A 48,954-nucleotide genomic window follows, 5' to 3' on the forward strand; every position below is an offset into this window, starting at 1 on the left:
AGTTATTTGAAACGGTGAGTAATTGCATTTTACCTAGATTAATCTATCTACATATAAAACTTTTTGGAATCTATTTAATTTATTGTATATCTGAAAAAACGAAAAAATAATCGACAATTATCAATTTTAATCTAAAGCTTGATCTATTTCTCTTTAATTTTTTTTACTCATTAATAAAGTATATTTACAGAAAATTAATAGTATGGTTACATTAGGCATATTTTTATAATGAAAAGAATCTTATTCCATAATGGGGTTTGATTGGGGACATAAAGGAATGATTATGAATAGAAAACAACTTACCTCAAAGTTGTCTGTAATAACTGTGGCAATTTTACTTGCAAGCTGTGGTGGGGGGGATGGGTATTATGGTTCTAATAACAATTCGAATAATGGTTCGAATGATGGAGGAACTACTGGCGGCGGAACTACAACCACTACCGCTTCTGGACTAAAAATCGAATTAGATAAGCTGTCGATGGCTGCTACAAATGGTCAGTTAACAGTAACTGTGCGTGCTTTAGATGCTAACAAAGGTGGGGTTGCTTCAATTCCAGTTACTCTATCAGTTATTGACCCTACAAATAATGTCAATAATGCCGGACTATCTAGGCAAACAACGAATGAGTCTGGTAATGCCGTATTTATTTTAACAACACCACCCACTTCATCTACATTAACAGAGTTAATTAAAAATGGTTTTAAACTTTTGGTTACCGCAAATGGTGAAAAGTTAAGCCAAGAACAATTAGTTACTGTTACTGGTGCTGATACAAGCTCTGGTGCTGATACGACAAGTATAGTTTTATTTGACGCTACAAAAACATCATTAAACGTTAGAGGTGATCAAACAACGGTTACACTGACTGCGGTTGATGCAAATGGCGCAACTTTATCAAATCAAGCTATTTCTCTAAAAGTAAAAAACTCTGCATTAAATGGTGTTAAATTTACACCGAATGCTTCTCAAACAGATGCGAATGGTAGAATTACATATACTTTATCATTTAGCGAAGCTCAGAGAGCATCTAGTTACAGTGCTACCTCTTTTATCACCGATGATCTTATTCTAGAGGCAAATTTTGGGCAATCTACTAAAATTTATACCTATAAACTAGATGTAGTAGGTTCAACTGTTCCTCAGCCAGTTGGGGCAATTTCAGTTGCTTATAATCCAACAAAAATTGAAGGATCAGAAAATGGTGTCTATTATTATCAAAATGTTTCTGTTCAAGTGACTGATGTTGATGGTAAACCGATACCAAATCAAGACGTCGTAATGGGAGTAAATGCTTTAACTTATAACAAAGGTTTTTATGCATTTTTTGATACGAATACTCCACCTGATGGAACGGCCGATAAATATTTACCTGCTGTTATTACTCGATGTGTTACTCCTGTGATTAAAGTAAATACCAATGGAAAAGAAATTGATCAATTAAAACCTGTTAAAGAGGGTCAAACCGTTCAAGTTGTTTCTTTTATTAATTCGGAAGGAACGCCTGCGACTGATAATAAATATACAACAGATGCAAATGGTAGATTTGACTTGAAGGTCCAGTACCCTAAAATTTATGCAGGATATCTAAATATTCAATTGATTGCTGACTCGATTGTTAGTGGTAAAAATATTAGTGGTTCTACAAGTTTTGGTCTAAGTTATTTGGTTAATGATGTCGTTGTTGCTGATGGTATAGCTCCTAATATAGAAAGCCCTTATGGTTTATCCACTAATTGTTTAGATGGTTTGTAATTTTCTAGGAAAATAAAAAAAACGGCAACTAAGCCGTTTTTTTTTATTTTTTAAGGATAAATAGTTATGAGGGTTTAATCATCCAGCAAATCCATTTGTTTCGCTAATTGGTATAAATTGTTTGAGCGATTACCTGTACGACAAAACATTAAGATTGGTTTTGGAAGTTCATTGTAGTGATTTGCAAAAGTACGAACATCTAATTCGCTAATTTGACCTGCAACGACAGGTTGATAGACATAATCTAGCCCCGCATTACGTGCAGCCTCTTCAATTTGGGCACTTGTCGGTTGTTCAGGACCGCCTTCCATATCTGGGCGATTATTAATAATAGATTTGAAACCTTTCTCAACCACTTGCTCGACATGCTCTGGCCCGATTTGACCTGCAAAACCAATATTCTCTGACATCTTGTCACTCCAAAAACAAACAAAACATTTTATGCTCTATCATAGCATTAAGCTTAATGTTGAGTTTAAATGTCTATAGTAAATAAACGATGTACCTAAAAAAGATAACGTAATGGAGCGCGCATGCACACCTACACTGTTGAGCCGTTGTATGTTCCAAGTGGTGATGAAACGATCGCTGCAGATTTTTATCTTCCTAAGGCAAATATTAAACCCGCTGTTATTTTGATGGCGCATGGCTTTGCTGGATTGCGTCAATTCAAATTGGTTCAATATGCCCAACGTTTTGCTCAAGCGGGTTATGCCGTTATTCTGTTCGACTATCGTTATTGGGGGGGCAGTACGGGGAAACCACGTGAATTGGTTTCATTAAGCGCTCAGTTAGATGATTGGAAAACCATGATTCAACATGCATCTAATTGTAAGTTGATAGACAGTAGAAGGATTATTCTTTGGGGAACGTCACTTAGTGGGGGGTATGCACTGAGCTTGGCTACTGATCTGAAAAATATTCAAGCGGTGATGGTACAGGTGCCTTATATCGATGGGGCAGAGACAGCCAAGCATTATCCTCTGCAACGTTATCCTGAGGCTCTAAAACGCTCTAGTCAGGACTATATGGGCTCTAAAATGGGGTTGGTGCCTAAAACATTGCCTGTTGTTGATCAATATAGACTGTGTTTTTTACCAACTTCGGATAGTTACTATGGTTATCATTCGATCGTAAATCCTGATTATTACTGGAGTGGTGAAGTGCCTGCGCGGGTATTTTTCAATTTGATGCGTTATCGTCCGATCCAGTTTGTACGTAAGATCAATATCCCTGTGTTATTTATTGCAGCAAAAAATGATACATTAATTCCGATTGAATCAAGTCGTGAAGCCGCAACCAATATTGCTCCTTTTGTGAGCTATCATGAGTGGGATATGAAGCATTTTGATGTTTATCACGGTGCTTGGTTTGAAAAAGCAGTTACAACCCAATTAGAATTTTTACATCAACATATTGGAGTGATGTAAATGATGATCGTCTGTGCATCTTGTGGTGCAAAAAATCGTGTTCCTGAAGAAAAATTAGCTGTTCACCCCAATTGTGGCCAATGTCATCAGGCATTATTACCTCTATCCCCAATTGAATTAAATGAACAAAATTTTAGTCACTTTATTAGTAATACCGATTTACCGGTTTTGATTGATTTATGGGCTGAGTGGTGTGGTCCATGTAAGATGATGGCGCCACATTTTGCTCAAGTTGCTAAGCAGAATCCATATGTGATCTTTGCAAAGATTGATACTGAGGCAAATCCACGCTTAAGTGCTGCATTCAATGTCCGAAGTATTCCGACCTTGGTCTTGATGAATAAAACCACCGAGTTAGCAAGAATCAGCGGTGCATTGCGTACACCTGAATTACAGCAATGGTTAGATCAGCAATTACAGCAACATTAAGAGAATAAATATGACGGAACGCTTGAATCATCCAGAAGGTATTTTATCGCTGCAAAATATTGCGATGCCAGCCGATACTAATTGGAGTGGTGATGTTTTTGGTGGATGGATTGTCTCCCAAATGGATTTAGCTGGGGCGATTCATGTTGAACGTCTGAGTAAAGGTCGTTGTGCCACGATCGCGATTAATCAGATGACTTTTTTGGTTCCAGTCAAAGTCGGAAATGTAATTAGCTGCTATACCAAAATTCTAAAAATCGGAAATAGTTCGGTGCAAGTACAAATTGAAGTTTGGAATAGTCACGATGACTCTCGTGACCCTGTGCGAATTACGGAGGGGGTCTTTACATTTGTTGCTGTTGATGTGAATGGCAATAAACGTGTGATCTCTGATGAGGTTAAACAAGCTTATGTGGCGAACTTGTAAAATATAACGCAAACGGATATGAGCTTGATTATGTATGCTCCATTCTTTTTGTTTTATATCATATTGGCATTTGGAGTGTAGATCATGGCTGAAGAACTCATTTTGCAACAAGGTCCTAAAGCTGAACAATATCAAAATCTAATGCCGCAGATTCAAGCGATTGTTGAGGGTGAATCTGATGTGATCGCCAATCTCGCGAATATTTGTGCAGCATTAAAACAGCAATTTGATTGGCTATGGATTGGCTTTTATCTTGTGAAAGACGATGAACTAGTGTTAGGACCCTTTCAAGGGCCGATTGCTTGTACACGTATTGCAAAAGGTCGTGGCGTCTGTGGAACCGCATGGCAACAACAGCAAGTGATGATTGTGCCCGATGTGGATCAATTTCCAGGACATATCGCATGTAGTTCAGCTTCTAAATCTGAGATTGTATTACCGATTATGAAAAATGGTGTGTGTCTCGGGGTTTTAGATATTGATAGTGATGAACTGGATCAATTTGATGAAATCGATGCGGCGTATCTTCAGCAGCTAATTTTAACCATTGAAAAGTTCATTTAGGGCATGACACTGCAAAAAAAATAAAGCCCAAATCATTTGGGCTTTATTTTATCATTCAAAAAATTATTTTTTGCGTTTTGGCAGCCAAGCCCAAAGCATCTGGCATTGGATTGGTTGATTCCCAGCATCATCAATGACAGTGACAGGAATTAATAACTCGCCTTTTTCATTTTCAGCGATAAACTTTTGTTGATCAGCTGATAATGTTGCTGTCGCTGTTAAGCCACCTTGAGCAACTTTTAAATAATCGACATGCAAAGATTTAATCAACAAAATGCGACTATCTGGAACATGTAGACCAGTTAAAAAACCCGTTGCTGTTTCAGCCAATAGTGCCATTGCTGCGGCATGAACACCTTTAATATGGTTTTGCATATTACGTTGGTTTTCAATGCGTACAGTTACATGGTCTTTATCCACTTCTAAATAGCGGATATTTGCTGTTCCCACCATTGGAACAACACGGCCAAAAGCTTTGCTCCATAATGTGCTACGGATGCCTTTAGGAAACTTAGACGTGGTTTTAACCAGCGTATAAAGACGGTTATCTTTTGCCATAGTGAACCTATTGCTTAGTCTTTGAAATTATTAAATTGGAGTGGCAGACCAAATTGTTGTTCACGTAAAAAGTTCATGACTTGTTGCAAAGTATCGCGTTTTTTATCCGTGACACGAATTTTGTCGCCTTGGATAGAAGATTGCGCTTTGATGCCGCTTTCTTTAATGGCTTTATTAATTTTTTTTGCGGTATCTGAGTCAAGTCCATCTTTAAGCTTGATGACTTGAACCACGTTTTTACCCGATGCCGTGGCTTTTTGAGGATCCAATGCTTGTACGTCAACCTTGCGTTTATAGAAATGGTTTTCGAGCATGCTATACACTTGTTCGCACTGGAAATCACTTTCTGTTGAGATTTTGATTTCCTTATTTTTTTCATTTAGCTCAATAGAAACATCCTGTCCGCGGAAGTCAAAACGTGTCGCAATCTCTTTTTGAGTGTTTTGTACGGCATGATTGACTTCAAATAACTCTAATTCAGAAACAATATCAAAAGAAGGCATAGTTAGACCTTTACAAAGGGAAAGAATATTTGCGATGCTAAGGGGGTTTTCTTCATTTGCCAAGTGTTGTTTACATCAAAGGAGTGCGCAATGATCCGTAAACAAGAAATTACAACATTTGAGTTCCCAAAAGACGCTGTCATTTGGGATGTCCGAGATACCAAAGCGTATACAGAGGCTCATGTCAAAGGGGCAGTAAATCGCCCAATTGCTGAATTAACTGCGGATAGTTTGACTCAGGTTGCAGCGGATCAGCCGATTTATATTCTATGTGGAGGTGGCAGTAAAGCACCTCGAGCAGCAGAACTTTTAGAAGGTTTTGATAGTTCTCGTGAATATGTAGTCTTGATGGGTGGCACACGTGCAGCGCGTGATGCAGGCTTAGCTTTAGAGCAAGGTGCTTAATTGCTCAGAAAATGTGCCAAAATACTTCGGTATTTTGGCACATTTAAAAATAACGATCTAAAAAAATAATTTTTCTTAAAATGATGATTTAGCCAGAATAATAAGGTTTTTTTGCTTTGACTTTCTTTTGGAAACGTTGCGGATTGAGTTTATTTAATAAACTTTGTGGAATTGGACAAAGCTCACCTAAAACCAATGCAGCTAATACTTCACTGCACAGCGGCGCAAACAAGAAACCTTTAGAACCTAAACCTGCGAAGGTATAGCACTCATTTGTATTTTGCATTTTGCCGACTAAAGGAAAGTAATCTAAGCTTTGTGCGCGCACAGATGCTCGACCTTGCCATGAGTCTGTCGATGGGAGCTGTTGCGCATATTCGGGAAAGACACTGTGGATAAGTTCATGGTTATGCACATGGTCTTCTGGTAATACTTCGGTATCGTCTCGATTTGGGTAAAATGACGCGCCTAAGATCAGTTGAGTTGCATCAAGCTGCATACAATAACCACCATAGCTATAAGCTTGATCAAGTGGAAGCGGATGATTGTTGTTATTTACCCAACTGACTTGTCCACGAATCGGTTTAAGTATCGGATAGTTTTCAAACAGTTCTGTACTTTGCTTGGCACAACAGACAATCACATGATCAGCAGTTGTAAGTCGTTCTTGATCTTGCCATAGCTCAGTTTGCTTTTCTACTTGCTTTAAATCTGAGATCTTGGCTTTTTTTACGGTGATATTGGGATGTTGTAAAATCTCATCACGGAGTTGATGCGGGGAAACTGCGCCTGCTTGTCGTAACTTTAAACTGGAAAACTCAGTTTCAGGGAGAGTCTCTATCGAAGAGTGAGCGGATAAAATGTGATCAGGATATTGTTCAACCAATCCTAAAAGCTCATCTGGATTTTTTAAAGCAATTTGCTGAACCTCAATCTCTCTAAACGCTTTAAATTGAGGATAAAAATTTAAAGCGTGTTGCCAACTTAAAGTCATCAAGTGATCATGCGCTTGCTCAATTGGGCATAGCTTTGGGTTAAGTAATGCCAGAGGGTTTCCCGACGCCCCCGAGAGGGGCTCATTTTGCTCGTAGATCGTGACTTGATGTCCGCGTTGAGCAAATACCCATGCACTACTTAAACCTGCGATTCCTGCGCCAATGATGGCGATTTTTTGCTGTGTTGTTATTGCTTTTGATCTAGGTTGTCGCGTTAGCACATTTTCTTCAGTATTTGGTACTGCTATGTCAGATGGTGCAGCAACATCAAGCCAAATGGCTTTAAGCATTTCTCGTTTATGACCAAAACCACGTGGACGGCTGATGTGTATGCCATGCTGTTTGAGCCCACGTTTCAATACACCAGCGACACTAAATGAGGCGAAGGTTGTTCCCTCATCAGATAAGCGAACAATATGATTGAGTACATTTTCTTGCCACATATCTGGATTACAAGAAGGGGCGAAGCCATCCAGAAACCATGCATTCACGGCTTGGGTTTTGGGGATGCTTGGGAAAATATTCTGTGCATCGCCCAACCATAAATCAAGACTAAAACGTTCATCGGGAAAACTGAGACGATGACAGCCAGCAATTGGTAAAGGATATTGTTCTATTAGTTTTTCGGCCAGCGGTTGTAGCTCAGTCCAAACATTTAAGGCACGGATGAGATCGGCTTTGCTAAGCGGAAACTTTTCTACGCTGATGGCATGTAAATGGCTGTGGTTATCAGGACGAACTTGTCGCCAAAGTTGCCATAGCGCTAAAATATTTAAGCCTGTACCAAAGCCTGTTTCGCCCACACAAAAATATTGATAATCGTTGAGTTGGGAAAGACGCTCAGTGAGATCATTGCCATTTAAAAAGACATGGCGTGTTTCTAGTAAGCCATTATCTTTAGAAAAGTAGACATCGCCAAATTGTTTAGAAATGGGAACTTCAATACCGTCAATAAGTTCCCAGTCTAAAGCAGCTGTTTGCAGTTTTGATGACTCAGACATAAATAAATGTGTTGCGGTTTACCACTGGCGACGACGTTTAGTATAAACATAACTCGCAATAAAAAAGCCAAGAATGACACCGACGGCAATGGTCATCGCACCATACAGAAACATTTGCGCACTACGTTCGCTTTGCAAAACTTGGACTTGTACAGTTAAATTGTCATTTTTTAACTGTAATTCTTGGTTTTGAGTCAGTGCTTCAAGATTGGCATTTTCAAGTTGTTTTAAACGATTGGCTTGATCTTGAATGAGTGCCTTATTTTTTGCTTCTTGCTGCTGTTTGGCTTTGGCAATTTGTTCTGCTGTTAATGGCTTGGTTACTGCGCTTGTGGTGGTTTGAACCGTTGATGATTCAACAGCCCAAACACTAGAAGTGAGTAAACATAGAGCAAATAAGCTTTGGAATGCAATACGCATGGTTTACCCTTTTGGAAACGCTTTATTAAAAGGTTTTACATCAATCGTGGCGTAAATCCCTTCTTTTAAAAAAGGTTCTTCTTCAATCCACGCATCAAGTGCTTCACGACTATCAAATTCCACAATGATGGTGCTGCCAATGAAGCCAGCTTGTAAGTCATCAGGATCTTTGGGATGTGCGCCAGCGGTAATTAAACGTCCTTCATCATCCAGTTTTTGTAGTCGAGCTACATGTTGCGGACGAGTCGCTAGACGTTTCTCCAAAGTACCTTCACGATCAGTACAAGTCAGTACAAAATAGGGCATAGCAGTTGCTCAATGATTCAAAATCTAGTCAGTGGTTTTAAAACGTTTTCTTAAGCAAAATAGTATCACAGCAAGGTAACTGAGCGACACGATAATATCGCCAAAAGCAGTGAATTCTCCCCAATATTTTCCTTGTAAGAACATAAAACCAAAGAAGAAATGCAAAGCCGCCAATAAAAAGAACTGACCACACCACGCCCAGTTTAAGCGCATCCATCCCTGTTTGCTTAACTCTAGTACTGAACCAAGAAGCTTTTGAATAATTGGCATCCGTTCTTTGTTGAACAATGGTGTAACCAAAAAGCCAATACCAATACCCACATTAATAATCACTGCTTTCATTTTGATATAGGTGACATCACTGAAAACCAAGGTGATTCCACCAAAAATGACAGACATGACCACGATAAACCATTGCATCTTTTCCAGTTTAAATTTTTGGAAAATGAATAAACAGCCGTAAACCACTAGTGTGGAAATGAGTAAGGCACAGGTTGCAACAAGGATGTGATTTTGATCCGTATTTCCAGCACTACCCACTAACTCTAATAATGGGTGTTGATTATCTTTCGGGTCGGTAGTTTTATAAAAATAAAAGAAGATAATAATCGGAAGATAGTCGAGCAACGCTTTCATGTTACAGTACGGCAATGAAATAGGTCAGATAGCATAATACAATCCATGTTCGGTGTCGATTTACATACCCATAGCCTTATCTCAGATGGTACTTTGTCTCCAGAACAATTGGTGCAAGCTGCCGTAGATGTAAAAATTCATACCTTGGCTTTAACTGATCATGACACCATGGATGGCTTGGCTCGCGCTCAAATGTATGCTCAAGATCATGATATTCAGATTATTTCGGGTGTGGAAATCTCTAGCCAATGGTCGAGAGAAAACACCAAAAAGAGTTATGGTGTACATATTATTGCGTTGAATATGCAAGACGATGCACCTATACGAATAATGCTCGAAAAACAAAAAAAAGTACGTGCTGAGCGAGCGCAAACGATCTGTAACCTCTTAGAGAAATGTATCGATTTTGATATTTACCCAGATGTGATTGCTAAAGTGGATGGTCATGCGGATCGCGTGACTCGAACTCATATTGCAAAAACATTGGTCGAAAAAAATATTGTGAGTCGTCCACAGCAAGCATTTGATCGCTTCCTAAAGGAAGGTAAAAAGGCTTTTGTGAAATTTGATGGTGTTGGTTTGAAAGAAACCATTGAGGTGATTCATGCCAGCCAAGGCTTTGCCGTTTTGGCCCATCCGACACGCTATGATTTATCAGCGACCAATATTCGTTATTTGATCGAATTGTTTGCTGGATTTGGTGGCGATGCAGTTGAATTACCCTCACATAGCGAGCCACTTTCTACTCGGCAAATGGTGGATAGAATGATTCAACAGTTTGGTTTAGGCGTTTCTATTGGCAGTGATTTTCATGGTGACAATATGCCTTGGATCAAGCTTGGACACACGCCGAAAGTAAATGAAGGGCAGAGGGGCATTTGGGAAAGCTTTAGATAAATTTTTATAGCAAGTTGTGCTTATATGATGGGTAATGGTTCTGAAAATAGTCCAATAAATATTCTAAAAATAATTGAACTTTGGGTGGGATTAAATTTCTATTCGGAAAAACAGCATATATTGAAGTGGGTTCAACTGGGTACTGAGCGAGAACTTGAACAAGTTTTTCTGTCTTTAAGTCATCACTGACATGCCAAATCGAATGATTGGATATGCCTAAACCTGATAAACAGGCTTGTCGAACGCCTTCACCTGAATTCGTTGTGAAATAACCAGCTACTTGGATTTGTTGCAGCTCTCCCTGTTTTGTTATGAAATTCCATTGATCTGTTAAGCCATGTTCATGTTGTTGCAAAATACAACGATGTAATTTGAGATCTGATAACGTCTGTGGCCGACCATATTTTTCTAAATATGTAGGCGAAGCACAGAGTAAACGGGGATTTGATGCCAGTGGTTTGGCAATCAATGTTGAACTTTTTAACTTTCCAATACGTATTGCTAAATCCATCCCATATTGAATCAGATCAATATTTTGGTCATTCAAATCTAAGTGGATTTTCAGTTCAGGATGTAATAATGAAAATTCAGTGATCACTGCCATTAGAATTTTTGTGCCAAATGTGGCAGAGGTCGTGATTCTAAGCGTACCTGAGAGGCATTTGTCTTGAACTTTTAGTGAAGCCTGTAGGCTTGAAAACTCATGAAGCCAAAGTCGGCCATGTTCAAGCATGGTTTTTCCTTCTTCGGTCAGACTCAGTTTACGAGTGGTACGATGCAATAAACGGAGTTGTAGATTTTGTTCTAATCGTTGAATTCGCTGACTGGCCACAGAAACAGAAATATTGGCTTCTTGAGCAGCTCTACTGATTGAACCTAAATCAGCAACTCGAATAAAAAATTGGAAATCTTCTGTATTCATTATCAATAAAACCAGAAAAGTATTTCTTGATTATCGTGGTTTTTTAAAAAATCTCATAGCGCTATTGTGATCTCAAGCGAATAAAATTTGATGAGAGAGGCTTAGGATGAAATATCATTTCTTAGGAAATTCGGGTTTAAAGGTATCCGAACTTGGATTTGGTGCAGGAACATTAGGTGGGAAAGGTCAGATTTTTTCAGCGTGGGGACAAGCCGATCAGGCAGAAGCCAATAGCATGATCCGACTTTGTCTAGATGCTGGTATTAACTACTTTGATACTGCGGATGTTTACTCTGATGGTGAGTCTGAGCGAATGTTGGGTCGGGCACTCACCTCAGAGCGACAACATAATATTATTTCAACTAAGGTGGGAATTCGAAGTACCGATCAACTCAATGATGCAGGTTTTAGCCGAAATTATTTGCAACATGCAGTGGAACAATCATTGATGCGATTAGGAACAGATTATATTGATGTATTGCAACTGCATCAGTTTGATAGCTTTACCTCCTTACACCAATTGATGAAAACCCTCGATGAACTGGTGCGGAGTGGTAAGGTGCGTTATATTGGAGTGTCAAATTTCTCTGGTTGGCAACTCATGAAAGCTCAAGCGATTGCTGAACAATATGGTTATGAAAAATTTGTGGTGAATCAAGTCTATTATTCATTGATTGGGCGTGATTATGAGTGGGAACTGATGCCTTTAAATGATGACCAACACATTGGAGCTGTGGTTTGGAGTCCTTTAGGTTGGGGCCGTCTAACAGGTAAATTTGATCGGGAACATCCGATTCCTGCGGATAGTCGTTTACATGAGACGGCACAGTTTGCTCCCCCAGTGAATGAAGCGCTGCTCTATAGTGTGATTGATATATTGAGGGAAATCGCAGATGAAACAGGCCATTCGATTCCACAGATTGCATTAAATTGGCTATTGCAACGCCCAACTGTGTCCAGCGTGCTGATTGGTGCTCGAAATGAAACACAGCTACGAGATAATTTACAAGCTAAAGATATTCAATTGACGCGAGAACAGGTCGATAGACTAGATCAGGTGAGTGCGACTTATCCACCTTATCCGTATTATCCTTATTGGAATGGACAATTTACTGAGCGCTTTAAATCCTTGGTTTCATCTCATTTTATTTAGTAGAGCATGACTGAGTTCAGGATTAGAATGTAGCCCCCATTGCATCTTCGCGAAGGGGGCGATTTATTTTTTATAATAAATTATGATCATGTGCCTGAATCGGCGGAGGTGTTGGTCGACCCAGTGTACCGAGTAACTCAATTTCTATGTTTCGAACCATGGCATCGAGTGGCAGATCATTACTTTGCGTGCCAAAAGGCTCTTCGATTTCGCTACTCAACGCATCTAAACCTAAAAAAGTATAAGCTAAAATTCCAACCAAAAGTGGCGTTACCAGCCCCAATAAAGAACCTAAGCTAAAGGGTAACATCACACAGAAGAAATACACGGTACGGTTGAGCAGTACCGAATAAGCAAAAGGAATCGGAGTATTGGCAATACGATCACAGCCTGTTTGCATTTCACTTAACGCGACAACATGCTGATTCATTTGCGTATAAATAATATCTGAGATTTCACCTTCTTTGAGTGCTTGCAAAAGCTCCCATTGAATCAGGCTTAGTGTATATTGCGGTGCATTTTGTTGTTGATAAAGCTGTGTTAGCGCTTGTTGGCTTAACCCGCTAGTCTCAGTCAGTTCCGTTGGATTTGCAGTTTGGTGGCGTAAACGGTCACGTAGGACATTTGCAAATACAATTACATTTTGAATGACTCGCTCACGTCGGGCTTGGGTTAAAACGCGACAATCACGATCAAAATGTCGCGCTGTGGCAATCAGAACACCCCATAGTTTACGGGCTTCCCACCAACGCTCATAACAGGCGCTGTTCTTAAAGCCTAAGAAAATGGAAAGCACGACACCGATGAGAGTGAAGCCAACCAACGGAATCTCTGGGAAACGAAATAACTGTATATACTCAATACCGCCAATGATGGCTGATACCAGCATAACAAATCCGAGTGAAGGTAAAATTTTGGGTAAAATCGTCCCACGCCATGAGAATAAAACTTTAAAAATACTCGGCTGGTCACGAACAATCATGTTATTTGGATCATTAATTTTATCTGTTGATGTTCAGGCTTGCTTTAACCTTTGTCAAGACGAGATTGTTTGATTTTAATAGGGTTGAGTAGTTGTTGCTCAGAAAATGAAAAATAGCCATCTGATGCAATAATAAAGTGATCAATGAGGTTAATTTCAAGTAATTTACACGCTTGCTTGAGTTGCTGTGTCAGGTAAATATCTTCTTGAGAAGGTTGAGCAATGCCATAGGGATGATTGTGAGCCACCACGATTTGGCATGCTTGCTGTTGTAAGGCATAACGCAAGGTTTGATTCAGTGAAACACTACATGAATGTTGCGAGCCAAAAAACAATTTTTTGAAATGTAATTTTCTTAATTCAGCATCTAAACACAGCACCGCAAATACTTCCTGTTTTTCACCTTGTAGTTCATAACGTAAATAATCAAGCACCAGGTTTGAGTGGTCTAGGCAAAGTCTTTGTTGATGAAAATGATTATTCAGATAACGCCGTCCAAGCTCTTTGACTGCCATGAGTTGTGCATATTTGGTTGAGGCGATGCCATTAAACTGGGATAAGTCTTCAAGTGAAGCATCAAAAATTGGGTTTAAGCCGCCATAATGTTGTATCAAAATACGAGATAATTCGACTGCAGAATGTTGCTTCGAGCCTGAGCGCAGAAAAATGGCCAGCAGTTCTGCATCGGATAAACTCTGTGCCCCTTGAAGTAATAAGCGTTCTCTTGGTCGTTCTTGTTCAGGCCATGCTTTGATGGACTGTTTAATCGATTGATTCATTGTTCAGTTCACTTTGATTTTATTGTGTTTATGACTTTTTTAAAAACCCATCACTTGGGTCTGATCGTATTTAATGCTATTGTGAGCGCCACTGCAACAGTAAGGTATCCTGTTTGTGAGCTTCGATCTAAGTGTTATTCCCCACAAAAACATTATATTAGCGGTCACGGGTGGCATTGCAGCCTATAAAAGTGCCATTTTAGTACGTCGTTTAAAAGACTTTGGTTTTGATGTCCGCGTGGTCATGACACATGGCGCACAAGCTTTTATTACGCCTTTGACCTTCCAAGCACTTTCTGGAAATCCAGTTCATACTGAATTGTTAAATCCAGAGGCCGAAGCAGGTATGGGACATATCGAGTTGGCGCGTTGGGCTGATTTGATTTTAGTTGCACCTGCAAGCTGTGACAGTATTGCTAAGTTTGCCAATGGTTTGGCCGATGATCTGCTCAGTACCTTGTATTTAGCCACCAAAGCGCCTGTTTGGGTTGCACCAGCCATGAATCAACAAATGTGGGCTGCAAAAGCGACTCAGCGTAATTTGCAAACCTTGGTTGAAGATGGGGTGCATGTGATTATGCCTGACGCAGGTGAGCAAGCGTGTGGTGATGTTGGTTTGGGGCGTATGCCTGAGCCGGAAGATTTAGCCCGTCAAGTTGCAGCTTACTTTCATAAAGCACAGCGTGCGATTGCAGAGAAATTTGGTTTATTGGCTGGCAAACGCGTCACGATTACGGCAGGTCCAACCCGTGAAGCAATTGATCCTGTCCGTTATATTTCAAACCACAGCACGGGTAAAATGGGCTTTGCGCTCGCAGCCGCTTGCTATGCAGCAGGTGCGAAAGTCACCTTGGTCGCAGGTCCTGTGAGTTTAGATACCCCCAATGGCGTGCAACGAATTAATGTCAGTTCTGCTATGCAAATGTTAGATGTCAGTATGAATCAACTGAAAGACGGGTGTGACATCTTTATCGCGACTGCAGCGGTTGCTGACTACCGTGTGGCGCAAGTGGCAGAACATAAAATTAAGAAAGCAGGTGATGAACTTGCGGTTGCCTTAGTGAAAAATCCAGATATTGTGGCGACCATCGCGCAGCAGCAAGAACGTCCATTTATGGTCGGCTTTGCGGCTGAAACGCAAAATGTTGAAGAATATGCTGCGGGTAAATTGGTTGCGAAGAAGCTGGATATGATTGCGTGTAATGACGTCTCTCGTCCTGATATTGGTTTTGCTTCTGATGAAAATGCCATGACGGTATTCTTTGCTCAGTCTTACCACATGAAAAAGCGTGAATTAGAGAAAGCCTCTAAACAGGAAATTTCGCAGCAATTGGTTGAATCGATTGCCGATGCATTACGTCGCCGTTTGTAATTTATCATTGTTAGCATCTTTCGGATTTTCTTCTTACTACAAGCTTGTTAATGTGGAGAAATAGCAACAAGAGGGCAGACAGATGCAACAGCAACGGAATTATGATCGTATTGCTCAAGCGATTGCCTATATACAGCAAAACTTCCAGCAACAGCCGCAACTTGATGAAGTCGCGGCTCATATTCATCTAAGCCCAGCCCATTTTCAGCGTTTATTCAGTGAATGGGTGGGAACCAGTCCGAAAAAGTTTCTGCAATATATCAGTGTGGAATATGCCAAAAATATTTTAAAGCAACAGGGCAGTATCTTTGATGCAACTTTTGCAACAGGGCTTTCCAGCACCAGTCGGTTGCATGATCTCTTTATTCAAATCGAAGGTATGACACCAGCTGAATATAAACATGGTGGGCAGAACCTAAGCATTCATTATCAGTTTGCAGAGACACTTTTTGGCGAGGTGTTGATCGCCTCAACGCATAAAGGGATTTGTGCGCTCACCTTTGTGCAACATCAAGCCGATGCGCTAGAACAATTAAAATCTCAATTTCCCCAAGCCATTTTTAAACAGCAAGCTGACCAGTTTCAACAAAGTGCTTTAGTTCTTTTTCAAAAAGATCAGCGTCGATTGGCTGATATTAAATTGCATTTGAAAGGCACAGACTTCCAATTGAAAGTTTGGCAAAGTTTGCTCAAAATCCCAATGGGGCAACTTTCCACTTATGGCGAATTGGCCCAAGCCATTGAACATCCCAAAGCAGTGCGTGCAGTGGGTACCGCAATTGGCAATAATCCTGTGGCTTTTTTGATTCCTTGTCATCGGGTGATTCAGTCCACTGGAGCGTTTGGTGGCTATGAATGGGGAGCAACCCGAAAAATGGCAATGATTGGTTGGGAGGGAGTGAGAACGCATGCAACTGTTTGATATCGAAGCTGATCCCAATCATAACCATTTACCTTATGATGGCACGGTACAGTATTATGGCAAAGTCGTTGAAGGTTTGAGTGCGGATGATTATTTTGAAAAGCTGATGCACACCATCGCATGGCAAAATGATCAGGCTATCATTTTTGGTCGGCAGATCACCACCAAAAGAAAAGTAGCGTGGTATGGCGATCAAGCGTTTGAATATACTTATTCCAATATCAACAAATATGCTTTGCCTTGGACATCTGAGCTGATTGAACTAAAAGCATTAGTCGAACAATTAACAGGTGAAACATTCAATTCTTGTCTACTCAATCTTTACCATACAGGTGAAGAGGGAATGGCATGGCACAGCGATGCGGAAACAGATCTTAAAAAAGAAGGTGCGATTGCATCGTTAAGCTTTGGTGCAGAAAGAAAGTTCGCTTTTAAACATAAGCAGACTAAGGAAAAAGTAGAATTGTATTTAGAGCATGGTAGTCTGTTGGTTATGAAAGATACCACTCAACATTATTGGTGGCATCGTTTGCCGCCGACCAAAAAAGTCAGTACGGCACGCGTCAATCTGACCTTTAGAACGATTATTAACTAACATTAAAAAAGGACTGAAAAATCAGTCCTTCTTTATATCGAAGCAATCGCTATAACGATTATGCTTGACCTTGTGCAGCACCTTCAGTTTGTAGGCGTTGCATATTTGCTTCAAACTCAGCATCAAAATTGATTGGTGTGAGTAATAATTGTGGGAAGCTACCCTTAGTTACTAAATCGTTAACCGCTTCACGTAAGAACGGGAACAAAATATTAGGGCAGTAAGCACCTAAGATGTATGGAAGACGATCTTCTTCTACACCATCAATCAAGAAGATACCTGATTGAGTAATATCAACGATGAACGCAGTTTCATTTTCGTTATTTGCTTGAACCACAACTTTTAAAGACACTTCATAGTGTGTTGGATCAATTTTTTCTGCGGCAGAAGATAAGTTGATATTCAGTTCTGGTTGCCATTGTTTGGTGAAGACGTGTGCACCAGGAACTTCAAATGAAATATCTTTTGTGTAAATACGTTCTAACGCGAGTTGTGGTTGAACTTGTTCTTCGCTCATCGTTTTTCCTTAAATTATGGAACTGTTGTTAATTAAGCCAATAATGGATCGAGTTTTCCTTCACGCTCTAAGGCATAAAGTTGATCAAAACCGCCAATAAACTGGTCGTTGATAAAAATTTGAGGCACTGTACGGTGATTGGTACGTTGCATTAACTCAATACGAACCTCAGGTGCTTCATTAGAAAGATTAATTTCTTTATAAGCCACACCTTTACGCTCAAGCAATTGTTTGGCGCGTACGCAATATGGGCAAGAAAGCGTTGAATAAATAGTGACATTGGATGTCATTTCATCTCTCCTTAAGCTTTGGTTTTACTTTTGACTAAAGGTAAGCCTTGAGCTTTCCAGTTGCTAATGCCGCCGTCTAAGCGGTAGCTGTCAGCATGACCCACTTTTTGCAATGCAGTGCCAGCTACTTGTCCTAAGTTACATATAAAGACCAATGGACGGTCACTTGCTTTGAGTTCATCAAGGTGGCTTGTGATCTGGCTATATGAAATGTTACGGCTGCCACTAATGTGGCCTTCACGGAAATCTTTCGCATCACGTAAGTCGATCAAGATCGCATTTTTCGCCTTGACCAAAATACCGAGAGATTGTGGTGAAATTTTACGACCATTGCGTTGTCCTTCTAAAACAAAGAACAATACGATGAGTACCGCAAGCGTACCAAATAAGAAGGGGTGATTCCCCATAAACTCAAACCAACGTTCCACAAGTCACCTAAAGTTAAAATCAAAACTGCCACTGAGTATAACTTATCTGTATGGTGATCAAAAACTTTAGTTCAAGGGCTCATTTGAATTTATGCTAATTTTTTTGCTGTGCTTCTTGAATCTCATCCAACAGTCGTAAATAACTGTCTAAACGACGCGGTAAAATTTCCCCTGCAACAACTGCTTGTTTCAAAGCACAATTTTTCTCATGGGTATGGGTGCAATTACGGAACTGGCAAAGTCCTAAATGTGCCTCAATCTCAGGAAAACCCGTACGTACTTTTTCTAAGCTTAAATGCCACAGCCCAAACTCACGAATTCCCGGTGAGTCGATCAATGCGCCGTTTGTTCCAAATTTAATCAAACGGGTGGATGTGGTGGTATGTTGTCCCAGCGCAGAGTTTTCAGAAATGATATTGGTTTTTTGCGCAGCGTCAGGAACGATGGTATTAATCAGTGAGCTTTTGCCAACACCTGACTGCCCAACGAAAGCAACCGTTTCATTGTCTATGCGAGCTGAAAGCGCAGATAAATCACCATATGAGTGGCAGATAAGCGTTTCATAGCCCAAAGTCTCATATTCACTTAACAGGGTCAGAATCGGATCATTTTCTTTGAGTAAGTCGGATTTGTTTAACACCAATAAGGCGGGAATATTGGCATCGGCACAAGCCACGAGATAGCGATCAATCAGTGTTGGCGCAGGTTCTGGTAATGGTGAAAATACAATCACAATCAGGCTGATATTGGCAGCAACGGGTTTTACTTTGTGATAACGATCTGGACGTGTCAATAATGACTGTCTTGGATAGATCGCCGTAATAATACCAAGCCCCGTATTGGGATCCGCTTGCCACTTTACACGATCACCTGTGACCAATAATTCGAGGTTGGTGCGAGTATGGCAGCGCCATACACTATCCAGTTCAATCGATTTCCAAAATGGTGCAGGCTCACCTGCGTTCACTTGTGGGGATTCTGGGTGCTGTTCAGGCACAGATAAAGCTTGTACTTCGAGTTGACGACCATAATGTTGAACAACCAGCCCATCAAGGTCTTGCGACGTATCAATGTCGTCTTGACGCGATTTGTGTTGTTTTTCAATACGACGTTGCTGCTGGTCAGTTAAACGACGCTTACGAATTAAAGCCATTCATATCCCAAAAATCCACATGTATAAGACCGCAAAAATAGCATGAAGTGATGAGAGAGTTACAGTCAAGTTCGCATTAATTTGCTACTATTGATGTTTTTCACACCTATTAGAAATATTATCCATGAGCAGCACCCCTGATACACGATTAATCTGGATTGACCTCGAAATGACGGGTTTAGATACGGATAATGACCAGATTATTGAAATTGCAACAATTATTACAGATGATCATTTAAATATTTTGGCTGAAGGCCCTGTGTTAGCGATCCATCAATCAGATCGCTTGCTCAACGCAATGGATGAGTGGAATACTAAACAGCATGGTCAATCGGGGCTGATTGAACGTGTGCGTCGCAGTAAACTGACTGCTGAGGATGCGGAACAGCAAACCTTAGAATTTTTAATGAAATGGGTCAATGCAAAGACTTCACCGATGTGCGGCAATTCTATTTGCCAAGATCGCCGTTTCTTACACCGTTTAATGCCAGAGTTGGAACAATTTTTCCATTATCGTAATTTAGATGTATCTTCAGTGAAAGAACTGGCTAAACGCTGGAGACCTGAAATTATGAGCGGTCTAAAGAAAAATGCCTCGCATTTAGCGATGGATGATATTCGTGATTCGATTGCAGAATTGAAATATTATCGTGAATACTTTTTTATTATGAATAAATAAGCTTTCTCGAAGAATTTAAATAAAGGGGCGAAAGCCTCTTTTTTTATCGAACGTAAAAAATATTTGGGAGCGATGCTAAAATCGCTTAAACTCACATTTTATTTTCGTTAACTATAAAAAGAGAGCAGACATGCAAAGCGATAATCCTATTTTAACCCGAGTTGAAACCTATAGCGATTTGGTCGAGCCGATGACGATCCAAGGGGCTATTCAGAAATCAGTCCTATTAACTGTGATCGCAGCAACGCTTGGTATCGGACTATTTTTATATTGTGCCTTTACTGCTAATTTTTCAATTGCTTATGCCGCAACCATCGTAGGGATTGTTGGCAGCCTTATTCTTGGATTGCTCACAACTTTTAAACCGAATACTGCACCTGTATTGGCGATTCCCTTTGCTTTATTTGAAGGCGCATTTTTAGGTGGTGTTTCTTTCATTTTCCAAGTGAAATTTCCAGGTGTACCGTTACAAGCATTACTGGCGACATTTGTCACCACATTGGTGTTATTTGCCTTGTATAAGTTCCAAGTGATTCGTGCAACTGAGAAGTTTAAAGCAGTTGTGATTTCAGCTTCGATTGCGATTGCTTTGGTTTTTGTGGTGCAGATCTTTTTAAGTTTGGCATTGGGTTCTAGCATTCCTTATCTATTTGAAAGTAATTGGTTAGGCATTGGTTTTGCGGCTTTTGTCGCGGTGATTGCATCGTTGAACCTGATCTTGGATTTTGATTTGATTGAACGTGCTACGGCGCAGGGCGCACCTAAAACATTTGAATGGGTGTGTGGTATCGCATTGTTAGCCACTTTGGTCTGGATGTATTACTCATTTATGCGTTTATTGAGCCTGATCCAAAAGTAATGAGCCTGTATTAAGTCAGTAAAAACAACAAACGCCTTCAATTGAGGGCGTTTTTTATGCAAGATTGTAAAAAAGATGCATTATGCAATTTCGGAAAATGCTGAATATTGGCATTATGGGTGAAAATTTTTCGAGTGAGAATAAGATGTCACAAGGACTTTTAACTGGTAAGCGTTTTTTAATCGCAGGTGTTGCAAGTAAGTTGTCGATTGCTTATGGCATTGCGGCAGCTTTACACCGTGAAGGTGCAGAGCTGGCGTTTACTTATCCAAATGATAAGCTGAAAAAACGTGTTGATGATTTTGCCGCACAATTTGGTTCAGACTTGGTTTTCCCTTGTGATGTTGCTGTTGACGCAGAAATTGACAACACCTTTATTGAGTTAGCAAAACATTGGGATGGTTTGGATGGTGTTGTGCATTCAATTGGTTTCGCACCAGCACATACATTAGATGGTGATTTTACAGACGTGACAGACCGTGACGGTTTTAAAATCGCGCATGACATTAGTGCTTATAGCTTTGTTGCGATGGCTCGTGCAGCGAAGCCATTATTACAAGTGCGTCAAGGTTGCTTATTGACCTTAACTTACCAAGGTTCTGAGCGTGTGATGCCGAATTACAACGTGATGGGTATGGCGAAAGCATCTTTAGAAGCAGGTGTTCGTTATTTAGCTTCTAGCTTGGGTGCAGATGGTATCCGTGTGAATGCGATTTCAGCAGGTCCAATCCGTACTTTGGCAGCATCGGGGATTAAATCTTTCCGTAAAATGTTAGATGCCAATGAAAAGATTGCACCACTAAAACGTAATGTGACCATTGAAGAAGTGGGCAATGCAGCATTGTTCCTTTGTTCCCCGTGGGCTTCAGGTATTACGGGTGAAATCCTTTATGTTGATGGTGGTTTCAATACTGTCGGTATGAGCCAAAGCATGATGGATGATGAATAATTAGATTGATCTAAATTATTTAACAAAGCCGCTTCGATAGCGGCTTTGTTTTAGTAGGAGAGTGGTGTCTAGGAACTGTAATGACTAAGCTAATAGGTGGGTAATTTTTAATCAGCAATTGTATAGTACTTCCCATGTTGTTACGCGGTCACGCACTTTCAGCAGTGCATTTTCTACAGATGCAGTGATTTCTTTCTGATTTTTCTCTGCCTCTTTCCAGTATTCTAAAAAACTCCCTTGTTCAAACGGATCTTTATACTGGTAACCAATTGATTCTTGGTGTGCAATATTTTCTATTGATAATATTGCTTGGTAAATATCATCAGGATAAAATGGTCGCTTTTTCTCCCTTATAATATAAAGGTTTCTTCTGGAATTAAAAAATCGCTCTAAACGTTCTTGTTTTATTTCATCTTTTGTCATATTTGGATCGTGGAAATCAAATACTGGCCGCAAGCTTGTGCTCGCATCTCTTAGCTCTACTAATACTGCCGTAAGTTCACTTAAAACCTCATATTCCTTTTCATAGCGAAATCCATACGTCGTTAATTTAGCAGAAAGTTCTGCTTTGACTGATTCGAGTTGGCTTGCATATTCATGCCTCACTATTTCAATTTTGCTTGTTATCTCTGTAATATCTTCTTTAGTTGCAAGATTTTCCCCCTTTTTTGCTAAATACTTTGGAAAAAAACTTCCAAGAATTAAGCCGATTAAAAAAGTTATAACTTGCCAAGTTACGATTTCTAAGCTCACAATGCTCTCCTTGGCTTATAAATGTAGGTGTATAGAGTATTTTCTATATTACTAAACGAATAATATTCTAATTAAGTTTACTATTTTGTTTAGAACTATTTTTTATCAGCATATAAAACAGCTATATTTACGTCAAGGCACAAACGATGCCAAATACCATTTAATAAAAACTTTGATGTGATAATCAATTCAATAATTAAAGTTATATTGAAAATGTACTGAGAAATATAATAATCATTTGTCATCCCATACTTTATATGATAATTAATGCTGGTTTTTTGTTTAATCGAAAATTTTAAATAAAGTGTCGATAAACATATTATTTTTAACACTTCGGGTAAGGTCGTCATAACGTGAAGAAAATTGTAATTGTATTGGGCTTAGCGATGCTACTTTCGCTACAAGGTTGTGCAGCGGTTATGGCAAGTAACCAACCTCATAAAAAGAACTTGACCGTTTTAGAGGTCGGAAAACATCGTAATCACGTGATTTCTGAACTTGGTGCTCCTGTAGTATCAGAAACACTCAATGGTGAACGAAAAGAAATTTATACCTTCCAGCAGGGCTATTCAAAAGCAGCAAGAATCAGCCGTACAATGTGGCATACCACTGCTGATATCGCCACGATTGGTCTATGGGAAATTATTGGTTCACCAACTGAGATCTACTTTAATGGTCAAAAACTCTCATATGAGGTTGTATTTGATACACAAGATAAAGTGAAATCCTCTCAGTTGATTGATACCAATGTAAATGATCAAGCAGAATTAAAACAATAGCCCAGATAGACTATTGTTTGATCGGGCTTCCACCCAAAGCCTGCATCAAAGTGACATAAGCATTGTATTGATTTTGCTTGGTTTCAACCAAACTGAGTCGTGCGTTACGGGTGGTTGCTTGAGCATCGAGTAAGTTTTTCAAGGCAATTGCACCATTGCGATATCGTACTTCCGTTAAATGTTCAGTTTTTTCTGCAAGTTCTACATTTCGTTGTTGAAGTTGAACTTGTTGATTTAACTGCATTCGATTGGATAAAGCATTTTCGACATCGGCAAAGGCTTGATACAGACCTTGACGATATTGGGTAATGGCTTTTTCATATTCAAGATCACTAATCGCAATATCTTTCTTCATATCATTATATTGAAGGAAGGGTAGGCTTAAACTTGCACCCAAAGTTAACGCTGGATTTTGTAGCAGTTGGGTCAATGAAGTACTTGAGGCACCTAAGTTACCCGTCAAATTAATCGATGGATAATAACTCGCTTTGGTTGCATCTTTATTGGCAAGGGTTTTTCGTAAACGTAATTCCGAAGCTTGCAGATCTGGACGACGAGATAAAATCTCCGCAGGTAAACCAACCTCGATATTAGGCAAAGCACTCCTTGGTAGCTGAGCTGGCTCTTGAATATTCAGCTGTTGTACAGGCTGATGCAGCAGTACCGCAATCGCTGTACGTGCTTCTACACGTTGTTGTTCAATTTGGCTTAGACTGGCTTTTTGGCTTTGTACCGATTGTTCCGCTTGGGTTAAATCCAGACCTGATACCGCACCTGCTTTATATTGCGATTGCACCAAAGCGTAGATTTTCTGCGTGGAAGCTAAGTTTTGTTGAACCGTTCGGTAGCGTTCATTCAGATAGCCAAGTTGCCAGTATAACTTTGCTGTTGTACCAACAAGACTTTGTGCCGTAGCCTGTAAGTCTTGTTCACTGGCTTGCGCTTCCCAACGACTGGCTTCAGTTTGATTTGCCAATTTTCCAAATAAATCTAACTCATAGCTCACACCCAAACTGGTTGATAGGCCGCGATCACTGCCATCACCTGTGCGTAGGTCATAGTTATGACCTGTAGATACACTGGAACTGGTACGCAGTCCTTGTCTGTTTTCTGCCAATCCAGCTTGTAAACGGGCTTGCTTTAAGGTGATACCCGCAACGATAAGATCACTGTTTTTAGCCAAAACCTGATCAACCAGTTGGTTGAGCTGGGCATCATTGAACAGTGTCCACCATTGATCGGTTAGATTCACATTTTGATTTTTTTGTGCATCGTATTGGAATTGTTGTGGTACTTGTACAGTGGGTGCGTTATAAGGGGTTTTGACGATAGCGGTACAACCTACAAGTGTTGTACTTAAGCATAAAGCAAGGCTAAGCTTCTTCATTTTTGTATCCTTAATAAGGCTGTAACGGTGTCTTACCGAGTTCTCATCCAACTTTAGGATAAGCTTTCAGCTAGACTTACTTTGGTTTCGCCCAAAGTAAGCAAAGGCATAGTCATCCGCAAAACCTGTCATATTCTTTCAATTATCTTAATCTATCGCAGAAACAATATTCTGTTGATACCACGCAGGTTGCGGATGACGTTCACGTGTATCATATTTCTGGGATAGATTTTTTCGCTATTATTCTCTCGCTAAAGCAGCAACAGGATCGAGTTGAGCGGCATTTCGTGCTGGTAAGAAGCCGAAAACAATACCAATGAGACTTGAACAGACAAAGGCTGCGACGATTGACGTGGTTGAGTAACTCATTTCAATAATGCCTTTGGCGAAATGCCCAATGATTTGTCCAATGCCCAAAGAGAGCAGTACCCCGAGTACGCCACCCAACAAGCAGACCAGAATCGCTTCGATCAGAAATTGTTGCAAAATATCACTTTGTCGAGCACCAACAGCCATACGCACCCCGATTTCTTGAGTACGTTCAGTCACAGAAACCAGCATGATATTCATAACGCCGATACCACCCACCACCAATGAAATAACGGCAATGGCTGAAATCAACAAAGTCATGGTTGCTGTGGTTTGCTGGATGGTTTCACGGATACTGTCTGAGTTCTGAGTAAATACATCCTGTGCGCCATGACGCTGTTCAAGCAGTGTCAGGATGGCATTTTCAGCTGCACTACTTGGGTATTCATCTTTAATTCGGACGATGATGCTGCGAACGTTGGATTGACCTAACATGCGACTCATGACCGTCGAGTATGGCAGATAGACATTGAGGCTGTCTGAATTGCCCATGAAACCTTGCTGAGCATCAATCACACCAATAATTCGACTCGGCACACTGCCCAGAAGAATCACTTGACCGACAGGATTGGTCCCATCCGCAAAAAAGGTTTTCTCAGTATTGGTATCAATCACCACATCCTGCGCACGTTGGGTGACACCACCTTTGTCAAAAGGCTGACCTGATTTAAAGGTCATGCCTCGAACATAGAAAAAGTCTTCACTGACACCATTGACCGTTGCTGATGCTTCGGTGTCTTTAAAACGTAGTGTCACACTGGTGTTGGCAGATGGACTGACACCGTCGACATAAGGCTGTTCCGCCAGTGCATCTGCATCGGCAGGGACGAGGGTTTTGACTTGTGACGCTCTGGAGGTATCACCAAAACCCCGTCCTTGATAAACGGTGATGGTATTGGTGCCGAGACTGCTAATATTTTCTAGAATTTGCTTTTGTGAACCATTCCCCAACGCAACAACGGACACGACAGATGCAATCCCGATAATAATCCCAAGCATGGTCAAAAACGTACGCATACGATGTGCATTCATGGCCAAAAGTGCCATACGGAATGCTTCACCTAGACGATCAAAGAAAGACCGCCAAGCGGAAGTTTTCTTTTGCGGGGCACGTTGTAAGGGGTGATGCTCTAAATCAGGATCGGTGTTTTCAGGCGTATTGGCACGATCTGAAATAATATTGCCGTCACTAATCTCAATAATTCGTGTCGCATTTTTAGCAACATTTAGATCATGGGTGACCAGAATAATGGTATGACCTTTGGCATTCAGTTCACGCAAAATACGCATCACCTCAACGCCACTGTTCTTATCCAATGCACCTGTAGGTTCATCGGCCAGGATAACATCGCCGCCATTCATCAAGGCACGAGCAATTGAAACACGTTGTTGTTGCCCGCCTGAAAGCTGACTTGGTCGATGATCTAGACGCTCTTCAAGCCCAAGCTCGGATAATAATTCAGCAGAACGTTGTTGGCGTACATGACTCTCTACACCTGCGTAAATGGCTGGAACTTCTACATTTCCTGAAGCGCTAAGATCACCTAGCAAATGATAGCGTTGGAAAATAAAACCAAAATATTCTCGACGTAATTGTGCCAGTTCATCGGGTTCGAGCTGACGTGTTTCTCGTCCACTCACCAGATAACTTCCAGCGCTCGGCTTATCCAAACATCCTAAAATGTTCATTAGGGTTGATTTTCCTGAACCTGACTGACCGACGATCGCGACCAACTCACCTGCATAAATCTTTAAATTAATGCCTTTGAGGATCTGTACTGTTCCTTCGCCCGCAGGAAATTCCCGCGTGAGGTCAGTGACCTCGAGGAGGGGCTGAGCTGAATGTATTTGATCTTGAGTCATATTACATTCTCATCGCACGTTGGCTACTACGTTTTGCCGCTTCATTTGAACTATCTGTGGCATCCGCAATCACCACTTGATCACCTTGTTTTAGACCTTTCAGAACTTGGGCAGTTACACGGTTGTTGAGACCAATTAAGACGGGTTGCGGCTGGACGGTGCCATCTGCTTGTAGCACACGAATCATGCTGGTTGAAGCTTTGCCTTGCGTAATTAGTGCTTGTTCATCCGCCGTCAAATCAAGGCGTTTAGGCTGTTGAGATCTTGGAGCATCCTTGGTTTCAGTTTTATCTGTTCCGCGATCTTTTCGATTCGGACGTTTGCTTGTTTGTAACGCAGCAGCAGGCACAGTCAGTACATTTTTTGCCTCAGCCAAGACAATATAAACCTGCGCTGTCATATCAATACGTAATTTGCCATCTTCATTTGGCACATCAAACAGCGCGTTATAGTACACAGCAGAGCTGGTAGATGACGAACTGGTGTTGGTATTTTCGGTATTAATTGAATTGGGTGCAGGCTCGACTTGGCGTAATTTGGCGTAATGTTTTTTCTCACTATTACCTAAAGTTGTGAAATAAACCGTTTGTCCTTTTTCAACACGCATCACATCCGCTTCAGAAATCTGTGCTTTAACCGTCATGGTATCTAGTGTTGCAAGTTTCACAATGGTAGGTGCAGTTTGATTGGCATTCACTGTTTGACCTTCTTCGGTCACAATCGCCACAATCGTGCCGTCCATCGGCGCAACGATTTGAGTATATCCCAAGTCTTCTTTTGTCGTTGCAAGGGTTAAGCGTGATTGTTCAATCTGCGCATTGATGGCTGCGATTTGTGCTTGAGCCGTTTTGTAACTCGCTAATGCAGATTCTAGCTCGGCACGAGAGGTGGCATCTTGAGTAAACATGGTTTGTTGACGTTTGTATTCCGCTTCAACTTTAGCAAGATTGGCTTGTTGAACTGCCAATTGCGCTTGTTGATTTTTAATGCTGGCTTCGGCTGTTTTCAATTCATTTTCTTGGCGAACAGAATCAATTTGAGCAATCAGTTGTCCTTGTTTAACTTGATCACCAAGTTGCACATACATCTTTTTCACTTGACCTGAAACTTGCGCGCCGACACTCACCATTTTGGTGGCTTCCAATACGCCTGTCGCTAGCACTGAACTTTCGATATCACCACGACTCACTTCAGCAGTAATATACTGAGGAGTTGTTGCTTTTGGCTTCAACATCAGCCAACTGAGTAAGGCGATCACCAAAATGCTGACCACAATAATGATAGTTTTCACAGGATTAACTTTTTTAGAAATCATTTTTGGCATGGCACAAGCGCATAATTAAAAATTTTGTTAAGTATAAAAGTGAAATAAGGATAAAGCGTGAATATTTTTAATCTAAAATGAGAATTATTCTCTTTATTTCTGGTTTTTATCGCGTATTACGCATGTATTTACGAAGATTGGGTAAATAAAGTTGTGCCACAAAGTTTGCTAATCGCTTGCAACATTAAGTGGTTGGTATTTTGCGTGGACATGCCTTTGATGGCGGCATCAATCTGCAACAATAAATCAGGCCATGTGAGGAACTGTTGTGGATTCAGGCGACGTAAGGCTTGTTGATATTGTGAAACTTTGGTTTTCCAGATACCGAGTTGCAGGGCATTCTGAGGTTGCTCAAAGAGTTGCATCAATAAACGCATTTCTTTGCTCAGTGTCCATAAAATCAAACTATCAGGCTCACCTGCGGCAAGCAGATACTGATAAATTTTAACGGATTGCGCTAAATTCCCTGCTAGTAAGGCATCACTTAAATCATAAGTGCTATAACGCGACTGATCCTGTAAACAGGCGTACAATTGTTCAGTCTGAATGTGCTGGATATCAGGGAAGGTGTCAGCAACCCGCATCAAGCTATTTTTAGCAGCCAATAAGTTATGTTCATGATGCTGCATCAGCCATTGCCATGCCGCTTGATCCAACTGGATACCCAGTTTTTCTGCTTCAATATTCAAAATACGTTGTCGATCTTGAGGGTATGTCGCAGTGAGCGGCACCACCACACCATTGGCTTCGACCACTTGGAAAAATGCAGATTTGAGATTGCCACTGTCTTGTTTAGGCAAAACGATCAGTAATAAATTATGTTCATTGTGTTGAATATAATTTTTGAGTTGTTTTAAAGCGCTGGCATCGGGTTTGATATTGCCATGAACTTCGATTGCCAGTTGTTGAGAAAATAATGACAAACTATTCAGGGCATTAAAGACATTTTTCCAATCGTTGACACTGCTAATATCATAACGCTGGCGTTCAACTTCTTGTTGCTGCCAGCTCTTACGAAAGGTGTCGAGCAGATTCTGCTCGAGTAGAGGCTCTTGACCATGAATGATCCATGCACCACGAGCATCTTTAACCCTTTTTAACGCCTGAACATAATCTAGTTTCATAGATACCGATTATGATTGCGCTTTAGGTAGGCGATTTGCTGCGATCTGACGGGTCACTTGCTGAGCTACATCATCAATCACAATACGATTCAGATAAGCTTCTTGTTGATTATCCGTGTTGACTGTTGCCACATCGTATTGGTAAGTGCGTGATGCAGTTAAAGTACGCGGTTCAGTAATTTTATTGCCTTGACGGTCTTCAATTTGGAATGTCACTGTTAAACGAAGCAGTACCTCGGTCAATTTACCATTCAGTAATTGGCGGCGAGGGGTGTAGTCCAAAATGCGCAGTACATAAGCATCATTTGAATTGCTCAGTTGTACACCTGTTGCACTCAGATAAATACTCAGACGGTTTTCAAGTTCATCGGTATTGTCAGGCAAGACTAAAGTCAATTTGTTATAGACCAGTGGTGTCGCTGCTGGATTGTTGCCTTTTAAGTGAAAGCCACAGCCGACTAAGCCTGCACTTAGACCTAAGGTTAAAACAATAGCAGCTAAACGTTGTGCTAAGTGCATATCCATTCCTCATAGACAATGAGGGCGTATATAATACGCCCCTACAGTTTAAACGACTAAATTCACCAATTTATTCGGGACAACGATTTCTTTTTTGGTTGGACCGGTTAAGAATTGTTGAACTTCTGGTAACGCTTTTGCCTGAGCCAATAAATCTTCTTTAGAGATATCGACAGCGACGTCTAACTTAGCACGAAGTTTACCATTCACTTGTACAACAATCGTTTGTGTATTACGGGTTAACGCAGACTCATCCACTTGTGGGAATTCAACTGTGGTTAAATCCATTCCAAACTGAGTTAACAAGGTTTGACTCAAGTGCGGTGCAAATGGCGCAAGTAAAGTCAACAATGTCGTAATGGCTTCATGCGCAACGGCAACATCATTGTCATCTTTTACTTCAAACTTATTGCTGGCATTGAGTAATTCCATCAACGCTGCAATTGCAGTATTAAAAGCATGACGACGTTCGATGTCATCACCGACTTTTTGAATAGTTTCGTGGGTTTTACGACGTAAGTCTTGCGCATCTTTTGATAGTTTGCTGTGATCAATCGCCGTTGCTTGATTGCCTTTTTCTAAGAAACCAGACGTTAAACGCCATACACGTTTCAAGAAGCGGTTTGAACCCTCAACACCTGCATCAGACCATTCTAATGATTGATCTGGTGGTGCAGCGAACATCATAAATACACGTGCAGTATCTGCGCCGTATTGATCAATAATTGCTTGTGGGTCGATACCGTTGTTTTTCGATTTGGACATTTTCTCTTGTCCGCCGATTACAACTTCTTGACCATCACCTGAATATTTAGCTGAGAGGATACGACCTTTTTCATCGCGTTCTAATTCGATGTCGGCAGGGTTGAACCATGTTTTTTTGCCATTGTCAGCTTCGCGATAGAAGGTATCTGCCAAGACCATGCCTTGCGTTAACAAGTTGGTAAATGGTTCATTGCCTTGTACTACACCTTCATCACGCATCAATTTATGGAAGAAACGTGCATAAAGTAAATGCAGAATCGCGTGCTCTACACCACCAATGTATTGGTTAACTGGAAGCCAGTTTTGCGCAGCTTCAGGTTTAACTAGACCGCCTGTAAAGTCAGGCGATGCGTAACGTGCATAGTACCAAGATGATTCTACGAAAGTATCCAATGTATCGGTTTCACGACGTGCATCGCCACCGCAGTTTGGACATTTGGTTTCATAGAACTCTGGCATCTTGTTCAATGGATTGCCAGAACCATCTGGAACCACATCAGTCGGTAATACCACAGGCAATTGATCTTCTGGAACAGGGACTTGACCACAGGTGTTACAGTTAATCATTGGAATTGGACAACCCCAATAACGCTGACGAGATACGCCCCAGTCACGTAAACGGAATTGAACCTTCGCGTTCGCTAAACCTTGTGGTTCTAATTTTGCAAGGAATGCATCAAAAGCGGCTTGGAGGGTTAAGCCATCAAATTCGCTAGAATTGACCAGTTTGCCTTCTTTAGAGCCATACCATTCCTGCCATTCAGTTGCAGTGTATTCAGCATCATCAGCGCCTTTAGCATCGATGACTTGCTTAATTGGTAGGTTGAATTTATTGGCAAATTCAAAATCACGTTCGTCATGTGCAGGCACAGCCATTACCGCACCCGAACCGTATGACATCAACACGTAGTTTGCGATCCACACTGGTAACTCTTCACCAGTGACTGGATGCTTCACAAATAAGCCCGTTGCCATGCCTTTCTTTTCAGCAGTAGCTAAATCAGCTTCAGCCACTGACCCCATGCGACATTCTTCAATAAATGCAGCAAGTACAGGGTTACTTTCCGCTGCTTTCAATGCCATCGGGTGTTCAGCAGCAACAGCGACATAAGTTGCACCCATCAGGGTATCTGCACGCGTGGTATAGACAGTTAAGCTATCTGCATACACGTCAGGACTTGCAGAAGGGAAAGTGATTTCCATCCCTGTTGAACGACCAATCCAGTTACGCTGCATGGTCAAGACTTGTTGAGGCCAGCCATCCTTTAAGGTATCTAAATCGTCTAGTAATTCTTGTGCATAGTCCGTAATGCGGAAGTAGTACATTGGAATATCGCGTTTTTCAACCAATGCACCTGAACGCCAACCACGACCATTTTCGACTTGTTCATTGGCTAAAACGGTCTGGTCTACAGGATCCCAGTTCACGGTTGAAAGCTTACGATAGATCAAGCCTTTCTTATAAAGCTGAACGAATAACCATTGTTCCCAGTGATAGTACTCTGGGGTACAGGTTGCAAATTCACGATCCCAATCGACAGATAAACCCAATTTTTTTAATTGGTCACGCATATAAGCGATGTTTTCAAAGGTCCATTTTGCTGGTGCAACTTGATGGGCAATCGCTGCATTTTCCGCAGGTAAACCGAATGCATCCCAACCCATTGGCTGTAGAACGGTTTCACCTTTTAGACGATAAAAACGGCTAATCACATCGCCAATCGTGTAGTTGCGCACATGGCCCATATGCAGTTTGCCACTTGGATAGGGGAACATCGATAGGATATAGCGATGTTTACCCTCTACAGTGTCTGCAACTTTAAAAACTTTGCGATTGTCCCAGTCTTGTTGAACTTGAGGCTCAATGGCACTTGCTTGATATTCGGCGTCAATGTGAGAAGTCGTCATAGGGATATGCGATACAACAAAATAAGTGGAAAATAATTGCTGCACAGCATAGCGCAAAACTGGGTGAAATGTCAGTGATTCGATGAGGATTTTATCATCAAGGCGCTGCTATCACACCAATGCCTTGATGATTGATCTACAATTGTTATGAATGTTTTGATTAACGCTCAGAAGTCGTTGAAGCCTGAGATGGGGCTGGTGTTGGTGATGACTCTGTGGTTGCTGCTTGGTGATGCGATGCATCATGCTCTTCTTTCGCTGTATCCTGTGGTTTTGGAGTGGGTTGTTGTGAGTTGTTAGTGGCGTAGGTTGCGACTTTATCTAATCGTTTTGCACCTTTGGGTGGAGCTGTGGTGGTGTAATGGGTCGAGCCATTTGCATCCACCCATTTATAATATTGTTGTGCATGAACTTGATTGGTACACAGTAATAGTAGGGTTGCTGTAGCTGTGTATAAACTTGTTTTAAAATAAGATACGCTCATGTTTTTCTCCCCAAGAGAATGCTATTTATATTCGATTAACAGCGATAAATCAAAAAAGTACCATGCCTAATTTTAGATCAAAAGAAAATCGATTTTGGATAAATGGGCTTTTAAAATGATCAAATTATTTTGTAAATTTTGCATAAAAAAACAACAGCCAAGAAATATTATATAAAAACTGTTGCTTTATTCTTGACTTTGCTTAAGAAAGCTACAAAAATGCTTGCTTTAGTTTTATATGCGCTTATTTGATCACCCTTCGAATAAATGTCATGGCTTGCAATGGACATTCTTTCTAGCCGAGAGAATGATTTTTTGAAATATGTTTATCCCAACATGTTTTGATTCGAGATGTAATAACAGCTTATACGGCTGATGAGTCAGAAAATTTTTCCTATTGCAGCAAAAACGAGTAGAATACGCACACATACAAAAAGTGCATAAGTTAATGAATGAAACACAATTTATGCCTCCCATAAATTGTGTAAACATAGGGTGAATCACGTTGGAACTTTTATCTGGTGGTGAAATGCTCGTTCGTGCCCTCGCGGACGAAGGCGTAGAGCATGTTTTTGGTTATCCAGGCGGCGCAGTTTTACATATTTATGACGCGCTTTTTCAACAAGACAAAATCAATCATTACCTTGTACGTCATGAGCAAGCTGCTGGTCATATGGCAGATGCTTATTCACGTGTAACAGGGAAAACAGGTGTTGTTCTTGTTACTTCTGGTCCCGGTGCAACAAATACTGTAACTCCGATCGCAACTGCGTATATGGACTCAATCCCAATGGTGATTTTGTCTGGTCAGGTTGCGAGTCATTTAATTGGTGAAGATGCCTTTCAGGAAACAGATATGGTTGGGATTTCTCGCCCAATCGTAAAACACAGTTTCCAAGTGCGTCATGCCAGCGAAATTCCTGCCATTATTAAAAAAGCATTTTATATCGCATCTTCTGGTCGTCCGGGTCCAGTTGTGGTCGATATTCCTAAAGATGCAACCAATCCAGCAGATAAATTTGCCTACGAATATCCTGAAAAAGTGAAGATGCGTTCTTATCAACCGCCATCACGTGGTCACTCAGGTCAGATTCGTAAAGCAATTGACGAGCTGATTACCGCGAAACGCCCAATGATCTATACAGGTGGTGGTGTTGTCCAAGGTAATGCGTCTGGGTTGTTGACTGAACTTGCACATTTATTGGGTTATCCAGTTACCAATACTTTGATGGGCTTAGGTGCTTTCCCTGGAAATGATCCACAATTTGTGGGTATGTTGGGGATGCATGGAACCTATGAAGCCAATATGGCGATGCACAATGCAGATGTGATTTTAGCGATTGGTGCGCGTTTCGATGACCGTGTTACCAATAACCCAGCTAAATTCTGTCTCAATGCCAAAGTCATTCACATTGATGTCGATCCAGCAACCATTTCAAAAACCATTATGGCGCACATCCCGATCGTGGGTGCGGTAGAGCCTGTGTTGCAAGAAATGTTGGCACAACTCAAGCAAATGAATGTCTCTAAGCCAAACCCTGAAGCGATTGCAGCATGGTGGTCTCAAATTAATGAGTGGCGTAAAGTGCATGGTTTGCGTTATGAAGCGGCTAAAAATGGTGAAATGAAACCACAACAAGTGGTTGAAGCACTGGACCGTGTGACCAATGGTGAAGCGATCATTACCTCTGACGTTGGTCAGCATCAAATGTTTGGTGCAAACTACTATAAATACAAACGCCCACGCCAATGGATCAACTCTGGTGGCTTAGGCACCATGGGTGTTGGCTTGCCATATGCAATGGCAGCGAAGCTTGCATTCCCTGATCAGCAAGTGGTGTGTATTACAGGTGAAGCATCGATTCAGATGTGTATCCAAGAATTATCAACATGTAAGCAATATGGCTTAAATGTGAAAATTCTTTGCTTAAATAACCAAGCTTTAGGCATGGTGAAACAGTGGCAAGATATGAACTACGAAGGACGCCATTCAAGTTCTTATGTCGATTCATTGCCTGATTTCGCTAAGTTAATGGAAGCTTATGGTCATGTCGGTATCCAAATCGATCATGCAGATGAGCTTGAGTCTAAACTCGCTGAAGCGATGGCGATTAATGATAAATGTGTATTCATTAATGTCATGGTCGATCGGACTGAGCATGTTTATCCAATGTTGATCGCAGGTCAGTCGATGCAAGACATGTGGTTAGGAAAAGGGGAGCGTACCTAATGAGACATATTATTTCGGTACTCGTTGAAAACGAAGCTGGTGCGCTTTCTCGTTTAGTGGGTTTATTCAGCCAACGTAACTACAACATTGAAACTTTAAATGTTGCACCGACTGAAGATGAAACCTTATCTCGTCTGACCTTAACGACTTATGGTGATGATCATAAAATTGAACAAATTACCAAGCAGTTGAACAAACTGGTTGAAGTCGTGAAAGTGGTTGACCTGTCTGAAGGTGCACACATTGAACGTGAGTTGATGTTGATTAAAGTAAAAGCGTTGGGAGCGGCTCGTGCTGAAATCAAACGTACTGCTGATATCTTCCGCGCTCAAATCGTTGATGTAACGCCAACGACTTATACCATTCAGATCGCAGGTACCACAGATAAAATCGATGGTTTTATCGATGCACTCGCAGAAAATACCATTCTTGAAGTGGTGCGTTCTGGCGTATCGGGCATTGCACGTGGTGAAAAGGTTTTAACAATTTAGTATATATTTCTCCCAATTTTGGCCAAAGCAATGCCAAAATCGGGAGCGACCAAATCTGTCCTTGTACAACAAGGGAAATGACAAAAATTTTAGCGGAGAAAACAGATGCAAATTTTTTACGATAAAGACTGTGACTTATCAATCATCCAAGGCAAGAAAGTTGCAATTATTGGTTATGGTTCACAAGGTCATGCTCATGCACTTAACTTAAAAGACTCTGGCGTAGATGTCACTGTTGGTTTACGTGCAGGTTCTACTTCTTGGAAAAAAGCTGAAAATTCAGGTCTTAAAGTTTCTGAAGTTCCAGCTGCTGTTGCTCAAGCTGACTTAGTCATGATCTTGACTCCAGATGAGTTCCAAGCTCAGCTTTATCGTGATGTGATCGAACCAAATATCAAAGAAGGTGCGACTTTAGCCTTTGCTCATGGTTTCTCTATTCTTTATAACCAAGTTGTTCCGCGTAAAGACTTAGACGTGATTATGGTTGCACCAAAAGCACCAGGTCATACTGTACGTTCAGAATTCCAACGTGGTTCAGGTGTTCCTGACTTAATCGCGATTCACCAAGATGCGTCTGGAAATGCACGTAACGTTGCACTTTCTTATGCTTCTGGCGTAGGTGGTGGTCGTACTGGTATCATCGAAACTTCTTTCCGTGAAGAAACTGAAACTGACTTGTTCGGTGAGCAAGCAGTTCTTTGTGGTGGTGCAGTTGAATTGGTGAAAATGGGCTTCGAAACTTTGGTTGAAGCGGGTTATTCACCAGAAATGGCATATTTCGAATGCCTACACGAACTTAAGTTAATCGTTGACTTGATGTTTGAAGGCGGTATCGCGGACATGAACTATTCAGTATCAAATAATGCTGAATATGGTGAATATGTAACGGGTACTGAAGTTATCAACGAACAGTCTCGTGAAGCAATGCGTAATGCATTGAAGCGTATCCAGTCAGGTGAATATGCAAAAATGTTCATCCAAGAAGGTGCGTTAAACTACCCATCTATGACTGCTCGTCGTCGTCAAAACGCTGCTCATGGTATCGAAGTAACTGGTAACAAGTTACGTGCGATGATGCCTTGGATTCAAGCGAATAAAATCGTAGACAAAGAAAAGAACTAATATTTAGTTTAATCTTTAAAAAACCCTTGTTTTATACAAGGGTTTTTTTATTTGCAGTTGATAACAGAGTTATAACAATATGAATAAAAAATAGGCTTAATATTGTTCGTGTTTTAATCGATTTTATCCATATTTTTTATTATCTGATTGAGGCAATGTAGTTGCATGCATTGGGGATGTCTGCACGATTCATAGCATTAAAATAGTAATAACTGAAATTTTAAAAAAATCTAGTAAAAGATGAATAAGTCTTTAGATAAAGTGGAATGGAAAAAACTATATTTTTTATAGAAATAAACTCTATTTTACGGTTATATTCTATTGATTTATAAAGTGAAAAAGACTTGACCTTATGCTGGATGATGTTATTGTTAAGAAAAGTTTATGAAGATAAACTTCATATTTTTTTGAGTGTGAAGGATCGTTCTGATTTTGAGCAATTTGCTTAGTAAATAAAAAAAAGTACTGAATAATCATGGAAGTCCTTTATGGTTCACGTTGATTACGATAGCACATTGGTCATCGTTTCCATTCTGGTTGCAGTCGTGATTTGTTACGCTGCAGTTTCAATGGAAGAGCTCGTTTTTAAAGCTGCTTATAAAAAGTTTGAAAAAAGCATTTTAGTAGCGAGTGGTCTAATTTTAGGCCTAGCGATATGGTCGATGCATTTTGTGGGGATGCTGGCTAGCCATTTGCCAGAAGGGTATCATTTTGATGTTGGTTTGACGATTCTCTCTTATCTGATAGGAGCAGTCGCCTCAATTTTTGCGGTATGGCTGACTTCACGTCAAACTTTACCGATTGCCCGTTTGATTCTCGGCGCCGTTTTTATGGGGCTTGGGATATCTGGAATGCATTATACAGGGATGATGGCACTCACTGTCGAATATCATCAGATGTATTATGATCCATTGCTTGTGATCTGCTCAATTCTGATCGCAATTAGTGGTTCTGGCTTAAGTTTCTTTTTTATTTTTAAATATAAGGCTGCGGTGAATTATAGAATTACTTTAAAAGTAATTGTTGCGATTTTAATGGCACTGAGTATCGTGGGCATGCACTATATCGGCATGGCTGCAACCTACTTTAATGAAAATCTCGTTAAAGTGATTACTCCTGCGCAAACTGAACAAAGCGTTTTATTATTCACGATTATTGTCATCACCAGTTTGGTTTTTGTCGCTGGTTTCGCGGTAGCCATATTGGAAGCTCGTTTAGAGCAACGCAATCAACAACTCACATTGATCAATAAAGAACTTGCGACACAGTCTTTACATGATGCATTAACCAAATTGCCAAATCGGTTGTATTTAACGGATTATGCTGAGGTTGTTTTTACTCATCATCGGTTGCGTGAACAGAAAGTTGCTTTTTTATATATCGATTTAGACCGCTTTAAATCAGTCAATGATGCTTTTGGTCACCATGTTGGTGATCAATTACTGATTCAAATGGCAAATCGCTTGCATAATCAACTCAATGCCAATCAAAGATTATTTCGTATTGGTGGTGATGAGTTTGTCTTGATTTCGGAAAATACCGACAACAATGGCGCGATGCAACTTGCAGAAAGTATTTTGTACTTCATTCAGGAAACTTATTTGATTGCAGGTAAAGATATTAATATCTCTGCGAGTCTTGGAATTGCGATGTATCCTGAGCATGGAACCAATGTGCAAGATCTACTGATTAATGCAGATATTGCCATGTTGATGTCTAAAGATCAGGGACGCAATACCTACACCATGTTTCATGCGATGACGGATCAACAAGATGTCCGTAGTCAATCAAAATTGATCAATGATTTGTATAAAGCAGTGGATGAGCAGCAGTTCATTTTATTTTATCAACCTAAATTTACGGCAAATTATGAGGTATGTGGTGTTGAGGCACTGATTCGTTGGAATCACCCAAGTTTAGGATTGCTAACACCACACATGTTTATTGATGGGGCAGAGAAAACTGGTTTAATTATTCCCATGGGGTACTGGGCTCTGGAACAGGCTTGTCAGCAAATTCAGAAATGGGAACAAGAAAATAGTCCATTTTATCCCATTGCAGTCAATTTATCGGCGCTTCAATTTGAAAATAAAAAACTCTTTGGTGTCTTAGAACAACTGATCGAACAATATGCTATTCAACCTCAGCATCTGATTTTAGAAATCACTGAGTCAACTGCAATGCATCATATTGATTCGAGCATTCGTACCTTGGAGCGTTTACGTCAGTTAGGTATCCGTATTGCTATCGATGATTTTGGTACAGGTTATTCAAGCTTCTTGTATTTAAAAGACTTACCTGTAGATGAGTTGAAAATAGATCGGGGTTTTATCATCGATTTACAACCTAACTCTAAAGAAGAAGCCATTTTAGAAAGTATTATTCATCTTGCTGCGAAACTTGGGTTGACGGTAACAGCAGAAGGGGTAGAAACTCAACAGCAAGCTGATATTTTAACCAAGCTGGGCTGCCATCAGTTACAAGGGTATTTATTGGGAACACCCGTTAATATTGAAAGTTTGGTATTGCATCGTCAGCAACGCTTAGCTTAGCGTCCCAACCATTTTTCGATTAGGCAGAGTTAAAGGTAAGGTTGCGGTTTTAAAGGATCGCAACCTTACCGACGTATGTAAATGATCAAAAAGAGCGTTGGGCTAACCAATCAGTTACCACAGGCCAAACGGTTTGAGGTGCTTGATTGCCTGAGACCAGTCCCATATGTCCGCCTGCAACGATTTTAAATTGCTTATCTTCACTGCTAATGAGGTCCATTAAAGGGCGTATCGCTTCAGTGGTGACGATGATATCGGTATTACCACCGACCGCGAGTACCGAGCAGTCGATATCTTTTAAGTTTGCAGTCTGTTCACCGAATTGAACTGAACCTGTCGATAATTCATTATCAATCCAGAAGCGTAAAATAATATCTCGCATAACACCACCCGGATAGGCCAGCATATTATCGACGAAAGAACTTGAGGTCGCATGGTTAATCACAAATTGGCGATCATTCAGATTTCTGACCAATTCCCAATAATTTTTAAAGTTACCGATAGGGTCTGTTAGTTTAAAACCAAGGGTATTCTGCCAGCCATGAATATGAAAGACACGGCTTGGGATTTGTTTAATACGAAAATTGGTGTTGTTGCGAATCCATTGCGCAGGAATAGTTAGACGTTGGTATAGCTTGCCCATATAACCCGATTGATGGGTGTTAATCGGTGAAGCCAAAATGACCATATTTTTAATATTTTCATCTTTAAATAACGCTGTATAGCAAAGCGAAAGGGCGCCGCCTAAACTCCAACCATACAGTGACAGTTGTTGCTGACCACTATGTTCTCGGATTTTTTCTATAAAGTCAGGCATAAACGTTTTTACGTAAGTGCCTAAATTGTATTTGGCTTGGCGCAAACTCGGTGTACCCCAATCGATCAAGTAAAGCTCAAAACCTTGTGATTGAAAATAACGGACTAAACTGCGTGAAGGAAATAAATCGTAAATCAGCATATTTGCAGCTAAAGGCGGCACAATAACCAATGGAATTCGGTGTTTTTGCGCTGCGCCTGCATCTGCTGCGTAATAACGTAAACTAATGATTTCACGTTGATAAACAACTTCAAATGGTGTTTTACCTGATAAGGCAAGTTGATGTCCGCGTAACAAGCGATCCGCTGCATTGGAAACAATATGACGTGTTTGCTGACTCGTAGAACTATTCAGCATTTTTTTTACAGCTTTGGAGTGAAGTAAACGTTGTCTAACTTTCGGCAATTGAGTCATTGGAAGCTAAAACTCTAAGGTTGCTATTCAGTAGCCGCATCTTAGAAGAAAAATGAGATGAGCTCAGTGACTCATCTGCTTAACTTATATTCCAAAATGATCAATTTAGGATGTTTATTGAATGGATTTTCGAAAAAGGATTGTATATCCGTGATCCTATTTAGCTTGGTATCAGTGAAATAGACGGTCTGTTTAATTCAGTCAATTGGTTTCGTACATTGAAATTTGTGCATAAACCTCATTTGTGATTTAAACTTATTATGATTGAAGGATCAATTATCTAGGGTGATGAAGATGACCACTGATTTTCCAAAAAAAATGGATGATACTCTTGGAAGCAAGGTGCTGGTGGGTCTTGTAAACCATATTTTAGAGCATGCCAGTTTTTTTGGAATCAATAGAGAAGCGCTGTTATTGCAAGGCGGTCTGACAGAAGAACAATTAGGTGATTCGAATCAATGTATTCCGCTCAGCCATTTTGAGAAAATTATTGCCTACATCTATAGTTATAGTAGCCAAAAAGATCCATTAATTGCTTTAAGTTTTTTCCAAAAAATGGACTCTACAGCTTATGGTGTTTTAGGACATTTAGTCCCTTTAGCGTCAAGTTTGAATCATGCCATTGAGACATTAAAAGAATTCCAGCCTCTTATAGGATGTATTGGGGAGATTTCCCTTCAAGTTGAACCTGAGGTTGTCTATTGGAAATGGAAATGTAGATCTAATGATCCATTATTTACACGTTGTGCCAATGAATACAATTTATCGTGGTGGTTGAGCTTAATTCGTCTCGTTCGAAATGAGGATTTCGCTATACTAAAAGCGGTTCATTTCACGCATAGCTTAGCAAAGCCTGACTTACAAAATTATTATGATGAGTTTTTTGGCTGCCCTGTTCATTTTGATCAAAAAGAAACGGCTTTGTTGTTATTGCCTAAATCTTTAAATATGAGCTTGAAAACAGGAAATGCAGGTTTATATGATAGTGTGCGATTATTCGCTTCAAAACTATTAGAGCAACAAAGAGTCGAGCAAACTTTTGTCCAGCAGGTTCGAGCACAAATTTATTTACTCCTCCACCATAATCGTTTATCTCGTGAAAATGTTGCGGGGCAGTTTGGCGTAAATGTCCGAACATTAAGTCGAAAACTACATCAAGAAAATAGTTCATATAGCCAATTGTTGGATCAAGTGAGATTGGAGTTGGCTGTCAATTATTTAGAGAGTTATCAACACTCGGTTGTTTTTATTTCGAAAGCACTTGGCTTTTATACCAGCCATTCTTTTATCTCATGGTTCAAATTGCAAACAAATCTAACCCCCATCCAATATCGAAAAAATACCAACAATCAAGCAATTAATGGTTGATTTTTAACAGGTCCATAACGGTTTTTATAGCTTTGTCCTATTTTAGAAATCATATGACTCAGAAGCGTTATTTTTCACTTATTGGTTAATCATATGATTGAAATGTGACTTTATAAACTATTTAAACGCTTACTTATTGGAGTCATTCAATTATTGTCTTTGATCTAGTTTTGGTTGAACCACGAATTTGAGCAAAGACCTAAGTAAGCAATTGATATGGATATTATCACTCAAAATGGCATTTAAATCGTCGATTTCTCATCGCAAAAATGTGCTTGATTTGAGTGAGTGAAGGGAGTGAATATGAAAGTAAAGCAGATATATAAGCAATCAATCGGTGTAATCGTACTTGGGTTTTCAATTTCAGGTTGTGGAAGTGACAATGATCGAGTTTCAATTAGTCCTCCCGTTACAGGGGATTCTTGCCCAACCATAGTTGATGAGAAATTATTTGCCGATGCGAGCACTTTAGAAAAACTTGTTCAAGTTGGTCCTGATTTAGCTCAATTGCGTTCTACTGGTAGTGAGGCACATCAGCAATTGGTGAACTGGATTGAGCTTGAAGCAAAGAAAATACCTGGTATGCAAGTACAATCAGATAGTTATGAAATTCAGCGTTGGCAACCGATGATTGCGGCTGAAAATGGTAAAGGACGTAGTTTATTTCGTTCGGGGCAGCTGTCTGTGGATGGTAACGATATTGCAATTGCTGGCGCTGTTCCTTATTCATTAGGTACATCATTGGCTGGTCACACTGGGCAATTGGTTTATTTAGCCAATGATCAAGCAATTACAGCAGAACATAAAGGCAAAATTATTGTACGCCAAATACCAACTTCTCAAGATTCTATTTATGCAAATGTCGTTGCACCACCTTATGCATTTTTATTTCAGTTCGCAAAATATTTAACTGCATCAATGAATGAGCTTAAAACTCAAAGATATGATCGACCGTTCTTAGCTGCAAAATTAATGAATAAAGATTTAGTTGATGCTGGAAAAGTAGGCGCGGCAGGTCTTATTCTTGGTTTTGATGTACCTCAAGACCAAGTCAAAGATTACTTTGATCCGCACGAAGGTCTACATTACCGACTTCCAGCTGTTTTTGTTGGGTCAGATGAATTTGCTGAAATAAAAGCTTTGGCAGAAAATAAGAGCCAAGCTCGGATCGTTGTTCAAGCTGAAAGAGATGCTGCGACAACTAGAAATGTGATTGCCACTTTACCTGGCTTAAGTAATGAAAAAATCGTATTTGTTGTGAACACAGATGGTAATAGTTGGATACAGGAAAATGGTGTAGGTGGGGTAATGGCTTTGGCGCAGTACTTTGCTAAATTACCATTGAACTGTCGTCCTAAAACATATGAGTTTGCATTTAATACTGGCCATCTTCATATGTCTAAAGAAGGAACTTTTAGATATATGGAAAAACTCAATGAAGAATATGAAGAAGACAAGGTAAGTTTCGTTTTTGCTGTAGAGCATCTGGGGACGCAAGAAATAATCGCAAAACCTAGAGAGGATGGTGGTTTTGGGCGTACGTTAACATTCTCTGGAAAAGCAGAGCCGCAAGCTTGGTTCGTTCCAGAAGACCATCAATTAATGCAAACAGTTGCAATCGAAGCAGCAAAAAGACGGAATTTACCGACTCTACTTGTGACCACAGGTCAGGATGTACCTCATCCAGAAAGATCACCTAAACAGTGTGATTTTGGCGGGATCGGAAATGCATCGCATCAGACGCTGATTCCAACAATGGCAACGATTTCAGGGCCGTGGTCTCTGTGGGCACCATCGTTTGGCAAGGAGGCGATTGATTTTAGCTTGATGCGTAGTCAGTTATTGGCAATTGGTGATTCGGTTTTAGCTTTACAGAAACATACTAAGGCTGAAATTGAAGGGCCGTATGCGGCATGGAGATCTGCGCGTGAACAAGGAAATTTAGTCTGTTCACATGTCATAAATAGTGGTGTTGAAGATGCGCCAGAAGCAGTAAACTAATGGTTGAATAGCTCTTTTTAAGCTCATTTTTATAGATTAAATATAACCTTATTTAACAAGGTTATATTTAATCTTAATATGATGAAAATTATCAGTTCTGCCAAGATTAATCGGCTAAGGAGTAAATCTGTATAAAACGGATTTACTCCTTTTTTAGCTTTTATGCGCTCAAAACTTTTCTCTTACCCAGCCATAAGCTGCGGCAAAAGGCAGTGCAGTTCTGGCCAAATACGGTACATGCCATAAGCCACCGTGGTTGGCATTTTCCATAATCAGTTCGAGTGGATGAGCTAACTCTTTTTCAGGGTTTGTTGCACTCTCAGGATTGTTCAGATCATGAACCCACAGTGCTGCCATAATCGCGTTGGTGGTTTCGGGACTAAAGGTTTCAACTTTAAATAAGTCTGCGCCAGAAAAAGCAGCTTTTAGTATTGGATTTTTAACTACAGAATGAGTGGTTGTAGATGGTGCAATATTGATCACTGTCTTTTGACCACGCGCACGTGCAGAAATCGCAAACCACTGTTGCAGTCGTTTAGCCAAGGCATAGTTAGGACCTTGTTCAATCACTATACAATCTGAAATGCCGTATTGTTGACCATTATCTGACGTGATTAACTGATCAATATTCGGTTTGAAAAAATTAGCCAAAGAGATACCGTGAATGGACTTGGTCAGTAATTTTTCCAACATTGGCCGTTGTTTGATGTTTTGTTGGACAGACTGTACTACCGCTTTCGGAATCGCATAAATATCCGTCGGTGTCAGCATAAACATAATGCTGCTATCTGTTTTTAGACGGCTGACTTGTTCCATGATACTAATCATCGCGATAGAAACACGGACATGTTTTTCGCCATCTAAATAAGCGATCCCTGCCAAATCTAAAGTTTCAGTAAAGGTGTTTAACCAATTGGCAATTTCAGGTGTTTGGGTGAGTAAGTTTGCGCCAAGTTGTTGCTCGTTGTTTGCTGTTCTGATTTGTGGGGCGATCAAGGTCGCATTGCCTTGTTTGACGGTATTGGTAATTTTTTCCCATATTGCAGGATTGGGTAAATCAATCGCGACAATATTGGCACGCCACTTTGCTAGCCAACTGAGAGGCCCAGCTTCAGAGGCAGCACCAAATAACACCATGGTTCGAGCAGATAAATCAAACCATTCAGGGTGTTCATGCAGTAAGCGTAATGCTTTGGCATGACAGGGTTCGATTACCTGTTGTTGCTCCCACAGATCAATTTGTTGCAATAATGCAGCACCTTGTAATTTCTTACCATTATAAGGAATAAACCAAGGTTCAATCGTCGAGCTACCTGTGCCTTTTAATATGAATTTTTCAAAAGGTTGATCTTTAATATTGATCATTGCATGACTTAAAGTGTCACTTTTTTCAGCTCGATTAAAGTTAAATAATGCTTTAGCAGTATCTAATCCTTGCTTTGCGATACGTGCAGGATGGTCTACAGACTCAATCCCTGTTTTGACTAACTCTTGAAAGTAGACAGGATAATTTTTTCTCCAGTTTTTTTCACTGGCGAGTTGTGAGACGAAAGGGGAGTCTACGCTTTGCAGTGCAGACTTTAAAATTTGTTTTGCGGTATGTGTTGTGCTGGGGAACTTTTTACCAGACGGTATTGGGAATTGTATGCCATCAGGATTAGATTGTATTTTTCTGCTCAATTGATTGCTCCATTCTATTCAAATTTCATTCATCATCTATCACATCTTAGTCACTCCATGCGCTAAAGATGATGGCAAAAAGTGTACTAATCGTGCCTAATCTTTATTAGATTGATATTGGGAGTAATTTAGTCAGAGAATAAACATGAAAAAATTAGATCACTTTCAAATATCATTTCAGCTTTTTCTAAGTGCTGGATCGAAATCAATATAAGACTTAGGACTTAACTAATTATTTTTTTAAGCATAAATCTAAAGAGGTGGGCACAAAATAACGTAAATAGGGCATTTGGCTGCTGTTTTGGGTCAGTGTTATTGTTTGAATAATCTTGGGATGCATCATTTGACTAAAAATTAAATGTAAAACGCCAAATGAAAAATCATTCGGCGTTCAAATATGTTATGTACTCATTTATTTTGGTGATTTCGATCATGAGTTGGGATTTAATTTATGGTTCACGTTGATATTCATTGATCACTTCAAGTGCAGCGCGAAATGCTTCTTGTGTTGCTGGTGCTCCACAGTACGGTAGGCTATGTAGTAAGACTTCCTGAATTTCTTCAATACTCGCCCCATTGTTTAAAGCGCCACGAATATGGCCTTTCAGCTCAGTGGGGCTTTTGAGTGCAGTTAGAAACGCGATGGTAATCAATGAGCGATATTTACGTGGTAAAATCCCTTCACGTTGCCAAGTTGATCCCCAAGCATGTTCATTGATCCAATCTTGTAAGGGTTGAGTAAAAGGCACAGTATTGTCCTGTGCGCGTTTCACAAATTCTTCGCCCATGACTTCAGTCCGAACTTTTAATCCATTTTCAAAATCTTGTTGTGACATATTTTTACTCTTATGAGGCTGAGAATAGAACTGTATGTGCCCATTGATTTTTTTATAGTAATAAAATTGTAGTTATTGTTAAAGTAGCAAATTTCTTTTGGAGGTTTAGGTATGAAAAAGAGTTTGTAATGAACTTTTTGAAGATACATCAGGTCATAGTTCATATTAGCTGATATTTTTGCTCCATTTAAATTAAATGTTTGTTACCCATAAATATATCTTATTGAAGATAAGCCAGTATGGGGTGCTTGATTTGATAAGAAATAGTGAAATATAATTTATATAAGATTGTTGGTTTTGATATTTTATAAAAAGTTTTTTAAATTTTTTTGATGTGTGCATTTTTAAAGTTATTCAAAAAATTATTCTGATATGATTTAAACATATGTTTTAAATTTTTTTGCTTTGAGCGTGTGATGAAAGCTATTTGTTTTTTTGTTATTGGTTGCCATTTTAAATAAAACTGTGTGCTTAATTTTTTTGGGGTTTGTAAATAATAGTTATTAGTGATATTTTTTAAATTAAACATTGTCTCTATCATTTTTTTAATTGTTATAGAAAGTGCTAAGGTATCAACGAATAATGAAGATTTATGAAATGATATTCCAAAAAGGTTTAGACGAAAGAATAAGTATTTTTTGTGAAAGTAACAGTATATCTTCACGTCGTTATTTTATTCAATTAATGCGTGAAGAAATTGATCTTGAGTTAAAGAACTTTAAAGATAGTCGTGTTGATGGTTCCTCTTCAGATATGCTTTTTTTATTTGAAGAAATTTATAAAGAGAGCCATTTTCATTTGGATGTAATGGAGGATTTTTTCATAGAAAAAGGAATAGCTAAGTTTTGTGAAAATGTTTTTCTAGGTGTTGAAGAAAGAAAAGTTTTTAGGGTTGAGGAATAAATTGAATATTGTTTTAGTTTTTTAATTTTCTCAAAATTAAAAACTAAAGTCTATTATAGTATTTTTATATGTGTCTTGAAAATTTATCCATTTTATTCGTTTGCAATTTATGCGGTAAATTTTTTTGCTAGTTTTTGTTTTTAATGATGAGGTGGTGTTTTTTTAGTTGTCTATGTATTAAACAGTTTCCTGGTATTTAAATCATATGCTGGCTGGGTTTTCTTGTTTTAATATTTATATCTTTTGACTGCGGAGGTATCTTTTTCCAAAAATAACTTTCTATTTATATTTAGATCAAGAACCTCATTTTTTATATTTCTGTATTACTCTTAGTATATCGATGACTAAAAAACAGTATCAACCAAACCATAAAAAATATATATATTATATACACTTAGTCAAATAAAAGCTATAGGTTGATAGAGTTACAAAAATTAAGTAACTCTCAGTTAGGTCGGAGTCAATTTCAAGCGTTTGGAAAAGAAAGGAGTCTTTTTACTCACTTCTACGCTAGTGTTGATTTTTTAAATTTTTGTTTTAAAGCTATGGTTTTTATTATTTGTGTTTTAAATCATAAAAGCCTCGTAATTGTTTTCCTGAAATAAAAAAAATAAGTATTTGAAACGTAATAAATATTCCATTTTTGGTCGGTTTGATTACTATTTGTACTTTTTTACACTTTTTTTTGCGACTAAATTCATGTTTTCAATTAATTTGTGTGTTGAGGTTCTCTTTTATTTTGTCTAATTTACTCCTTAATTTGGGCTCTTTTTATTTAATTTTGTTTCAGAGCTTCAAGTTTTATTTGTCTAAATAAGCCTATAAGGGGTGAAAAATATGTCAGAAATAAGGGTCGTTTCTAAGGAAAGTCATGAAACTCTAGAAACCACAATAAAAGATACTGTTTCACTTTCGGAAGCATCAGTAGTTTTAATAAAAGTCCATAAAGATGATGTCGTTGAAATAAGACAGGAGGGCGGAAATGCAATTATTACTTTAAAAAATGGCGAAAAGATTGTAATTGTTAATTTCTTTAAGGGCGGTAATTACTCAACTGACAACAGTTTGGTTTTTGAAGACGACGATCATAAGTTACTTTGGGTTCAATTTACTGATAGCAATGGAGCATTATTAGAAAATATTACTTATAGCTATATAGATAAGATAGAACCATTACTTTACCACGATAGTGTTGCATCACCTTGGGCATGGCTATCAGTTCCTTTAGCGACAGCTGGGATTTTGTGGTGGGCCCACAATAGTGATGATAAATCACACTCTAAAACTCCAATAGATACTACAGCACCAGCAGCGCCAACAGATGTAGCAGTTAGCGAAGAC

47 protein-coding genes and 2 pseudogenes are annotated in these 48,954 nt (G+C 39.8%); 23 read left to right on the forward strand and 26 right to left on the reverse strand.

The window, feature by feature from the left end; all coding sequences use genetic code 11:
* The first annotated feature begins 283 nt into the window (after positions 1–283).
* On the forward strand, positions 284–1,753 hold the full coding sequence (locus EXE30_RS15065; protein WP_228256126.1) for an Ig-like domain-containing protein: 1,470 nt from the start codon (positions 284–286) through the stop codon (positions 1,751–1,753).
* A gap of 74 nt (positions 1,754–1,827) precedes the next feature.
* Here the strand turns inward: EXE30_RS15065 and EXE30_RS15070 are convergent, their stop codons facing one another.
* Positions 1,828–2,163, reverse strand: a complete 336-nt coding sequence (locus tag EXE30_RS15070) for a TIGR01244 family sulfur transferase (protein WP_130163108.1) — start codon at positions 2,161–2,163, stop codon at positions 1,828–1,830.
* Between the two features lie 123 nt (positions 2,164–2,286).
* Between EXE30_RS15070 and EXE30_RS15075 the strand changes: the two genes are divergently transcribed.
* The 4 genes from EXE30_RS15075 (at position 2,287) to EXE30_RS15090 (ending at position 4,603) form a co-directional block, all read left to right on the forward strand.
* A complete protein-coding gene (locus EXE30_RS15075) occupies positions 2,287–3,183 on the forward strand; it encodes an alpha/beta hydrolase (RefSeq protein WP_130163109.1) in 897 nt (298 codons plus the stop codon).
* The gene (trxC, locus tag EXE30_RS15080) at positions 3,184–3,612 is read left to right on the forward strand and encodes a thioredoxin TrxC (protein WP_121930463.1); all 429 of its coding nucleotides are present in this window, start codon (positions 3,184–3,186) and stop codon (positions 3,610–3,612) included.
* 10 nt (positions 3,613–3,622) lie between these two features.
* Positions 3,623–4,039 carry an acyl-CoA thioesterase gene (locus EXE30_RS15085; protein WP_130163110.1) on the forward strand — a complete coding sequence of 139 codons (417 nt, stop codon included), beginning with the start codon at positions 3,623–3,625 and terminating at the stop codon, positions 4,037–4,039.
* 84 nt (positions 4,040–4,123) lie between these two features.
* Complete coding sequence (locus EXE30_RS15090) at positions 4,124–4,603, forward strand: GAF domain-containing protein (RefSeq protein WP_130163111.1); 480 nt, start codon at positions 4,124–4,126, stop codon at positions 4,601–4,603.
* Positions 4,604–4,666: 63 nt separating this feature from the next.
* Here the strand turns inward: EXE30_RS15090 and EXE30_RS15095 are convergent, their stop codons facing one another.
* Both EXE30_RS15095 and EXE30_RS15100 read right to left on the reverse strand, forming a co-directional pair.
* Complete coding sequence (locus EXE30_RS15095; protein WP_004672644.1) at positions 4,667–5,161, reverse strand: DUF4442 domain-containing protein; 495 nt, start codon at positions 5,159–5,161, stop codon at positions 4,667–4,669.
* A 14-nt stretch (positions 5,162–5,175) separates the two neighbouring features.
* The gene (locus EXE30_RS15100) at positions 5,176–5,664 is read right to left on the reverse strand and encodes a YajQ family cyclic di-GMP-binding protein (RefSeq protein WP_130163112.1); all 489 of its coding nucleotides are present in this window, start codon (positions 5,662–5,664) and stop codon (positions 5,176–5,178) included.
* 90 nt (positions 5,665–5,754) lie between these two features.
* Between EXE30_RS15100 and EXE30_RS15105 the strand changes: the two genes are divergently transcribed.
* Entirely contained in the window at positions 5,755–6,069 is a 315-nt protein-coding gene (locus EXE30_RS15105) for a rhodanese-like domain-containing protein (RefSeq protein WP_130163113.1), read from the forward strand.
* A gap of 88 nt (positions 6,070–6,157) precedes the next feature.
* Here EXE30_RS15105 and mnmC read toward each other — a convergent pair whose 3' ends face one another.
* From mnmC to EXE30_RS15125, 4 genes are read right to left on the reverse strand one after another with little or no spacing between them, the layout of a single operon-like run.
* On the reverse strand, positions 6,158–8,065 hold the full coding sequence (gene mnmC / locus EXE30_RS15110) for an FAD-dependent 5-carboxymethylaminomethyl-2-thiouridine(34) oxidoreductase MnmC (RefSeq protein ID WP_130163114.1): 1,908 nt from the start codon (positions 8,063–8,065) through the stop codon (positions 6,158–6,160).
* An 18-nt stretch (positions 8,066–8,083) separates the two neighbouring features.
* A complete protein-coding gene (locus EXE30_RS15115) occupies positions 8,084–8,485 on the reverse strand; it encodes a hypothetical protein (protein WP_130163115.1) in 402 nt (133 codons plus the stop codon).
* A 3-nt stretch (positions 8,486–8,488) separates the two neighbouring features.
* Complete coding sequence (locus tag EXE30_RS15120; protein WP_005198666.1) at positions 8,489–8,791, reverse strand: YciI family protein; 303 nt, start codon at positions 8,789–8,791, stop codon at positions 8,489–8,491.
* 24 nt (positions 8,792–8,815) lie between these two features.
* On the reverse strand, positions 8,816–9,427 hold the full coding sequence (locus tag EXE30_RS15125; RefSeq protein ID WP_130163116.1) for an inner membrane-spanning protein YciB: 612 nt from the start codon (positions 9,425–9,427) through the stop codon (positions 8,816–8,818).
* Positions 9,428–9,472: 45 nt separating this feature from the next.
* On the opposite strand from EXE30_RS15125, the gene EXE30_RS15130 reads away from it, so the two are divergent.
* Positions 9,473–10,324, forward strand: coding sequence for a PHP domain-containing protein (locus EXE30_RS15130; RefSeq protein ID WP_130163117.1), 852 nt, complete (start codon positions 9,473–9,475; stop codon positions 10,322–10,324).
* A gap of 4 nt (positions 10,325–10,328) precedes the next feature.
* Here EXE30_RS15130 and EXE30_RS15135 read toward each other — a convergent pair whose 3' ends face one another.
* A complete protein-coding gene (locus EXE30_RS15135) occupies positions 10,329–11,246 on the reverse strand; it encodes a LysR family transcriptional regulator (RefSeq protein WP_130163118.1) in 918 nt (305 codons plus the stop codon).
* A gap of 106 nt (positions 11,247–11,352) precedes the next feature.
* Here EXE30_RS15135 and EXE30_RS15140 point away from each other — a divergent pair, with 106 nt between their 5' ends.
* Positions 11,353–12,399: an aldo/keto reductase gene (locus EXE30_RS15140; RefSeq protein WP_130163119.1), complete on the forward strand. Its 1,047-nt coding sequence runs from the start codon at positions 11,353–11,355 to the stop codon at positions 12,397–12,399.
* Between the two features lie 70 nt (positions 12,400–12,469).
* Here the strand turns inward: EXE30_RS15140 and EXE30_RS15145 are convergent, their stop codons facing one another.
* Positions 12,470–13,381, reverse strand: a complete 912-nt coding sequence (locus EXE30_RS15145; protein WP_130163120.1) for a bestrophin family protein — start codon at positions 13,379–13,381, stop codon at positions 12,470–12,472.
* A 44-nt stretch (positions 13,382–13,425) separates the two neighbouring features.
* Complete coding sequence (gene radC / locus EXE30_RS15150; RefSeq protein ID WP_130163121.1) at positions 13,426–14,160, reverse strand: RadC family protein; 735 nt, start codon at positions 14,158–14,160, stop codon at positions 13,426–13,428.
* Positions 14,161–14,275: 115 nt separating this feature from the next.
* Here radC and coaBC point away from each other — a divergent pair, with 115 nt between their 5' ends.
* From coaBC to EXE30_RS15165, 3 genes are all read left to right on the forward strand, one after another.
* The gene (gene coaBC / locus EXE30_RS15155) at positions 14,276–15,532 is read left to right on the forward strand and encodes a bifunctional phosphopantothenoylcysteine decarboxylase/phosphopantothenate--cysteine ligase CoaBC (RefSeq protein ID WP_130163122.1); all 1,257 of its coding nucleotides are present in this window, start codon (positions 14,276–14,278) and stop codon (positions 15,530–15,532) included.
* 82 nt (positions 15,533–15,614) lie between these two features.
* Positions 15,615–16,454, forward strand: coding sequence for a methylated-DNA--[protein]-cysteine S-methyltransferase (locus EXE30_RS15160; protein WP_130163123.1), 840 nt, complete (start codon positions 15,615–15,617; stop codon positions 16,452–16,454).
* The gene (locus EXE30_RS15165; protein WP_130163124.1) at positions 16,441–17,049 is read left to right on the forward strand and encodes an alpha-ketoglutarate-dependent dioxygenase AlkB family protein; all 609 of its coding nucleotides are present in this window, start codon (positions 16,441–16,443) and stop codon (positions 17,047–17,049) included. Before EXE30_RS15160 ends, EXE30_RS15165 begins: the two co-directional genes overlap by 14 nt.
* 58 nt (positions 17,050–17,107) lie before the next feature.
* Here EXE30_RS15165 and secB read toward each other — a convergent pair whose 3' ends face one another.
* The 4 genes from secB to rsgA all read right to left on the reverse strand — a co-directional run bounded on the left by secB (position 17,108) and on the right by rsgA (position 19,437).
* The gene (secB, locus tag EXE30_RS15170) at positions 17,108–17,566 is read right to left on the reverse strand and encodes a protein-export chaperone SecB (protein ID WP_130163125.1); all 459 of its coding nucleotides are present in this window, start codon (positions 17,564–17,566) and stop codon (positions 17,108–17,110) included.
* Positions 17,567–17,598: 32 nt separating this feature from the next.
* Positions 17,599–17,856, reverse strand: a complete 258-nt coding sequence (gene grxC / locus EXE30_RS15175) for a glutaredoxin 3 (RefSeq protein WP_121930475.1) — start codon at positions 17,854–17,856, stop codon at positions 17,599–17,601.
* 11 nt (positions 17,857–17,867) lie between these two features.
* Positions 17,868–18,284: a rhodanese-like domain-containing protein gene (locus tag EXE30_RS15180; RefSeq protein ID WP_004672665.1), complete on the reverse strand. Its 417-nt coding sequence runs from the start codon at positions 18,282–18,284 to the stop codon at positions 17,868–17,870.
* Positions 18,285–18,378: 94 nt separating this feature from the next.
* Positions 18,379–19,437: a ribosome small subunit-dependent GTPase A gene (gene rsgA / locus EXE30_RS15185; RefSeq protein ID WP_121930476.1), complete on the reverse strand. Its 1,059-nt coding sequence runs from the start codon at positions 19,435–19,437 to the stop codon at positions 18,379–18,381.
* A 124-nt stretch (positions 19,438–19,561) separates the two neighbouring features.
* On the opposite strand from rsgA, the gene orn reads away from it, so the two are divergent.
* From orn to EXE30_RS15200, 3 genes are all read left to right on the forward strand, one after another.
* Positions 19,562–20,116, forward strand: coding sequence for an oligoribonuclease (orn, locus tag EXE30_RS15190; RefSeq protein WP_004672669.1), 555 nt, complete (start codon positions 19,562–19,564; stop codon positions 20,114–20,116).
* A gap of 130 nt (positions 20,117–20,246) precedes the next feature.
* Entirely contained in the window at positions 20,247–20,975 is a 729-nt protein-coding gene (locus EXE30_RS15195) for a Bax inhibitor-1/YccA family protein (protein WP_130163126.1), read from the forward strand.
* A gap of 145 nt (positions 20,976–21,120) precedes the next feature.
* Entirely contained in the window at positions 21,121–21,924 is an 804-nt protein-coding gene (locus EXE30_RS15200; protein WP_130163127.1) for an enoyl-ACP reductase FabI, read from the forward strand.
* A gap of 111 nt (positions 21,925–22,035) precedes the next feature.
* Here the strand turns inward: EXE30_RS15200 and EXE30_RS15205 are convergent, their stop codons facing one another.
* On the reverse strand, positions 22,036–22,677 hold the full coding sequence (locus tag EXE30_RS15205) for a hypothetical protein (RefSeq protein ID WP_130163128.1): 642 nt from the start codon (positions 22,675–22,677) through the stop codon (positions 22,036–22,038).
* A gap of 353 nt (positions 22,678–23,030) precedes the next feature.
* On the opposite strand from EXE30_RS15205, the gene EXE30_RS15210 reads away from it, so the two are divergent.
* Positions 23,031–23,456, forward strand: coding sequence for a hypothetical protein (locus EXE30_RS15210; protein ID WP_130163129.1), 426 nt, complete (start codon positions 23,031–23,033; stop codon positions 23,454–23,456).
* 10 nt (positions 23,457–23,466) lie between these two features.
* Here EXE30_RS15210 and EXE30_RS15215 read toward each other — a convergent pair whose 3' ends face one another.
* The 8 genes and pseudogenes from EXE30_RS15215 to EXE30_RS15245 all read right to left on the reverse strand — a co-directional run bounded on the left by EXE30_RS15215 (position 23,467) and on the right by EXE30_RS15245 (position 33,199).
* Positions 23,467–24,843 carry an efflux transporter outer membrane subunit gene (locus tag EXE30_RS15215; protein ID WP_130163130.1) on the reverse strand — a complete coding sequence of 459 codons (1,377 nt, stop codon included), beginning with the start codon at positions 24,841–24,843 and terminating at the stop codon, positions 23,467–23,469.
* 240 nt (positions 24,844–25,083) lie between these two features.
* On the reverse strand, positions 25,084–27,075 hold the full coding sequence (locus EXE30_RS15220) for a MacB family efflux pump subunit (RefSeq protein WP_130163131.1): 1,992 nt from the start codon (positions 27,073–27,075) through the stop codon (positions 25,084–25,086).
* A gap of 1 nt (position 27,076) precedes the next feature.
* Positions 27,077–27,334, reverse strand: a pseudogene (locus EXE30_RS16220) (MacA family efflux pump subunit); the annotation flags it as partial.
* A 65-nt stretch (positions 27,335–27,399) separates the two neighbouring features.
* Positions 27,400–28,399: pseudogene (locus tag EXE30_RS15225) on the reverse strand (efflux RND transporter periplasmic adaptor subunit); the annotation flags it as partial.
* A 128-nt stretch (positions 28,400–28,527) separates the two neighbouring features.
* Positions 28,528–29,523 (reverse strand): DNA polymerase III subunit delta, encoded by a 996-nt coding sequence (holA, locus tag EXE30_RS15230; protein ID WP_130163133.1) that lies wholly within the window; start codon positions 29,521–29,523, stop codon positions 28,528–28,530.
* 9 nt (positions 29,524–29,532) lie between these two features.
* Positions 29,533–30,042, reverse strand: coding sequence for an LPS-assembly lipoprotein LptE (locus tag EXE30_RS15235; RefSeq protein ID WP_130163134.1), 510 nt, complete (start codon positions 30,040–30,042; stop codon positions 29,533–29,535).
* A gap of 48 nt (positions 30,043–30,090) precedes the next feature.
* Complete coding sequence (leuS, locus tag EXE30_RS15240) at positions 30,091–32,715, reverse strand: leucine--tRNA ligase (protein WP_130163135.1); 2,625 nt, start codon at positions 32,713–32,715, stop codon at positions 30,091–30,093.
* A 160-nt stretch (positions 32,716–32,875) separates the two neighbouring features.
* A complete protein-coding gene (locus EXE30_RS15245) occupies positions 32,876–33,199 on the reverse strand; it encodes a DUF4124 domain-containing protein (protein ID WP_130163136.1) in 324 nt (107 codons plus the stop codon).
* A gap of 505 nt (positions 33,200–33,704) precedes the next feature.
* Here EXE30_RS15245 and EXE30_RS15250 point away from each other — a divergent pair.
* The 4 genes from EXE30_RS15250 (at position 33,705) to EXE30_RS15270 (ending at position 39,594) form a co-directional block, all read left to right on the forward strand.
* Positions 33,705–35,429, forward strand: a complete 1,725-nt coding sequence (locus tag EXE30_RS15250) for an acetolactate synthase 3 large subunit (RefSeq protein ID WP_004672683.1) — start codon at positions 33,705–33,707, stop codon at positions 35,427–35,429.
* Complete coding sequence (gene ilvN, locus EXE30_RS15255; protein WP_004672684.1) at positions 35,429–35,920, forward strand: acetolactate synthase small subunit; 492 nt, start codon at positions 35,429–35,431, stop codon at positions 35,918–35,920. The genes EXE30_RS15250 and ilvN overlap by 1 nt, the downstream gene beginning before the upstream one ends.
* Positions 35,921–36,025: 105 nt before the next feature.
* Positions 36,026–37,042 carry a ketol-acid reductoisomerase gene (ilvC, locus tag EXE30_RS15260; protein WP_121930486.1) on the forward strand — a complete coding sequence of 339 codons (1,017 nt, stop codon included), beginning with the start codon at positions 36,026–36,028 and terminating at the stop codon, positions 37,040–37,042.
* A 488-nt stretch (positions 37,043–37,530) separates the two neighbouring features.
* Positions 37,531–39,594 carry a putative bifunctional diguanylate cyclase/phosphodiesterase gene (locus tag EXE30_RS15270; RefSeq protein ID WP_130163137.1) on the forward strand — a complete coding sequence of 688 codons (2,064 nt, stop codon included), beginning with the start codon at positions 37,531–37,533 and terminating at the stop codon, positions 39,592–39,594.
* An 85-nt stretch (positions 39,595–39,679) separates the two neighbouring features.
* Here EXE30_RS15270 and EXE30_RS15275 read toward each other — a convergent pair whose 3' ends face one another.
* Positions 39,680–40,825 carry an alpha/beta fold hydrolase gene (locus EXE30_RS15275; protein WP_130163138.1) on the reverse strand — a complete coding sequence of 382 codons (1,146 nt, stop codon included), beginning with the start codon at positions 40,823–40,825 and terminating at the stop codon, positions 39,680–39,682.
* A 294-nt stretch (positions 40,826–41,119) separates the two neighbouring features.
* Between EXE30_RS15275 and EXE30_RS15280 the strand changes: the two genes are divergently transcribed.
* Both EXE30_RS15280 and EXE30_RS15285 read left to right on the forward strand, forming a co-directional pair.
* On the forward strand, positions 41,120–42,193 hold the full coding sequence (locus EXE30_RS15280; RefSeq protein WP_130163139.1) for an AraC family transcriptional regulator: 1,074 nt from the start codon (positions 41,120–41,122) through the stop codon (positions 42,191–42,193).
* Positions 42,194–42,496: 303 nt separating this feature from the next.
* Positions 42,497–44,194, forward strand: a complete 1,698-nt coding sequence (locus EXE30_RS15285) for a hypothetical protein (RefSeq protein ID WP_130163140.1) — start codon at positions 42,497–42,499, stop codon at positions 44,192–44,194.
* Between the two features lie 168 nt (positions 44,195–44,362).
* Here EXE30_RS15285 and EXE30_RS15290 read toward each other — a convergent pair whose 3' ends face one another.
* Together EXE30_RS15290 and EXE30_RS15295 are read right to left on the reverse strand one after the other, a co-directional pair.
* Positions 44,363–45,874 (reverse strand): hypothetical protein, encoded by a 1,512-nt coding sequence (locus EXE30_RS15290; RefSeq protein ID WP_130163141.1) that lies wholly within the window; start codon positions 45,872–45,874, stop codon positions 44,363–44,365.
* A gap of 449 nt (positions 45,875–46,323) precedes the next feature.
* On the reverse strand, positions 46,324–46,710 hold the full coding sequence (locus EXE30_RS15295) for a carboxymuconolactone decarboxylase family protein (protein ID WP_130163142.1): 387 nt from the start codon (positions 46,708–46,710) through the stop codon (positions 46,324–46,326).
* A 582-nt stretch (positions 46,711–47,292) separates the two neighbouring features.
* Here EXE30_RS15295 and EXE30_RS15300 point away from each other — a divergent pair.
* A complete protein-coding gene (locus tag EXE30_RS15300) occupies positions 47,293–47,613 on the forward strand; it encodes a hypothetical protein (RefSeq protein ID WP_130163143.1) in 321 nt (106 codons plus the stop codon).
* Between the two features lie 837 nt (positions 47,614–48,450).
* A partial coding sequence (locus tag EXE30_RS15305) for a BapA/Bap/LapF family prefix-like domain-containing protein (RefSeq protein WP_130163144.1) occupies positions 48,451–48,954 on the forward strand: 504 nt, incomplete at its 3' end.

This window comes from Acinetobacter halotolerans, from assembly GCF_004208515.1.
GTDB classification, from domain to species: domain Bacteria; phylum Pseudomonadota; class Gammaproteobacteria; order Pseudomonadales; family Moraxellaceae; genus Acinetobacter; species Acinetobacter halotolerans.

Bases quoted from the DNA above. Each gene is read 5' to 3' on its own strand.
- EXE30_RS15065 (WP_228256126.1), top strand. From the start codon at position 284: ATGAATAGAAAACAACTTACCTCAAAGTTGTCTGTAATAACTGTGGCA.
- EXE30_RS15070 (WP_130163108.1), bottom strand. From the start codon at position 2,163: ATGTCAGAGAATATTGGTTTTGCAGGTCAAATCGGGCCAGAGCATGTC.
- EXE30_RS15075 (WP_130163109.1), top strand. From the start codon at position 2,287: ATGCACACCTACACTGTTGAGCCGTTGTATGTTCCAAGTGGTGATGAA.
- trxC (WP_121930463.1), top strand. From the start codon at position 3,184: ATGATGATCGTCTGTGCATCTTGTGGTGCAAAAAATCGTGTTCCTGAA.
- EXE30_RS15085 (WP_130163110.1), top strand. From the start codon at position 3,623: ATGACGGAACGCTTGAATCATCCAGAAGGTATTTTATCGCTGCAAAAT.
- EXE30_RS15090 (WP_130163111.1), top strand. From the start codon at position 4,124: ATGGCTGAAGAACTCATTTTGCAACAAGGTCCTAAAGCTGAACAATAT.
- EXE30_RS15095 (WP_004672644.1), bottom strand. From the start codon at position 5,161: ATGGCAAAAGATAACCGTCTTTATACGCTGGTTAAAACCACGTCTAAG.
- EXE30_RS15100 (WP_130163112.1), bottom strand. From the start codon at position 5,664: ATGCCTTCTTTTGATATTGTTTCTGAATTAGAGTTATTTGAAGTCAAT.
- EXE30_RS15105 (WP_130163113.1), top strand. From the start codon at position 5,755: ATGATCCGTAAACAAGAAATTACAACATTTGAGTTCCCAAAAGACGCT.
- mnmC (WP_130163114.1), bottom strand. From the start codon at position 8,065: ATGTCTGAGTCATCAAAACTGCAAACAGCTGCTTTAGACTGGGAACTT.
- EXE30_RS15115 (WP_130163115.1), bottom strand. From the start codon at position 8,485: ATGCGTATTGCATTCCAAAGCTTATTTGCTCTATGTTTACTCACTTCT.
- EXE30_RS15120 (WP_005198666.1), bottom strand. From the start codon at position 8,791: ATGCCCTATTTTGTACTGACTTGTACTGATCGTGAAGGTACTTTGGAG.
- EXE30_RS15125 (WP_130163116.1), bottom strand. From the start codon at position 9,427: ATGAAAGCGTTGCTCGACTATCTTCCGATTATTATCTTCTTTTATTTT.
- EXE30_RS15130 (WP_130163117.1), top strand. From the start codon at position 9,473: ATGTTCGGTGTCGATTTACATACCCATAGCCTTATCTCAGATGGTACT.
- EXE30_RS15135 (WP_130163118.1), bottom strand. From the start codon at position 11,246: ATGAATACAGAAGATTTCCAATTTTTTATTCGAGTTGCTGATTTAGGT.
- EXE30_RS15140 (WP_130163119.1), top strand. From the start codon at position 11,353: ATGAAATATCATTTCTTAGGAAATTCGGGTTTAAAGGTATCCGAACTT.
- EXE30_RS15145 (WP_130163120.1), bottom strand. From the start codon at position 13,381: ATGATTGTTCGTGACCAGCCGAGTATTTTTAAAGTTTTATTCTCATGG.
- radC (WP_130163121.1), bottom strand. From the start codon at position 14,160: ATGAATCAATCGATTAAACAGTCCATCAAAGCATGGCCTGAACAAGAA.
- EXE30_RS15160 (WP_130163123.1), top strand. From the start codon at position 15,615: ATGCAACAGCAACGGAATTATGATCGTATTGCTCAAGCGATTGCCTAT.
- EXE30_RS15165 (WP_130163124.1), top strand. From the start codon at position 16,441: ATGCAACTGTTTGATATCGAAGCTGATCCCAATCATAACCATTTACCT.
- secB (WP_130163125.1), bottom strand. From the start codon at position 17,566: ATGAGCGAAGAACAAGTTCAACCACAACTCGCGTTAGAACGTATTTAC.
- grxC (WP_121930475.1), bottom strand. From the start codon at position 17,856: ATGACATCCAATGTCACTATTTATTCAACGCTTTCTTGCCCATATTGC.
- rsgA (WP_121930476.1), bottom strand. From the start codon at position 19,437: ATGGCTTTAATTCGTAAGCGTCGTTTAACTGACCAGCAGCAACGTCGT.
- orn (WP_004672669.1), top strand. From the start codon at position 19,562: ATGAGCAGCACCCCTGATACACGATTAATCTGGATTGACCTCGAAATG.
- EXE30_RS15195 (WP_130163126.1), top strand. From the start codon at position 20,247: ATGCAAAGCGATAATCCTATTTTAACCCGAGTTGAAACCTATAGCGAT.
- EXE30_RS15200 (WP_130163127.1), top strand. From the start codon at position 21,121: ATGTCACAAGGACTTTTAACTGGTAAGCGTTTTTTAATCGCAGGTGTT.
- EXE30_RS15215 (WP_130163130.1), bottom strand. From the start codon at position 24,843: ATGAAGAAGCTTAGCCTTGCTTTATGCTTAAGTACAACACTTGTAGGT.
- EXE30_RS15220 (WP_130163131.1), bottom strand. From the start codon at position 27,075: ATGACTCAAGATCAAATACATTCAGCTCAGCCCCTCCTCGAGGTCACT.
- holA (WP_130163133.1), bottom strand. From the start codon at position 29,523: ATGAAACTAGATTATGTTCAGGCGTTAAAAAGGGTTAAAGATGCTCGT.
- EXE30_RS15235 (WP_130163134.1), bottom strand. From the start codon at position 30,042: ATGCACTTAGCACAACGTTTAGCTGCTATTGTTTTAACCTTAGGTCTA.
- leuS (WP_130163135.1), bottom strand. From the start codon at position 32,715: ATGACGACTTCTCACATTGACGCCGAATATCAAGCAAGTGCCATTGAG.
- EXE30_RS15245 (WP_130163136.1), bottom strand. From the start codon at position 33,199: ATGAGCGTATCTTATTTTAAAACAAGTTTATACACAGCTACAGCAACC.
- ilvN (WP_004672684.1), top strand. From the start codon at position 35,429: ATGAGACATATTATTTCGGTACTCGTTGAAAACGAAGCTGGTGCGCTT.
- ilvC (WP_121930486.1), top strand. From the start codon at position 36,026: ATGCAAATTTTTTACGATAAAGACTGTGACTTATCAATCATCCAAGGC.
- EXE30_RS15270 (WP_130163137.1), top strand. From the start codon at position 37,531: ATGGTTCACGTTGATTACGATAGCACATTGGTCATCGTTTCCATTCTG.
- EXE30_RS15275 (WP_130163138.1), bottom strand. From the start codon at position 40,825: ATGACTCAATTGCCGAAAGTTAGACAACGTTTACTTCACTCCAAAGCT.
- EXE30_RS15280 (WP_130163139.1), top strand. From the start codon at position 41,120: ATGACCACTGATTTTCCAAAAAAAATGGATGATACTCTTGGAAGCAAG.
- EXE30_RS15285 (WP_130163140.1), top strand. From the start codon at position 42,497: ATGAAAGTAAAGCAGATATATAAGCAATCAATCGGTGTAATCGTACTT.
- EXE30_RS15295 (WP_130163142.1), bottom strand. From the start codon at position 46,710: ATGTCACAACAAGATTTTGAAAATGGATTAAAAGTTCGGACTGAAGTC.
- EXE30_RS15300 (WP_130163143.1), top strand. From the start codon at position 47,293: ATGAAGATTTATGAAATGATATTCCAAAAAGGTTTAGACGAAAGAATA.